Annotated in this window: 57 protein-coding genes and 2 pseudogenes (2 of these 59 cut by a window edge); 1 reads left to right on the top strand and 58 read right to left on the bottom strand. The window is 30.5% G+C overall.

The features are described from left to right. From BUA90_RS06565 to BUA90_RS06425, 28 genes and pseudogenes are all read right to left on the bottom strand, one after another. Positions 1–440: the 5' end (the start) of a Gfo/Idh/MocA family protein gene (locus BUA90_RS06565; protein WP_072966835.1), read on the bottom strand. It extends 583 nt beyond the left edge of the window; the window shows 440 of its 1,023 coding nt (coding positions 1–440); its start codon is at positions 438–440; its stop codon lies off the left edge, out of view. A gap of 13 nt (positions 441–453) precedes the next feature. Further along, a complete protein-coding gene (locus tag BUA90_RS06560) occupies positions 454–1,785 on the bottom strand; it encodes a nucleotide sugar dehydrogenase (protein ID WP_330390688.1) in 1,332 nt (443 codons plus the stop codon). 5 nt (positions 1,786–1,790) lie between these two features. Then, entirely contained in the window at positions 1,791–2,372 is a 582-nt protein-coding gene (locus BUA90_RS06555) for an acyltransferase (protein WP_072966833.1), read from the bottom strand. 19 nt (positions 2,373–2,391) lie between these two features. Next, positions 2,392–3,579, bottom strand: coding sequence for a DegT/DnrJ/EryC1/StrS family aminotransferase (locus tag BUA90_RS06550; protein WP_072966831.1), 1,188 nt, complete (start codon positions 3,577–3,579; stop codon positions 2,392–2,394). A gap of 153 nt (positions 3,580–3,732) precedes the next feature. Further along, positions 3,733–3,975, bottom strand: coding sequence for a hypothetical protein (locus BUA90_RS06545; protein ID WP_072966829.1), 243 nt, complete (start codon positions 3,973–3,975; stop codon positions 3,733–3,735). Between the two features lie 723 nt (positions 3,976–4,698). Further along, positions 4,699–4,968, bottom strand: a pseudogene (locus BUA90_RS06535) (Rossmann-fold NAD(P)-binding domain-containing protein); the annotation flags it as partial. 204 nt (positions 4,969–5,172) lie between these two features. Beyond that, positions 5,173–6,522 carry a UDP-glucose dehydrogenase family protein gene (locus BUA90_RS06530; RefSeq protein WP_072966823.1) on the bottom strand — a complete coding sequence of 450 codons (1,350 nt, stop codon included), beginning with the start codon at positions 6,520–6,522 and terminating at the stop codon, positions 5,173–5,175. A gap of 290 nt (positions 6,523–6,812) precedes the next feature. Beyond that, a pseudogene (locus BUA90_RS06525) lies at positions 6,813–7,966 on the bottom strand (IS3 family transposase). Between the two features lie 102 nt (positions 7,967–8,068). After that, positions 8,069–9,001, bottom strand: coding sequence for a glycosyltransferase family 2 protein (locus BUA90_RS06520; RefSeq protein ID WP_072966819.1), 933 nt, complete (start codon positions 8,999–9,001; stop codon positions 8,069–8,071). Between the two features lie 81 nt (positions 9,002–9,082). Continuing rightward, on the bottom strand, positions 9,083–10,495 hold the full coding sequence (locus tag BUA90_RS06515; protein ID WP_072966818.1) for a sugar transferase: 1,413 nt from the start codon (positions 10,493–10,495) through the stop codon (positions 9,083–9,085). A 38-nt stretch (positions 10,496–10,533) separates the two neighbouring features. Next, complete coding sequence (gene galE, locus BUA90_RS06510) at positions 10,534–11,550, bottom strand: UDP-glucose 4-epimerase GalE (protein WP_072966814.1); 1,017 nt, start codon at positions 11,548–11,550, stop codon at positions 10,534–10,536. A 4-nt stretch (positions 11,551–11,554) separates the two neighbouring features. Further along, on the bottom strand, positions 11,555–11,764 hold the full coding sequence (locus tag BUA90_RS06505) for a hypothetical protein (RefSeq protein WP_094756772.1): 210 nt from the start codon (positions 11,762–11,764) through the stop codon (positions 11,555–11,557). Positions 11,765–11,933: 169 nt separating this feature from the next. Further along, the gene (locus BUA90_RS06500; protein ID WP_072966812.1) at positions 11,934–14,840 is read right to left on the bottom strand and encodes an O-antigen ligase family protein; all 2,907 of its coding nucleotides are present in this window, start codon (positions 14,838–14,840) and stop codon (positions 11,934–11,936) included. 80 nt (positions 14,841–14,920) lie between these two features. Further along, the gene (locus BUA90_RS06495; protein ID WP_072966810.1) at positions 14,921–15,271 is read right to left on the bottom strand and encodes a four helix bundle protein; all 351 of its coding nucleotides are present in this window, start codon (positions 15,269–15,271) and stop codon (positions 14,921–14,923) included. A 45-nt stretch (positions 15,272–15,316) separates the two neighbouring features. Further along, a complete protein-coding gene (locus BUA90_RS06490; protein ID WP_242945058.1) occupies positions 15,317–16,606 on the bottom strand; it encodes a GumC family protein in 1,290 nt (429 codons plus the stop codon). Positions 16,607–16,785: 179 nt separating this feature from the next. Continuing rightward, positions 16,786–17,217 carry a 3-hydroxyacyl-ACP dehydratase FabZ gene (gene fabZ, locus BUA90_RS06485; protein ID WP_072966806.1) on the bottom strand — a complete coding sequence of 144 codons (432 nt, stop codon included), beginning with the start codon at positions 17,215–17,217 and terminating at the stop codon, positions 16,786–16,788. Between the two features lie 282 nt (positions 17,218–17,499). After that, positions 17,500–18,195, bottom strand: coding sequence for a tropomyosin (locus BUA90_RS06480; protein ID WP_072966804.1), 696 nt, complete (start codon positions 18,193–18,195; stop codon positions 17,500–17,502). A 78-nt stretch (positions 18,196–18,273) separates the two neighbouring features. Continuing rightward, positions 18,274–18,630: a rod-binding protein gene (locus tag BUA90_RS06475; RefSeq protein ID WP_072966802.1), complete on the bottom strand. Its 357-nt coding sequence runs from the start codon at positions 18,628–18,630 to the stop codon at positions 18,274–18,276. Between the two features lie 50 nt (positions 18,631–18,680). Continuing rightward, positions 18,681–19,472 (bottom strand): flagellar basal-body rod protein FlgG, encoded by a 792-nt coding sequence (gene flgG / locus BUA90_RS06470; RefSeq protein WP_330390687.1) that lies wholly within the window; start codon positions 19,470–19,472, stop codon positions 18,681–18,683. Positions 19,473–19,580: 108 nt separating this feature from the next. Continuing rightward, positions 19,581–20,654: a flagellar hook-basal body protein gene (locus tag BUA90_RS06465; protein ID WP_072966797.1), complete on the bottom strand. Its 1,074-nt coding sequence runs from the start codon at positions 20,652–20,654 to the stop codon at positions 19,581–19,583. A gap of 179 nt (positions 20,655–20,833) precedes the next feature. Further along, entirely contained in the window at positions 20,834–21,865 is a 1,032-nt protein-coding gene (gene mreB / locus BUA90_RS06460) for a rod shape-determining protein (RefSeq protein ID WP_072966794.1), read from the bottom strand. Positions 21,866–22,295: 430 nt separating this feature from the next. Further along, entirely contained in the window at positions 22,296–22,556 is a 261-nt protein-coding gene (gene spoIIID / locus BUA90_RS06455; RefSeq protein ID WP_072966792.1) for a sporulation transcriptional regulator SpoIIID, read from the bottom strand. Positions 22,557–22,650: 94 nt separating this feature from the next. After that, positions 22,651–23,559, bottom strand: coding sequence for a M23 family metallopeptidase (locus BUA90_RS06450; RefSeq protein ID WP_072966789.1), 909 nt, complete (start codon positions 23,557–23,559; stop codon positions 22,651–22,653). A gap of 144 nt (positions 23,560–23,703) precedes the next feature. Continuing rightward, complete coding sequence (gene spoIID / locus BUA90_RS06445; RefSeq protein WP_072966786.1) at positions 23,704–24,687, bottom strand: stage II sporulation protein D; 984 nt, start codon at positions 24,685–24,687, stop codon at positions 23,704–23,706. A 104-nt stretch (positions 24,688–24,791) separates the two neighbouring features. Further along, positions 24,792–26,246: an aminoacyl-histidine dipeptidase gene (locus BUA90_RS06440; protein ID WP_072966784.1), complete on the bottom strand. Its 1,455-nt coding sequence runs from the start codon at positions 26,244–26,246 to the stop codon at positions 24,792–24,794. Positions 26,247–26,278: 32 nt separating this feature from the next. Further along, positions 26,279–26,638: a hypothetical protein gene (locus tag BUA90_RS06435; protein WP_072966783.1), complete on the bottom strand. Its 360-nt coding sequence runs from the start codon at positions 26,636–26,638 to the stop codon at positions 26,279–26,281. A gap of 1 nt (position 26,639) precedes the next feature. Next, on the bottom strand, positions 26,640–27,002 hold the full coding sequence (locus BUA90_RS06430) for a PqqD family protein (RefSeq protein ID WP_072966780.1): 363 nt from the start codon (positions 27,000–27,002) through the stop codon (positions 26,640–26,642). 87 nt (positions 27,003–27,089) lie between these two features. Then, complete coding sequence (locus BUA90_RS06425; RefSeq protein ID WP_072966778.1) at positions 27,090–28,997, bottom strand: OPT family oligopeptide transporter; 1,908 nt, start codon at positions 28,995–28,997, stop codon at positions 27,090–27,092. Positions 28,998–29,226: 229 nt separating this feature from the next. Here BUA90_RS06425 and BUA90_RS06420 point away from each other — a divergent pair, with 229 nt between their 5' ends. Continuing rightward, positions 29,227–29,859: a TetR/AcrR family transcriptional regulator gene (locus tag BUA90_RS06420; protein WP_072966776.1), complete on the top strand. Its 633-nt coding sequence runs from the start codon at positions 29,227–29,229 to the stop codon at positions 29,857–29,859. Between the two features lie 67 nt (positions 29,860–29,926). On the opposite strand, the gene murA is transcribed toward BUA90_RS06420, so the two are convergent. The 30 genes from murA to glpX all read right to left on the bottom strand — a co-directional run. Continuing rightward, entirely contained in the window at positions 29,927–31,180 is a 1,254-nt protein-coding gene (gene murA, locus BUA90_RS06415; protein ID WP_072966774.1) for a UDP-N-acetylglucosamine 1-carboxyvinyltransferase, read from the bottom strand. 157 nt (positions 31,181–31,337) lie between these two features. Next, complete coding sequence (locus tag BUA90_RS06410; protein WP_072966772.1) at positions 31,338–32,069, bottom strand: YwmB family TATA-box binding protein; 732 nt, start codon at positions 32,067–32,069, stop codon at positions 31,338–31,340. Positions 32,070–32,497: 428 nt separating this feature from the next. Beyond that, a complete protein-coding gene (locus BUA90_RS06405; RefSeq protein WP_072966770.1) occupies positions 32,498–32,905 on the bottom strand; it encodes a F0F1 ATP synthase subunit epsilon in 408 nt (135 codons plus the stop codon). 68 nt (positions 32,906–32,973) lie between these two features. Beyond that, the gene (gene atpD / locus BUA90_RS06400) at positions 32,974–34,365 is read right to left on the bottom strand and encodes a F0F1 ATP synthase subunit beta (RefSeq protein WP_072966768.1); all 1,392 of its coding nucleotides are present in this window, start codon (positions 34,363–34,365) and stop codon (positions 32,974–32,976) included. Between the two features lie 131 nt (positions 34,366–34,496). Continuing rightward, the gene (gene atpG / locus BUA90_RS06395) at positions 34,497–35,354 is read right to left on the bottom strand and encodes an ATP synthase F1 subunit gamma (protein WP_072966765.1); all 858 of its coding nucleotides are present in this window, start codon (positions 35,352–35,354) and stop codon (positions 34,497–34,499) included. A gap of 73 nt (positions 35,355–35,427) precedes the next feature. Then, entirely contained in the window at positions 35,428–36,954 is a 1,527-nt protein-coding gene (gene atpA / locus BUA90_RS06390; RefSeq protein ID WP_072966763.1) for a F0F1 ATP synthase subunit alpha, read from the bottom strand. Between the two features lie 165 nt (positions 36,955–37,119). Further along, on the bottom strand, positions 37,120–37,662 hold the full coding sequence (locus BUA90_RS06385; protein ID WP_072966761.1) for a F0F1 ATP synthase subunit delta: 543 nt from the start codon (positions 37,660–37,662) through the stop codon (positions 37,120–37,122). Continuing rightward, positions 37,650–38,159: a F0F1 ATP synthase subunit B gene (gene atpF, locus BUA90_RS06380; RefSeq protein ID WP_072966759.1), complete on the bottom strand. Its 510-nt coding sequence runs from the start codon at positions 38,157–38,159 to the stop codon at positions 37,650–37,652. Before atpF ends, BUA90_RS06385 begins: the two co-directional genes overlap by 13 nt. Before the next feature lie 62 nt (positions 38,160–38,221). After that, positions 38,222–38,491: an ATP synthase F0 subunit C gene (gene atpE, locus BUA90_RS06375; protein WP_072966757.1), complete on the bottom strand. Its 270-nt coding sequence runs from the start codon at positions 38,489–38,491 to the stop codon at positions 38,222–38,224. Between the two features lie 121 nt (positions 38,492–38,612). Then, positions 38,613–39,176: an ATP synthase F0 subunit C gene (gene atpE / locus BUA90_RS06370; protein ID WP_242945056.1), complete on the bottom strand. Its 564-nt coding sequence runs from the start codon at positions 39,174–39,176 to the stop codon at positions 38,613–38,615. A gap of 18 nt (positions 39,177–39,194) precedes the next feature. Then, positions 39,195–39,893 (bottom strand): F0F1 ATP synthase subunit A, encoded by a 699-nt coding sequence (atpB, locus tag BUA90_RS06365; protein WP_072966754.1) that lies wholly within the window; start codon positions 39,891–39,893, stop codon positions 39,195–39,197. After that, positions 39,893–40,300 (bottom strand): ATP synthase subunit I, encoded by a 408-nt coding sequence (locus tag BUA90_RS06360; RefSeq protein WP_072966752.1) that lies wholly within the window; start codon positions 40,298–40,300, stop codon positions 39,893–39,895. The genes atpB and BUA90_RS06360 overlap by 1 nt, the downstream gene beginning before the upstream one ends. Before the next feature lie 5 nt (positions 40,301–40,305). Then, positions 40,306–40,527 (bottom strand): AtpZ/AtpI family protein, encoded by a 222-nt coding sequence (locus BUA90_RS06355; RefSeq protein ID WP_094756769.1) that lies wholly within the window; start codon positions 40,525–40,527, stop codon positions 40,306–40,308. 551 nt (positions 40,528–41,078) lie between these two features. Beyond that, complete coding sequence (wecB, locus tag BUA90_RS06350) at positions 41,079–42,215, bottom strand: non-hydrolyzing UDP-N-acetylglucosamine 2-epimerase (RefSeq protein ID WP_072966748.1); 1,137 nt, start codon at positions 42,213–42,215, stop codon at positions 41,079–41,081. A gap of 128 nt (positions 42,216–42,343) precedes the next feature. Beyond that, positions 42,344–43,378, bottom strand: a complete 1,035-nt coding sequence (locus tag BUA90_RS06345; protein ID WP_094756768.1) for a glycosyltransferase family 4 protein — start codon at positions 43,376–43,378, stop codon at positions 42,344–42,346. 128 nt (positions 43,379–43,506) lie between these two features. Further along, positions 43,507–43,947, bottom strand: a complete 441-nt coding sequence (locus BUA90_RS06340; RefSeq protein WP_072966746.1) for a deoxycytidylate deaminase — start codon at positions 43,945–43,947, stop codon at positions 43,507–43,509. Positions 43,948–44,308: 361 nt separating this feature from the next. Continuing rightward, positions 44,309–45,514 (bottom strand): iron-containing alcohol dehydrogenase, encoded by a 1,206-nt coding sequence (locus BUA90_RS06335; RefSeq protein ID WP_072966744.1) that lies wholly within the window; start codon positions 45,512–45,514, stop codon positions 44,309–44,311. Between the two features lie 323 nt (positions 45,515–45,837). Then, positions 45,838–46,467, bottom strand: a complete 630-nt coding sequence (gene upp / locus BUA90_RS06330) for a uracil phosphoribosyltransferase (RefSeq protein ID WP_072966742.1) — start codon at positions 46,465–46,467, stop codon at positions 45,838–45,840. Between the two features lie 19 nt (positions 46,468–46,486). Beyond that, positions 46,487–46,936 (bottom strand): ribose 5-phosphate isomerase B, encoded by a 450-nt coding sequence (rpiB, locus tag BUA90_RS06325; protein ID WP_072966740.1) that lies wholly within the window; start codon positions 46,934–46,936, stop codon positions 46,487–46,489. Between the two features lie 166 nt (positions 46,937–47,102). Then, entirely contained in the window at positions 47,103–47,576 is a 474-nt protein-coding gene (locus BUA90_RS06320) for a low molecular weight protein arginine phosphatase (protein WP_072966738.1), read from the bottom strand. Between the two features lie 98 nt (positions 47,577–47,674). After that, entirely contained in the window at positions 47,675–48,730 is a 1,056-nt protein-coding gene (locus BUA90_RS06315; protein ID WP_072966735.1) for an L-threonylcarbamoyladenylate synthase, read from the bottom strand. A gap of 199 nt (positions 48,731–48,929) precedes the next feature. Then, positions 48,930–49,583: a ZIP family metal transporter gene (locus BUA90_RS06310; protein ID WP_242945055.1), complete on the bottom strand. Its 654-nt coding sequence runs from the start codon at positions 49,581–49,583 to the stop codon at positions 48,930–48,932. A gap of 271 nt (positions 49,584–49,854) precedes the next feature. Further along, on the bottom strand, positions 49,855–51,012 hold the full coding sequence (locus tag BUA90_RS06305; RefSeq protein WP_094756767.1) for a cation:proton antiporter: 1,158 nt from the start codon (positions 51,010–51,012) through the stop codon (positions 49,855–49,857). 312 nt (positions 51,013–51,324) lie between these two features. Then, the gene (gene prfA / locus BUA90_RS06300; RefSeq protein ID WP_072966731.1) at positions 51,325–52,392 is read right to left on the bottom strand and encodes a peptide chain release factor 1; all 1,068 of its coding nucleotides are present in this window, start codon (positions 52,390–52,392) and stop codon (positions 51,325–51,327) included. A gap of 117 nt (positions 52,393–52,509) precedes the next feature. Next, positions 52,510–53,373, bottom strand: coding sequence for a peptide chain release factor N(5)-glutamine methyltransferase (gene prmC, locus BUA90_RS06295; protein ID WP_072966729.1), 864 nt, complete (start codon positions 53,371–53,373; stop codon positions 52,510–52,512). Next, positions 53,367–54,290, bottom strand: coding sequence for a DUF1385 domain-containing protein (locus BUA90_RS06290; protein WP_072966851.1), 924 nt, complete (start codon positions 54,288–54,290; stop codon positions 53,367–53,369). Before BUA90_RS06290 ends, prmC begins: the two co-directional genes overlap by 7 nt. Positions 54,291–54,353: 63 nt before the next feature. Next, entirely contained in the window at positions 54,354–54,935 is a 582-nt protein-coding gene (locus BUA90_RS06285) for a thymidine kinase (RefSeq protein WP_072966727.1), read from the bottom strand. 213 nt (positions 54,936–55,148) lie between these two features. Continuing rightward, positions 55,149–55,349, bottom strand: coding sequence for a 50S ribosomal protein L31 (rpmE, locus tag BUA90_RS06280; RefSeq protein WP_072966725.1), 201 nt, complete (start codon positions 55,347–55,349; stop codon positions 55,149–55,151). Between the two features lie 111 nt (positions 55,350–55,460). Then, positions 55,461–56,795, bottom strand: coding sequence for a transcription termination factor Rho (gene rho, locus BUA90_RS06275; protein WP_072966723.1), 1,335 nt, complete (start codon positions 56,793–56,795; stop codon positions 55,461–55,463). Between the two features lie 137 nt (positions 56,796–56,932). Next, positions 56,933–57,671, bottom strand: partial view of a class II fructose-bisphosphatase gene (gene glpX / locus BUA90_RS06270; RefSeq protein WP_072966721.1) — the 3' portion only. It continues 230 nt past the right edge of the window; only the last 739 of its 969 coding nucleotides appear in the window; the start codon falls outside the window, past its right edge; it ends in the stop codon at positions 56,933–56,935.

Genomic DNA, 57,671 nt, shown 5'->3' with positions numbered 1-57,671 from the left:
TCTTCTATTGCTCTTCTTAATTTTTGTATTGGTGGATTGAATCTATTTTGGTGGCATACTCCAAGCTTTAAATTTTTCTCTTTTGCTAATTTTATCATTTCATTTGCGTCATCAGAAGATAAAGCCATAGGTTTTTCTACTAAAACATGTTTTTCTGCATTTAAACAATCTATAGCATGTTTTGCATGATAACCACTTTCTGTTGCTATAGCAACTACATCTATATTTTCCTTTTCTAGCATTTTTACATAATCTGTATAAACCTTTACATTTGAGTCCTTTACTGCATTTTCATATTGTTTTTTTCTTTCAATAGCCTTTTCTTCAACTAAATCACATAATGCCACAAGATCAGCTTCGTCTTTATTATTTATCAAAGCTTCTACATGTTTGTAAGATATTCTTCCACATCCAATAATTGCAAATTTTAGTTTTGACATTTACTCCACCCCATTACAGTAATTCTATATTTTCCCTATTTTTTACATTTTTCATGGCATTTTTAGTATCAAATATAAACTTAGAATTAGCTTGTACAAAATCGTAATCAACTTTAGTATGGGCAGTAGTAATTACAACTAAATCAACATTCTGTAATGTATTTTTTGTAAGTTCTTCTATTCCATGTTTTATTTTACCTTTAAATTTATACTCATTAATATACGGATCATAGAAGTCTACAATACAACCTTCTCTCTCAAACTTTTCGATGACTTTTAATGCTGGACTTTCTCTATAATCATCTATGTCTTGCTTATATGCTACACCTAATATTAGTATTTTAGAACCATTAAGTGGTTTTTTGAATCTATTAAGTATCTTGCTACTTCTTTCTACTACATACTCTGGCATATAGTTGTTTATCTCACCTGAAATTTCTATTAGCCTTGTATGATAATCATACTCTCTAGCTTTCCATGTCAAATAATATGGATCTAATGGTATACAGTGCCCACCAAGTCCAGGTCCTGGATAAAAAGCCTGGAATCCATAAGGTTTCGTTTTCGCTGCTTCTATAACTTCCCATACATTAATTCCCATCTTATGACAAATTATAGCCATCTCATTAATAAGCCCTATATTTATATTTCTATATGTATTTTCAAGTATTTTTTCCATTTCAGCTACTTTTGGTGAAGATACTTCAAATACTTCTCCTTCAAGAACATTTCTATACATAGTAGCTGCAATTTCTGTAGAATCTTTCCCTACTCCACCTACTACTTTAGGAGTATTTTTTGTTTTATAGATTAGATTACCTGGATCTACCCTTTCAGGAGAAAAAGCTAAAAAGAAATCTTGTCCACATTTTAGTCCTGAACCTTCTTCTAATATTGGTAAAAGTAATTCTTCTGTAGTTCCCGGATATGTAGTACTTTCTAATACCACAATAGAACCTTTTTTAAGATACTTTGATATTTCTATAGCAGAATTTTTAACGTAACTTATATCTGGTTGTTGGTACTCATCTAATGGGGTAGGTACGCATATTGCTATGAAATCTGCATCTTTTACAATAGAAAAATCAGTAGTAGCAGCTAATAAACCTTTACTTACTAAATCTTTTAGTTCAGAATCTACTACATCACCTATGTAATTTTGTCCTTGATTTACCATATCAACTTTTAATTTCTGTATATCAAAACCTATTGTTTTGTACCCTGCTTTAGCTTTTTCTACTGCAAGAGGAAGACCTACATAACCAAGACCTATAACAGCTACTACTGCAGATTTATCGTTAATTTTCTTTAAAAGATTTTCTTTGATTGTATTTTTATTATTCATAATCTCTATTCCTCCTTGGGACTTAAACCATTATTCTTCATTTCATATTCTTTATTACATGAATTACATATATATTTATTTTCTACTTTTTTCAACCTATTTCCACATTCGCAAACATAACCTATTATTTTTGCTGGATTCCCTACAACTAAAGCATAGTCAGGAACATTTTTTGTTATTACAGCTCCAGCTCCAACAAAGGCATACCTTCCTATCTCATTACCACAAACAATAGTAGCATTAGCACCTATAGATGCTCCCTTTTTTACTACAGTTTTTTTAAACTCATCTTTTCTTACTATAAAGCTTCTTGGATTAATTACATTTGTAAAAACACATGAAGGTCCTAAAAATACATCGTCTTCACATATCACACCTGTATAGACTGAAACATTGTTTTGTATTTTAACATTGTTGCCTATTTTAACATTAGGTGATATTACTACATTTTGACCTATGTTACAGTTTTCACCAATATAACAATTCTTCATAATATGAGAAAAGTGCCATATTTTTGTTCCTTTTCCTATATAACAAGGTTCATCTATATAACTTGATTCATGAACAAAATAATCTTTTTTATTCATATCAATCCCATCCTATTCTTTATTTAAAAGATTTTAATACATCAACTATATATTTTCTCTGCTCTTTACTTAATTCAGGATAAACTGGAATAGCAAATGTTCTTTCTGATAAATATTCTGCATTTGGCATATCCCTTAGTTTATATCCTAATCCCTTATATACTTTTTGAAGATGTAAAGGAACTGGATAATAAATTCCTGTAGCTATCCCTTTATCTTTCAAGTAGCTTACTACATCAGCTCTTCTTTCTGATTGAAGAATATACATATGATATACGTGTTTCACATGTTTTTCTTCAAAAGATGTAATAAATTCTGTGTCTTTTAAGTTTTCATTATAAAACTTTGCATGTTCTCTTCTCAAATCATTCCATCTATCTAATTCTTTTAATTTTACTCTTAATATAGCTGCTTGAATTTCATCTAATCTAGAATTATAACCTATTAAGTAGTTATAATATTTAAGAGGATTATATACCATATTATCTATACTATTATTTTCTTCCATATTTTCATCTATGTTATTAAGTAAATTATAGGCTTTTCTGCCATCAGCACCACTGCCATGAGTTCTTAATGCTTTACATATGGTTGCTAAATCATCATTGTTTGTTACTATCATTCCTCCGTCTCCAGCACAGCCAAGGTTTTTAGTTGGGAAAAATGAAAAACAGGCTATGTCTCCAATAGTACCTACCTTTTTACCTTTATACTCGGCACCTATTGCTTGACAAGCATCTTCTATTACATATAAACCGTATTTTTTAGCAATATCCATAATTTCATCCATATCAGCAGGTTGCCCAAAAATATGCACTGGCATAATAGCTTTAGTTTTTGAAGTAATTTTCTCTTCTATTTTATTTGGATCAATGTTAAAAGTATCTACTCTTACATCTACAAATACAGGCTTAGCGCCAACTGCAGATATGCTTTCAGCAGTAGCAAAGAATGTAAATGGAGAAGTTATTACTTCGTCACCTTGTCCTATCCCAAGGGCTTTTAACGCTATAACTAATGCATCAGTTCCGTTACCAACAGATATAGAATTTCTTGCTCCTAAATACTCACATATTTCTTTTTCGAATTGTTTTAAATTTTCACCCATTATGTAATTTGCAGATGAAAGGATTTCTAAGACATTTTTGTCGGCATCACTTTTTATAGTTTCATATTGTTTTTTTAAATCTATCAATGGAATTTTCACAATTTCACCATCTTTCTAATATTTTGATGTTTTTTATAATTATTTTTCTATGCTCTACCTCATTTCTTTAAATAAGATTTTATTGATTTAAAATTATTGCGTCTTAGCATTTATAAAAAATAAATATCACAATTGTATTAAAGTCATAATTATTCATTTTTTAAATTCTTTGGCAAAATCATTCGCTAATTTTTCATAATTGTGATTTAATATAACATAATTTATTGATTTATTTTTTATTTCATTTAATTCGTCATTTGATAGTAAACTTGCCTTTTTAATTGCATTTGCTATAGATTCTATATTCTCTGCTTCCACTACTAAAGAAACATTGCTATATCTCAATGGACTATGTTGAGTATCAAAGGCATCTATAATAGGCTTTCCTGTAAGCATATAATCAAAAATTTTATTAGCAGATACTCCATACTTATATAACTTACTTTTTTACTTCCTATGTATAAAGCATCCATTTATAGTAAAGTACCATGTATTTCTTCTTTTTTAATAGAATCAAAAAAATATACATTATCTAATTTATTATCTATTAATTTTACTTGCTTCCCGTCCACTACCTGAATATCTTTGAACTGCCATTGAGTGATTTATTTCTAATAATTATTCAAAATCTAATAACTGACTTAAAGAAATCCCATTCTTAATAAGTAACTCAATTGAATACAAGCTACCTAGTAATATACTTGTTAAAAGTATTGTTTTCGCTAAATCTAACTTTATAGAATAGCTATAACAAATATTTGATTTTGTTAATTTTTTATATATTAATCCACTAGCCAATAAACTACCTAATGAAAATAAAAATAGAGCTAATAAAATCCAAATAACTCCACTATAATAAAAATCGAAGTTTTTAAAAACTAATAATGCTAAAACAACTTGTATTGTTGTATAAGTCTGAAAAAAACAGCTGGATGGGCTATGGTTTTATATAGTTTGTAAAGCATTCCTATGAATATTATCTGAATAATAATTATATATAGAAAGTACCATAAATAAATTTGACATTATATCACCTTTTACAATATAAATATAAATTGAAATAATATATCAATTTTAAATTCCCTACACAATACTATACTTATCTAAAAACTTATAGTTCTATAGACCCCAATACAAATATCCTCTAGCTTCAAACTCTTTTCTATTCATTATGCTCTTAACATCAATTAAAATTTTTTTATTATCTACAAATAATCCATCAAAGAAATCCAAGTTGTATTTTTCTTTAAATTCATTATGAGCAGCTGTCAAAACTATACAATTTAAATTTCTTAAAGCATCTTTGTCTACCAAGTTAATTCTATATTCTTCCCAAACTTCTTCTTTATCTTCTACAGGCTTATGAACTATAACATCTATACTAAACTCTTCTAATTTTCTTTTATAATATCTATTACTTTTATATTTCTAACGTCAGAACAATTTTCTTTAAAAGTTATACCTAATATTGCTACTTTAACATCTTTAAGTGGTAATACTTATTACAACTATACTAACTGTAACCGTATTATTAAATCTAGTATTTAATAATATTTTGATTGTAAAATTACATCTAATATTCTACTTTGAAAGCTATTTATTTTTTGCTGTAGCTACTTCCTCTATAGAACTTATTTTATAATATCCATTAATAGTCCTTCTACCTATTGATTCATATATTATTCCAGCATCTTTTACCTCTTTTAAATCATAGCAATTTCTTCCATCAAGTACTATTGGCTTTTTCATAAGTTTTTCAAACTTAGATATATCAAAATTAACTATTTCTGGCCATTCCGTAAATATTAAACAAATATCTGCATCTTTAATTGCCTCTTCGATACTATCACAATATGTTATTTCATTAGGATAAATCTTTTTATAGTTCTCAACCCCTACAGGGTCCCAAGCTTTAATATTAGCTCCATCTTCAAGAAGTATTGGAATGTTTGCTAAGGATGGTGCTTCACGTAAATCATCTGTTCCTGGTTTAAATGTTAATCCAAGAATTGCAACATTTAAACCATTAAAACTTTCATAATATCTCCTTGCTTTCTTTATAAGTTTTATCTTTTGATTTTCATTGACCTCAATTGCAGCCTTTACAGTTTTCAACTCATAATCGTGGAAATTAGCTAACCAATGTAATGCTTTTGTATCCTTTGGAAAACATGATCCACCATATCCTATACCTGCTCTTAAAAATTTATTTCCAATACGAGGATCGTATCCCATTCCCTTTGCTATATCTTCCACATTAGCTCCAACTATTTCACATAAATTAGCAATTTCATTAATATATGATATTTTTAATGCTAAGAAATCATTAGATGCATATTTAATCATCTCAGCACTTCTTCTATCAGTAACAACATAAGGTTGATTAAATCCATCATATACTTTTCTTAATATTTTTTCTGCCCTTTTTGATTTTACACCTAATACAATCCTCGAAGCTTGTAAAGTATCTTTTACAGCTGTACCTTGAGCTAAAAATTCTGGATTAGAAGCTACTTCTACATCTACATCATTTTTTAAGTTTTCCTTTAAAAATCTTTCTATCTTATCATTAGTTCCAATTGGTACAGTAGATTTTATTACAACTAAAGAGTCTTTCTCTACTGTTTCAGCTATTTGTTTTACTACCTCATAAACATATTTTAGATTTGCTGAGCCATCTTTCTTTTCAGGAGTTCCCACGCCTATGAAAATGACATCAGCGTCTTTATAAGCACTTTTATAATCTGTAGTATAAGTTAATCTATCCTTATTTTTAAGCATTAATTCTTCTAATCCTGCTTCATATATAGGAGATTTCCCTGATTTCATTAGATTAATTTTATTTTCATCTACATCTACACATGTAACATTATGCCCTATTTCTGCAAGGCATACCCCTGTTACTAGCCCTACATATCCTGTACCTGCTACTGTAATTTTCATTTGTAATACCCCCTAGTGGACTGTTCCTGCCTAGCTAGACACAAAGAAACGTATATTTTCTAGCTTATTCTTAGAAATACTTTAAATATCTTTAAATCCTATTTTTTATATAATCTAATTTGCATATCCTGCTGCTAGTATCATATATCTTGGTAACAAAACAGTAAATGGTAAAGGCTTTGCCCTCGCTACGCTCGCCACCTATTGTTTTATTACCAAGATATATTGGGATGTTACGCAGGAACGGCAAATTCTAATCCTAAAAGGATTCACAATTAAATAATAAGAATTTATGCTGCTATCTCTTTGTAATAGTCATTTTTAAACTCTCTTGACGATTTGTTACCTAGTGAAGAATGTAGTCTTTTAGAGTTATAAAATATTTCAATGTAATCTACAATTTCAAGTCTTGCCTGAGAACGAGTTTTGAATTTTTTACTAAATATTACATCTTTCTTTAGGCTTGAGAAAAATAATTCCATTAAAGCATTATCATAACAATTACCTTTTCGGCTCATGCTTTGTATCATATTATATTCTTTTAGCCTATTTTGATAATCATAAGCTGCATACTGGACACCCCTATCAGAATGGAATATTACTCCATCGTCTGGGGTTTCCCTTTTTAAGGCTTGATCTAAAGCTGAAATGGTTAAATGTCTTGTTATGGATGAACTCATAGACCATCCTACTATTTTTCTCGTATATAAATCTTCTATTGCAGCTAGATAAAGCCAGCCTTCTTCGGTTGCGACATATGTTATATCTCCACACCAGATTTGACCTGGTCTCTCAGCTGTGAAGTTTTGATCTAACAAGTTTGGAGCTACAGAAAAGCTGTGATTTGAATTAGTCGTAGCCTTGAATTTTCTCTTTGTTCTACAGTATATATTATTTTCTCTCATAAGGCGCTGTACTTTATTTCTCCCACAGGATATTCCTTCTTTATTTAACTGGGCAGTTACACGGCGAATACCATAGGTCTCGCGTGATTCCTTGTGTACACGTTTTATCTCTGAAAGAATCTTATTATCTTCTTGTTTCTTTTTAGTTATTGGATTCTTAAGCCACCTATAATATGCGCTCCTTAAGACATTAAATATTTTGCACATCTTCTCCACGCGAAATTCGGAGCTGTGATTCTTGATGAATTTATATTTTATTTCTCAGGTTTTGTGAAGATGCGCATAGCCTTTTTTAATATTGCATTTTCCTCTTTGATATCAGCTAATTAATTCTTTTTTTAATTTACGGATTTCTTCTTCAGGTCTTAATCGACCTTTACCTGGAAATGCATTGTCACCATGTTCGCCATACTGCTTGATCCATCTTCTAACAGATGTTTCAGTTACACCTATACCCGCTTCACCTTTTTACCTTGCTCTGTAATTAATCTTATTATTTCTTTTTTATATTCAGGAGTAAATCCTTTACTTTTTCCCATTGCTGAACACTTCCTTTCTCGTTTATATTATACATACTTTTCTCTGTGTCCAGCAAACCGGGTATAGCTCAACTTGCAACTTGTCAATTCCTATCTTTTTATCTACGAACTATGTATTCTATGTGCTAAGGTTTTATATTTATTAATCTTCTTAATATGGTATATAGTTTCTAAAATACAATCTATCGGTGAAGTTAAAAAAGCTTTCATTAAATGTTGTATTGCAATGATTGGTTGTTTACTTCTCTTACCTACAATCATCATGACTGCATGATGCCTGAATTTAACATATCGTCTTTGCCTAAAATTTAGTATGTTAAAATACTTTTTCTTAAAGTTATATAATTCTACCTCTGCTTTAATTTTATTTTGGCCTACTGATATTCGCTCTCCATCATGTATATATTGAATTACATGTGCAACTGGAAGATATCCAATTTTCAAACCACTTTCAATAGCTTTTAACATTAACATAAACTCTTGTCCCATCTGAACATCATCAAATCCACCAACATTAAGAATAGATTTTTTCTTAAACATATATGTAGCTGTTGGTGTCAAATGATGCATTATATGTTGTTTTAAAAGTTCTTCGTTAGATAAGTTTTTTACATAATTATGTTCTCTATAATCTACTAACTTATCATCCATATTATGAATTCTCACATCAGTAAACGACATATCTAATTCATTCTCTATCATGTACTTAATTTGACTACTTACTTTATCTGGAAGATAAACATCATCATCATCAAGGAAAGTTATATAGTCACCACTTGCTTTTAGTATTCCTTCATTTCTTGCGAGTGCCCCTCCTAGGTTCTTCTTGTTTTTTATGTATATAACATTATTACAATCGATATATTTTAACATTTTTTTTTCAGTTTCTACTCTATACTTTGAATTAGGATCATTATCGTCTACTACAATTATTTCTATATTAGAATATGTCTGATTTAATACAGAGTTTATAGCTCTCTGAAGGAATTTACTTCGCTTATATGTAGGAATTACTACACTTACTTTCTTATCCATATTTTAGAATCACCCTTTTTATATTTACAGTACTTGAATAAACTCGCATAATTTTAAGTTTTTAACATATTCTTTTACATTTTATTCTTCCTTAGTCGCCACCACTTCTTCATAAACACTCAAATTAAATTTCTCTAATATATCTCCTACTTTCTCATCTTCTTTAACACCTGCTGAACTATCTTTCATAAAGATAACTTTAAAAGTGTTAAATATAATCTTTATATCTAAAAGCAAAGAATAATTTTTTATATATAATAAATCGAATTTGGCTTTATTTTCTGGATCAGTAGAATATCTTCCTAGAACTTGAGCTAAACCAGTTATACCTGCTTTAACAAAAACCCTGTATTTAAATTCTTCAATTTCCTTATTAAACTTTTCTACAAAATATGGTCTTTCTGGTCTTGGTCCTACTATACTCATATCACCTTTTAACACATTTATTAACTGTGGAAGTTCATCTATTCGAGTAGCCCTAAGAAATCTTCCTATTGGAGTTATCCTAGGGTCTCTTTCTGTTGCCAATACTGGACCTGTATATTTTTCTGCATCAACTATCATAGTCCTAAACTTATATAAATTAAATATTTTATTATTTTCAGTAACTCTTTCTTGTTTATAAAATACAGGACCTTTATCATATAATTTAATAATTATTGAAACAATTAATAGTAAAGGTAATGTAATAATCAATCCAATAATTGATATAACTATATCCAAAACTCTTTTTAATACTTTTTGCTCAAAAGATAAACCAAATCGTTCAACTTTTAATAACAGCATATCATTACTCTGTGTGATTTTTGAATTTATCAATGCAATTTCAAGCATCCCCGGTACTAAATATAAAATTTTATTTTTTTTAGAACAATATTCGATTAAATCTAGTTTATCTTTATTTGGTATATTGCTATCAATATAAACTTTATCTACTTCATCAATCAATTTATACGTTTCTTGATTTATTAAGTTGCAAATATATTTAATACAATCATTTTCGGTTTTATTCAATAAAAACTCTTTAGTTATAAGATTTGATTCTTTATTTGATACAACTAGTAAAATGTTTTGTGATTTTCTGTTTCGTTTTATTATATTTAAAACTGTAATTTTTAGAAAAAATATTAATATAAATTGAATAAAAAATCCTACAATAAAAACACTACGTGGAAAAGCAAATCCTCTATTGAAAAATACTATTGCTACTGTCATTATATCTATTAAAAATACAGAAATAGCTATTGTTAATGCGTTTTCATACAATGATTTTTTAGCTGTTAAAACAATATCATATATATAAAATATAATAATAGAAGTTACTATTATATATGGCATATTCTGATAAAAAGGCTGTATATTAACTGATGATGGATTCATCTCAAATCTAATCAAAAATGCTAAATAAAAACCCAAAAGAATAAAAATAACATAAAATACAAATTCAAACAACTTCAAAAAAGTCCCATCTTTTCTTTCTTTTGAAAAGCTCATCTATCTTCCCCCTGATTGATAAATTTAATTATATATTTTTATGAACAACTATATCCATCAGGATTATTTTTCTGCCAATTCCATGAATCTTTGCACATATCCTCAATATTTTTTTTCGCTTTCCATCCTAATTCCTTATAAGCTTTAGTTGGATCAGCATAACACTTGTCTATATCTCCTTCTCTTCTCTCTGTAATAATATATGGAATTTTCTGTCCTGTAACCCTTTCAAAACTTTTAACAATATCAAGTACACTATATCCTACTCCAGTTCCTAGATTATATGCATCTATACCTTTAGTAGCCATAATCTTTTCAAGGGCTTTTAAATGTCCTTTAGCTAAATCAACTACATGAATATAATCCCTAACACCTGTACCATCGTGAGTATCGTAATCATTTCCGAAAATATTAAGTTTCTCTCTTTTTCCTACTGCTACTTGAGTAATATAAGGCATTAAATTATTTGGTATACCATTTGGATCTTCACCAATCCTACCACTTTCATGGGCACCAATTGGATTGAAATATCTAAGAAGAACTATACTCCAATCATTATCAGAAATATATACATCCCTTAATATTTCTTCTATCATTAATTTAGTACGTCCATAAGGATTGATAGCTCCAAGTGGGAAATCTTCTGTTATAGGTACACTTTTAGGTTTCCCATATACAGTAGCAGATGAGCTGAATACCATTTTCTTTACACCGTATTTTTGCATCACTTCACAAAGTATAATAGTACCAGTAATGTTGTTATGATAGTATTTAAGAGGAATTTCTACAGACTCACCTACTGCCTTAAGCCCTGCAAAATGAATAACTGCCTCAATATTGTTTTTAGAAAATACTTTTTCAAGCCCTTCTCTATCCAAAATATCTACTTCATAAAATTTAAATTCTTTTCCTGTTATTTCCTTAATACGCTTTAAAACTTCAGGTTTACTATTAAAAAAATTGTCAACTACAACAATATCATAACCTACTTTAAGAAGTTCTACACAGGTATGACTTCCAATATAACCTGCTCCACCTGTTATTAAAATACTCATTCTTTCACTCCTTAAATTTACTAATCTCAAAATTTTTTATTTCTTTATAACATTCATAACAAAGCTGTCCTACTCCTTCTATATAACCATAACGTTCCTCTATAGGCTGATCTTTTCTAATATGTGTCTTACATTTACAAATGATACAAGTTTCATATAAATCTTTTTTTAAATCTTTTTTTCTTTTAAAAAGCGAAATTATTTTAGACATCATATAAATTTCTCCCTAATTTTTTTATCTTATTTACTAGAAACTCATTTTAAACTAAGCAACTAAGTACAATTTTTTTGCTCTAAAAATATCAATATATTTAATCTGATATATTTTATATTTTCAAACTTTCTCCAAAGCATAAACTTAAACATCCTAACCGATAACTTCACTACTTCTCTTTTATCAAAATATCCTTTATTTCAATTTTTCCGCCATTCCCCCTATGAATGATGCCTAATCTTTGTTTGCCTTTTTCAATGTTGTCACTTATTTTAAAGTTAAATTCTTTTACAGCAAATTTATCTTGTTTTTCTAAATTCTCAAATCTAGCTATTACTTTTGTTTTCTTAGTATAATCATACAAATATATATCAAAATCAGATGGATTTAAATTACTTTTATAATTTATTTTAAATACATACTCTTTATCTTTTTCTAAATTTAAGTCATAAAGCATTAAATATCCATAATCTCTACCATCATTTTGTAATACTATACTGCCTTTATCCGTATAGTCTAACTTAAACTGTCCATTTTTTCGATTTACTATCCATGATTTGTCTGGTAAATTATTTCTATCCAAGTCCCAATTAAATTTATTGTACATAACTATTTTATCAATATCTTTTAAAACTTCAAAGTTATCTTTATTATCAATTACATATTCTAACTTTTGTAATAATAAATTTAATCCCTTATCATATCCTAAAGGCTGCGCAGATATTTTGTTCGTATCTTTTAAAAACTTTAGCATATCTTCTATTTTCGCTATTATATATTCTATGTTTTTTTCATCTTTAGTTTTTAAAAAATATTTTAGTACAGCTAAATATATTTGCCCTTGATTTCTATAATTTTTTATATTCATTGGCTGGAGTTTTACAGCTTTTTCTATATATTCTATACCTTTATTAAAATCGCCAGTATTAAGATATACCTCTCCTGCTTTCATCAGTATTTTAGAGTTATATGAATCAAGTTTTACAGCTTTATCTACAGCTTCACATGCTTTTTTAATATATACTTTATCTTTTCTAGCTAAAACACTATATACAGTCGAAAGGTCTACTAAATAATTAGAGGTAAATGGATCATATTTTGAAGCCTTTTCAAAACTTTTCATTGAATCAATAATCTTTTTATTTTCTGCCAATTTTACTGCTTCATCTGCATAGATTTGTCCTAAATGCAACGACCATGAAGTAAATAACAATAAAACAGCCACTGCAGTAGAAATATATTTTGTAGTATTTGATTTTATTTTATTTTTTTCAGTAGATAATTTTCGTTGATAGCTTAGTCCATATAAACACCAAAGCAGTATCGACATAGCTCCTAACGATAAATCGAAATCAATAATACTATGAGCTAATATACTAATCCATCCAATATTAACTGCAATCTGCAGTATTTTATTATCTTCTTCAAGTTTTTTCAATGATATTATAAAATGCAATATCAATATAACAATTAAACCGATATATATCAATAGACCAATTATTCCAGTTTCTATCCACAACTGCAAGAAATAGTTATGAGCTTGGGTAGTCCAATACATATATGATTGATATTTAAAGTAGAGAGTCTGCCAAGCTCCTCCTCCTGCTCCAAGCAGAAAATAATCTTTCGCAACTTTTAATCCGTCTTTATAGAAATTTATTCTTCCTTTAACACTTCTTTCATTTGAGTTTATAGCATAAAATCTTGAAATAACTTTTTCAGGAATAAATTTATATTTTAATTTTAAATTCTTAATTTTTTTATTGGTACTATTATCATAAATTGATGCATTTAAAAACTTTACCTTTGTATCTTTATAATAGTTCAAAAATCTAACTTTAATAAATTCCGTATTTTCTTTTGTTTTAAAGTTTAAAGCTATTTTACCAGATTCTTTAATATCTACATATGCCAACTTCTCTGTTTTTCCTTTATCACTAATGCTGTAAACTATAATCCTACCAGCATAAGGTTTGTTATCAGAAATTTTGATTTCAACATCTGATTCTAGTCTATATTCTTTATTTTTCAATACATTTCTTACTGGTCTGTCTATTGCTTTCCACGTATTCTTTTCACTACCAATATTTGATAATTCTAATGGCTGAGTTAAATTTAAAGCTAAAACTGAAAACAATGCTATAGCTATTGTAATGCTTAAAATAATGATAGTAACTGCTCTATATGAAACAAATATTTTTTCTCTGAAAAATTTTTGATACATTGTAAATATAAAAAGTGAAACAGCTATGGAAAAAATCACCATGAGCCACAATATAAATACATTCTTCTGCTGAAGATATTTTATAAATAGAGAAGAAAAAAACAAAGCTGGAAATATTGTAGTTATATAATATATAATTGTTTGTATTTTTTTTATATTGGGTATTAAAACAAAATATAGTAACAATACTATAGGGGTCAAAAGCCACATACCCCTTGAAAGTGTAGGGATAAATGTAAATATGTATATATTAGCCATTGATATATATAAATATTTCTTTTTTTCTTTTTTTTCTATTTGGATAAGTCCAATTGCTAATATATATAAAGCTATCAAATATGAAGCTAAAGTGTTTGGATATTGAAATGTTGAGTTTATACGTCCGCCTACAAACGCTCCATTATAATTAAATGTACCTATAGCACTTCCAATACCTATAATAGATACAACTACTCCACTTAAAAGTAATGTATTTATAATAATTTTGCTGTTTTTACTATCCTTTTGAGCAAAATATCTTACCATTAAATATATTGCAAAATAATTTGCATATTTTAAAAATTCAGCAACAGCAAGTCTTTTATTAACTCCATAGAAAGTTGATATAAAGTACATAAGTACTATTCCGAGAGCTAATAAGTCTGCTAATGAATTAAATAATCTAAAATCTTTATTTTTAAATTTACTTATAAGCCATATAGTAAATACAGCAAATGTTATAATATGCGTAATTAAAAGCTCTTTTTGAAAGAATAATCCTCTGAAAAAGGGTGGGTAGAATAGTAGTATACATAAAGTTACAAATATTAGTTTTTCTATAATTGAATTTTTTTGAATAGTTGTTGAACTCATGATTATACCCCCGATATTAGTTGTCTGTTCCCAGCTCTCGGCTCTCAGTTTAAATAACAATTCTCAGTTCTTGGCAAAGTTTAAAGACTTTTTATTAAACCGTTTAGCATTTTACCTGTTTGTTGAATTAATTTTATTAATTCATTGAATTTTTCATTTTCAATATATCCTAGGTCCTTTGCTAAGATTAAATGATATTTAGTTTCTTCAAGTGAACCTCTTGCTACATATAAGAAATGTTTGAATTCATTTTTATGATATCTTCCTTTTCCTTCTGCAATATTAGCTGGTATTGAACTTGCTGACCTACACAATTGATCTATTAGTCTGAATCTTTCTTCTTTAGGAAATTCATTAGTCAATCTATAAATTTCAAGTGTCAATTCATGAGATTTTTTCCAAACTTCTAAATCTTCAAATCCATTCTTCATTTTTACCCCCGCATTAGCAGATTAGCAGCTACTAACTAATTGCTACTAACTACTAACTTTTTCCACTGCCGAATTTTTCCAATACTCTCTAAAAAATGCTATAAATATTCCGAGCATTATACCTAATACTCCTGCTATTGCTAGGTTTAAAGCTTTTTTGGGTGATATTGGCTTTATAGGATCTACTGCTGGGGAAACTATTATAATGCTTGAGTCTGCTATTGTTGATGATTGAGCTATACGTGCTTCTTCAAGTTTTTTTGTAAATGCATCATATGTTGATTGAGCAATATTTACTTTTCTTAAAATTAAATTCTCTTTATGCTTTTTCTCTGCCAATTCTCCTTGTAGAGTTTCAAGTTCTTTTTGAACTTTTTCTATTTCACTTTTAAGTTTTTCTTGTTTTGCTAAACTTTCTGCTAAAGAAATTTTTAATTTTGAAATTTGAGATTTTAATGAGTAATAATTATCATTTTTTTCCTCTACTGTTACTGTTACATTAAATAAACCAGTACTTGTACTTTGAGTTTTTTCATTAACTACTTGTGCCATATAAGGTTCATCAGAAAGTGATTTGTTTAACTTAATCTTTTCTTCGGTATTTTTTAATTCTTCTTGTGCTTGTTTTAATTTTGCTCTTAATTGTAATTCATTAACATTTTCAGTAGTAAGAGTTGTCTTATAATCAGTTAATAGTGTTAACTTAGAGTCTATTTCTTTTTCAAGTTCTTTTACTCCTCTAGGTTGAGATAAAAAGTTTTTATATTCAAGCAATGCTTTGTCAAGCTTAGCCTTTTCTACTTCTAACTGTTTTGAAATAAAATTTGATGATTTATTGGCTTGTTCTTTTACTATTTCAGATATAAATGCAATAAATTTTTTTGATAATGTGTTTGCTATTTTAGTTGCTAGCTCTTTGTCAGTATTTTGTACTTTTATAGTTATCAAATTGGTATCTTTTATTGTTTCAAGCCTTATCATATTTGCCAGACTATCTCTTGTTATTCCTTTTTTATCAAGGTTTAATTCTTTAATAATTTCGTCAAGTATAACAGGATTTTTAATTTGCTGCTTATAAGTTTCTATAGTAAGCTGTGGATATTTAGATATTGTATCTAATATACCTTCTATTCCTTCTATTTTTTGAATAGGTCTTATTTTATCTGTTACTTGAGAAGCCATAAGAACAGCTTTTGCCTCATAAACTGGATCTAAAACAAAGAAACTTACTACAAATGATATTAATAATGACACTATAGTTATTCCTATTATTATGTTTTTTTGTTTTAATATTATTTCTATAAGTTCACGTAGACTTATTTCATCATATTGCACATTTTCCAATTTAAATAGCCCCTTTCTATAAATAGTTCTCAATTCTAAGCTTTAGACTCTTAGAAATAAAAGTTCTTAGTTCTCGGCTTTAGATTCTCAGGAGTAGAGTTCTCAGCTCTCAATCCTCAGCAAATCTTTACTACTAACTACCTGCTACTTGCTACTAACCACTTACTAATCTACTCCTGTTCTACCAACGCAAACATTATTTCACCTTTACAAGCCACTTCATCACCTACATAAGCTACTGCCTGCCCCGTTCCTATATTTCTTCTCATTTTTATTATTTCTACTTCTAGTCGTAGTGTATCTCCCGGCACTACTTGTCTTTTAAAGCGAAGTTTATCTATTCCTGTAAATACTGCTAATTTCCCTTTGTTTTCTTCCATTGAAAGCACTGCTACTGCTCCTACTTGAGCAAGTGCTTCTACTTGGAGTACTCCCGGCATAATTGGATTGCCTGGAAAATGTCCTTGAAAAAACGGTTCATTTATAGTTACATTTTTAATTCCTACTGCTTTTTGCCCCGGATTTATTTCAACTATTTTGTCAACAAGAAGAAATGGATAGCGATGTGGAATTATATTTTGTATGTCTATGTTATTTAGCATAGTAATTTTCTCCTTTCAAAAAAGATATTTAATGTCTAATATTTGATTTAAATATTCTAATTATCCCAATATATATTTTAAATTATTTGTCATATTTGTTCAATAAATCTTATGTTTTGTAATAAAATGTTAAACAATTTGGTAATAAATTATAGTAAATTTTTTTATCATGATAAAAAAAGATTAGATGCATATTTGCTCTAATCTTCATAATAGCATTCTACACTTTTTTATTTTTTCCTTTTTTTATTTAAATTTTTGTCAATTTTAAATGAAAAAAGTCTATAATATCTTTTTTCTTCTTAATGTTCTAAATCCTGCTTCATGTTCTCCTAACAATTCATTTATTGATGCAAAATGAGCATTCATGCTTTTTTGTTCTAATTTTATTACTTCTATATCTTCGAATATTGTTTCTTGATTTCTTATAACAACATTAAACCTCATTTTTATTTCTGTACTACTTTCTGTTAAATCAGCAGTTTGATTATAAATAGTAACTTGTTTAGTTTTTATTTCTATTACATCTTGTTTGATTGTACTTACTTCTTCTTCTACTTTGCCTAATCTCCTATCAATAGAACTAATCCTCTTATCCATAGATATTACTGTTTCTTCTATGGAATCAATTCTGTACTCGATATTATCAATTCTCTGTTCGATAGTGTCAATTCTCTGTTCGATAGTATCGATTCTTTGTTCGATAGCATCAATCCTTTGTTCAATGTTGTCCATTCTTTGTTCAATAACATCAATTCTTTGTTCGATATTGTCCATTCTCTGCTCGATAATATCCATTCTTTGCTCGATAGCGTTCATTCTCTGATCCATGGATTCCATTCTATGTTCCATAGACTCCATTCTCTGTTCCATAGACTTCATTCTCTGGTCCATGGATTCCATTCTATGTTCCATAGACTCCATCTTATTATCTATGGAACTGACTTTTTCTAAAATTTCTCTAAGAAGTTTTTCCATTATTTTATCCCCCTTCTTTTATTTTTCCCATGGGGTCAAAACTAATAGGTCAAATTTATTATATCACAAACTACTATTTTATTCTTTATCAAAATTAATATTTTTTGATAACTGTTCATACATAATCTTTGCTAATCCTATTCCCTGTCCTTTTGACACTTCTTTTGCTATTTCTTCATCAAGCATTCCTTCAAATATTTCTCTTGCATGACTTTTTTTTATAAATCCACCTTCAACTACTGTTTTTCGCATATTCTTAAGAAGCATATTTACAAAAATTGCTTCAAATTGTTTGCATGCAGATTTTAAAGCCTCTGTATCATTATTTTGTTTTGCTTTCTCCAGCATTTCTTTAAATTGTTGTGTGTTTTGTTTTGATGCCTTTATTTTTGATTGATATATTTTACTTTGCAGGTTTATATCATTTATTTTCATGAAATAAAGCTCCTTTCTAGTTTGTCAGGCAATAGAATATTCTCAGTATATTACCTTTTTAGGTTGTTTGCGGTCTGGAGCATTTCATCAGATGTCTGAATTGATTTTGAATTTATTTCATAAGCTCTCTGAGCAGTAATAAGTTTAATCATTTCTTCTACTACCTGCACATTTGATGTTTCAAGAAATCCCTGCAATACTTCTCCTGCATCACCTTCAAAAGATTCTACATATTCACCTGAAGCTACTGTTTGCTTAAATAAGTTATTACCTATACTTTCAAGTCCTTCAGGATTAGGAAACTTTACAATCATAAGTGTTCCTATTTCTTCAGGTTCATCACTATCACTTCTCTTTACATTTATTACTCCATCTTTCGATATAGTTATCTCTTCTATATCACTTCCTAGTTCTATATCCCCTATATCTCCTTGTACAAAATAACCATCTGATGTTGTCAATCTTGCTTCTCCATCTTCTATACTTAATTTAAAGCTTCCGTCCTTTGTAAAGTATAAATTGTCATTTTCATCTCTTACTACAAAAAATCCTTCTCCTTTTATAGCTAAATCAAGTTCATTATTCGTTTCTTCAAAACTTCCTTGTGTAAATGTTTTTACTATAGCCGAAGGCATCACACCATGTCCAACTTCCAAGTTTACTGGTTTGCCTTCTCCTTCGTTAAAATTGTCATTTCTAAGTTGTTCATACAAAAGGTCCTTAAATTCTACTCTTTGCTTTTTATATCCTGTAGTATTTACATTAGCCAAATTATTTGAAATCGTATCTATATTAAGTTGCTGAGCTTTCATACCAGATGCAGCAGTCCATAATGCTCTCATTATCTATACCTCCAGTTTAAATTTTTATTTAACAAACAAATCTAAACCTTTCCTTATTAATTATAAATATTAATATCATTCTTCTAGAGTCTTTTCAACTCTTAATTCTTAAACTCTCCCTATATCATTAACTGCTTTTCCTATTGTTTCATCATATGCTCTTATCAATCTCTGATTTGACTCGTATCCTCTAAACAGTGTCATCATTTCCACCATTTCTTTTACAGGGTCAACATTAGAACCTTCCAGTTTTCCTTGATATATCTCTCCCGTAAATTCTTCTTCTACCGGCTCTACATTATCTTCCATTTTCCAAAGTGCGTTACCTACCTTTCTTAAATCCCTCAAATTTTTAATATTTACTACCGATAGCTTATCAACCACCTCACCATCTACCATTAATTCTCCATAAGGAGTTAGAGATATTTTTTCTCCATCAAGTATTATAGGTCCATATTCTCCCAATACTCTATATCCTTCTGATGTTACTAATTCCTTATTTTTATTCAATTTAAAAGAACCATTTCTTGTATATCTTATTCCATCTTCTGTTTCAATTTTAAAAAATCCTTCTCCCTTTATAGCAAAATCAAGCGGATTGCCTGTTCTTATTAATTGTCCTTGTATAAAATTCGTTTCTATCCTTTCAAGTTTTACACCTGAACTCATTGTACCTATTACTAACGGATGAGGCTTAGTGAGTATATTATCTACTACCTCGCCATTTACAAATACATCTCCATTTTCATTTATATTAAATTCTCCATCGCCAACATATATAGGTCCCTTATTTCCTAAAATTTGATAACCGTAACTACTATCTATTTCTCCATTTCTATTTTTATAAAAAGTTCTAAGATAACCATCTTCTCCAACTGTAAACTGTGCTCTTCTATTATAACTTATACCTGTAGGTGTATTTATCTTAAAAAATCCTTTTTCAGTTTCCGCTACATAATAATTATCTACTTGCTTTATTTTAAGATTTACAACTTGTCCCAGATTTTCTATAGGTTTATCTCCATTTATTTTGCTTATTAAAGTATCCTCAAAAGACTCAATAAGTACTAAATCCTTTTTATAACCAGTAGTATTTATATTTGCTATATTATTACTTATTACATCTATCTTTCTATTATTAGTCATAAGTGCCGAACCGGATATATAAAGTCCACGAAACATGAATATGACTCCTTTCAATATCAAATACAAACCATAGACAATTTTACTCTTATAATAACTATCGGTATATAAAAATCGTATCTTTAACTATATTAAATATCGAAGCTTACAGATTTTAAATACAAAACTTAACGCTAATTTCAAAAAGCTCCCAGCCATAAGGCTAGCAGCTTTTCTCTTTAATATCTTCTTCTACCTTTTCTACCTGTCATCATACTTTTTTCAAGAACATCTAAATGATTTAAGGATAATCCTGTACCTCTTGCCACACATGATATTGCATCTTCTGCTATATAAGTAGGAATGCCTGTCCTCTTTTCAATTAATTTATTTAATCCATTGAGAAGTGAACCTCCACCAGTCATAACAATACCTCTTGTACTTATATCAGAAGCAAGTTCTGGAGGTGTTTTTTCAAGTACAGCATGTACTGCATCAGCTATAGCATTAACAGGTTCACTTAAAGCTTCTAGCATTTCATCAGAAGTTACAGTTATAGTCTTAGGAAGTCCTGTTATAAGGTCTCTACCTCTACAATCCATTTTAGCTGTTTTTAACTTAGGATATGCACATCCAACATTTATTTTTAAATCTTCAGCTGTTCTCTCACCTATAAGTATGTTATGAGCTTTCCTCATATATTTAATTATAGAATCATCAAATTTATCTCCAGCTACTTTAATCGACTCGCTAACTACTATACCACCTAAAGAAATCACTGCAATATCTGCCGTTCCTCCACCTATATCAACAACCATATTACCATCTGGCTTAGTTATATCAAGTCCAGCTCCTATAGCAGCTGCAATAGGCTCTTCTATAAGATAAGTTTTTCCTCCACCTGCTTCAGTCGTTGCATCAATAACAGCTCTTTTTTCAACTTCTGTTACTCCACTCGGAACACAAACTATTATCTTAGGCTTAAAAAATCTTTTTCTTCCACACGTTTTTTGTATAAAATACCTAAGCATTCTTTCTGTAACTTCATAATCTGATATAACTCCATCCCTCAAAGGTCTGATTGCAACTATATTTCCCGGCGTTCTTCCAAGCATTTTTCTTGCCTCTGAACCTACTGCTAATATTTGATCTGTATTTTTATCAATTGCCACAACAGAAGGCTCCTGTAGTACTATACCCTTTCCCTTTATATAAACTAGTACACTAGCTGTGCCGAGGTCTATTCCTATTTCCGCACCAAAACCAAACATTTTTTACCACCTTTCATGTATATTAATTATTTAATATATGATTATAAAACTTAATTTCCAACTAATGTTTAAAAACAGATACATCTTTGAAGTTACTCTTTTAGGTCTTTTTAAACTTCTTTTAGTAGTTAGTGGTTAGTAGTAAAAGATTTTTTTGCAACTAACTACTTGCTACTAACTAAGTTCTACTAACTAATATTTAAATTTCAAACTTAAAATTATTCCTCTGGGGTTTTTTTAATTCTTAATTCTTGAAACGAATGAATATCATGTCTTAGTTCTATATTATTCTACAAATTCCTCTATTTTCTCTAAATTTTTTCAAAAAATCATTAATTATATTATAAACAATTTTTAACAAATACGAAAGAAATTTTTAAATCAAAAAAATAATAAAACAGGGATATACCCTGCTTTTGTCTAATGTTACTCAAATCTGTTTTGACATCTTTTGGTATTTCATTTTTGTTGCTTTTCCACCCCTAATATGTCTTTCAGCCTTATTTTTTTCCAGTACCTTTTTAACCTTACTAGCTAAAAGAGGGTTTATCTTAGGAAGTCTTTCAGTAACATCTTTATGTACTGTACTTTTACTTACTCCAAATACTTTAGCTGTTTGTCTAACAGTTGTTTTTTTTCTTATTATATGTTCAGCAATCTCTACAGCTCTTTCTTCTATATAATCCTTCACTGATGTACCCCCTTTAAAAAGTTGACTTGTTACATAATATGCAACTTAGGGGGTATATAGAACCTATTTGTTACAAGTTCTATACAGCTAATATCTATTCTTTCTGTGATAAATATTTCATAGGGTCAACATTTTTTCCATTCTCTAAAACCTCAAAATGTAAATGTGGTCCTTGTGCTGACTCAAATAATGAAGAAGTTCCCACTCCGCTTATTGTTTGCCCCTGTGCTACTTTATCTCCTACTTTTACCATAGCATCAGTACATAAATTACTATATCGTGTTATCAGTCCATTGTCATGTTTTATTGAAATAGTTATACCTAGTCTTGAATCAGTAAGCACCTCAACAACCTCTCCCTTAAGTGCTGCTTTTACAGGTGTATTTTTTTCTGCCATTATATCTATTCCATGATGTGTAGTAAAATGCTCTAAAGTTTCAGAATAAACTAAAGTTTCCAGTGCAAAACCTGTTCCTAACTTTCCTTCAACAGGCCAAATCATAGCTATTGCACTTTGACTTGACGCCATAGTAGCTTCCTTATCTATATTCTTTTTATCCGGTTTTATCTTTGCAATAATAGCCTTTTGCTTCTCATTTTTCTTAACTAAAATTTTAGATTTTTTTATAGTTTTTTTAGGCATAGTTGTTGCATCTTTTTTATCATGATTTGCATCTTTTTGTACTGTTTTGTCATTATTTACCATATCTTTTTCATCTACTACTATTACATCTGACATCTGTTTTTTCATCTCATCTTCTGCTAAATCAACAATTTCAGAATCATCAATACCTACAATGTTTTCTTTGTCACTCTTAAAATCATCTGACCCCAACTTATTAAAATTTGATTTTGCAACCCAAACAGCTGTTGTTCCGACTATACATACGCATAAAAACATGATAATGTAAAAACCTTCATTCTTTAAAAGTTTATTCCATATACCTTTGCTCCCATTGTAAATAGTATTATTATTCCTTGTAAATATCTTCTTAAATTTCATTTTGTCCACCTCCATTTGGTAGTATTTCCAAAAGACAGATGGACAATACATAATTATAAATTTTTTATTTTGATAATCAAAACTTCATTTTAAAATATAATATCAACTGACATGTTGTAAACTAAGCCCTAAAACTATATACTGTTATTTTTTAAATTTCTCTATCTCTACACCTTGATAATAATGCTTTATTATTTCATCAAATTTATATCCTCTTTTAGCCATTCCATCTGCTCCATACTGACTCATACCCACTCCATGACCGTATCCTCTTGTTTTAATAGTCACTTTATCTCCTGATACTATTATCTGAAAATCAGCAGACCTTAGTCCAAGAATTTCTCTTATTTTTCTACCTGATAGTACTTTATTTCCTATTCTAATCCTCTTTACATCTCCACCCTCAGTTCTTTCCAGCACTTTTAAAGAATCTACAATATTACTGCTCTTTAATCCACTATCTTTATATACAGAATTTATTTTTGATACAAATTCTTTAGTTGAAATAACTACTGTACTTTCCAAATGTTTTGAACTTTGCTCATATGGACTATCAACACTCCTCAAATAAGGTGCCATAGTTTCAAATACATCTTCTGAATTTTCAGTTCTGCCACCACTCGTTGAATGATATAATGGGTCTATTAATTTTCCATTATAAGTAATAACTAATCCTCTCGTACTTTCAACCGCTTCTTCTATTTTAGGCCAGTACTTTTTAAACCATTTTTCACCCTTAATTTCTTTTAATTTTTCTCTACTCCTATATACTTGACAGTGCACATCATCACAAACTTCTGCACCAGGATGAGCTGGATTTCCTTTAGGTCCATACTTTATTTTCTGATATAGAGCTTTAGTTCTGGCTGCCATAGCTTGAGCTTTAAGTGCTTCAAGTTCAAATGTCGCAGGCATCTCACTTGCTACTACACCCTTTACATATTCCTCAAGCTCAACTTCTTTAATTCTTTTAGTTTCATGCAAATATACTCTTATTTTTATTTCTTCTGTTTTTTTATCCTCTACACTTTTTTTTGATACATTCATATCACAACTATATATTAAAATCATCGGTATTATTATTAGTACTACAAATATTCCAACTACTAAATAAAAAATATTTTTCATTTTAGTCCCCCTTTGTCCACATTATTCTCTACATTTTATGTGAACACTGTGGGGAATATGATTAAATTTAAAAAGAAAAAAGAACGGCTTTTAACCGTTCTAAATTATTTCATTTCTTTTAGTACTTCACATAAAAATTCATATACTCTCTTTGTTGAAGATATACTTAAATGCTCACTTGGAGTATGAACATCGTATATATTTGGCCCTATTGAAATCATATCTATATCTCCAACTTTTTCTTTTAAAAGTCCACATTCTAATCCTGCATGAATTGCATCTATTTTTAATTCTTTACCATACATCTCTCTGTAAACTTTTTTCATCAAATTTCTTATATGAGAATCTGGCTTGTACTCCCATTCTGGATAATCTCCAACAAGCTCCATTTTAGCTCCTGTTAACTTACATATTTTTTCTATTCTCTTATTTATTTCTTCTTTTAATGTCTTTACAGAACTTCTAACTGCACTGCTAAATATTATTTCATCTTCTTTAGTATCCAGTACTCCTATATTATTTGAACTCTCTACAAGTCCGTTTATATTAGCACTCATAGTCTGTACACCATTAGGTATAAGTCTTAAAATGCTTATTAAAGCATCTTTAGTATTTTGGCTAAACACTTTCTTAGGAGTTTCAACTTTTTCCAATGAAATCTCTATATCTGGATCAGAAGTCATAAATTCATTTTTAAATATTTTTTCACATTCTTTAACAACATCTTTAAAATCATCAGCTTCAGAATTTTTTATTAATACAATTGCACTAGCTGTTTTAGCTATTGCATTCATTTTTTCTCCACCAAAAACCCCTGCAACATCTATGTCTACTTTATCATCTAACTTTTCCAACATTCTTCCTAAAAGTTTGATTGCATTTCCTCTATTCTTATCTATCTCCATTCCAGAATGTCCGCCTAAAAGACCTTTTATTGATATTTTATAAGCTTCTTTATTCAAGTCAGCTTCTTTCCATTCAATTGGAAGATGGATTATATTATTTACTCCACCTGCACAAGAAGAAAGTGCTGTACCTTCTTCCTCTGAATCTATATTAATCAAAATATCTCCTGAAATATTTTCAGGATTTAAATTTAAAACTCCATCCATTCCTGTCTCTTCTGCAACAGTAATAAGAGCTGTCAAAGGTGGATGAGGCAAATCTTTTGATTCTAATATTGCCATTATCATTGCTACAGCTATTCCATTATCAGCACCAAGTGTTGTTCCTCTTGTACGAATCATATCTCCATCTACGCATATTTGAATAGGATCTTTTTCAAAATCAAATTCCAAACCTTCTTCTTTTGCACAAACTATATCCATATGCCCTTGTAAAATAACTCTTGGACTATTTTCATATCCCGGCGTAGCTGGTTTATTTATTATTACATTTAAACATTCTTCTTGTATTACTTCTAAACCATTTTTCTTAGCAAATTCAACTAAAAAATCACTTACTTCTTTTTCATTTCCTGAACCCCTAGGAATTCTTGTTAAATCCTCAAAATGTCTGAATACAGCTTCTGGCTCTAAGCCTTTTAATACTCTTTCCATGTGCATCATACTCCTTCTTTTCATAATTCCAATTATTTTTTATCCTCATAGAGGATATATACTTTACGACCTTTATCATTTTTTTCTTTAATAATTTCATTTTCAAGCATGTATTCAACTAACTGTTTTGCCAGTAATTTGGGCTCAACTACTTTAACTTTATCCCTGCTCCAAAATAGCGAAGCTTTAGTATTTTTTATAATCTTTTCTATTTCTTTTATGTTTAAACTTCCTTTTATTTTCAATTCTTTAATTACCTTTTTTTGAATCTTTAAAAAAAGTCTTTGTATTAACTCTCTTCCCTTATTTTGCTGTTTTACTATTCCCCATGCTCCCAAAAAAGCTATTGTTACAGCTAAAAATAAGACTTCTAAAACATATCTAAACAGCATATTAATCCCTTGCCTTTTCCAAAGTAATAAATTTATTGTTTCTCAATATATTAATATAAGTCCCAAGTCTTTCATATAGAGGTTCAACTTTTTCACCAAATTCTTCTTTTAAAATATTCCCTATTTCAGCTATATTTCTCTTTCCATCTATTGCTTTCCACACACAACTTCCAACTTCATCTAAGTCTATTTTCATAATTTTAGGTGTTTTAACAAACATACGAACCAGCTTATCTATTAACCCATTTCTAGGTATCAATATCTGAACAAGTCCATCTTCTTTTATTTTCCAATCTTGTCCTTCCTTAATTACTGGTATCAATTCTAAAAAATTATCTTCTTTTTTTATTTTGTTTTTCTTCATATAAACACCTCTATATACTTTGACTTTCAAACTGCATACTAAACTGAAATTTTAAATTTGAAAAGGGGATGTAATATCCCCTTTTAATTAGCTATCTTTTCTCCATACTGAAAACTTAACTAATGAAAGTGTTAATAGTGTAAAGAATATTAATGCACCAATTTGTCCTAAGTTAATATTCATAGCTACTTTTAATCCAATTACAGCAAATACTGCAAGCAATATACCTACTAAACCTTCACCAGCTATTAAACCTGAAGCATAAAGAATACCAGATTCAATTTTTGACTTAATGCTTGCATTTTCTCCTTCAGCTTTTTCTAATTTCTTATCAAGTATACCTCTTATAACACCACCTACCATAATAGGTGTACTTAAATGTATTGGTAAGTATAAACCGATAGCTATAGGAAGTACAGGTAAACCAAGTAATTCAACTGCAACTCCTATACCAACTCCAGTAAATACTAATGCCCAAGGTAAACTTCCACCCATAACACCTTCGATAACAAGACGCATTAAAGTTGCTTGAGGAGCTGGAAGTTCAGATGAACCAAATCCCCATGCATTATTTAAAAGTACTAAAACAAATCCTATTGCAAATGCTGATGCAACAGCACCTAACATTTCACCATACTGCTGTTTGTAAGGTGTAGCTCCTACAAGGAAACCTGTTTTTAAGTCCTGAGAAGTATCACCAGCCATAGCTGCAATTATACAGATAATAGCTCCAACTGTTAAAGTAGCAATCATTCCAGCATGACCATCATTACCAGTAGCTTTAAATGCAATAGCTGTAATAATTAATGTTGCTATTGTCATACCAGATACAGGGTTTGATGAACTACCAACTAAACCAACTATTCTTGATGAAACTGTTGCAAAGAAGAATCCAAATATAGCTATTAATAATGCTCCTCCAAATCCTACTGGAATTATTGGAAGCATCATCATTGCAAGAACTACAGCTAAACTTCCTATAAGAACTATTTTCATCGGCATATCTTTATCAGTTCTTACACTAGTACTTCCGCCAACACCTGAAGAATAATCCTTCATTGCCTCTTTAAATGTTTGAACAATTAATGGAAGTGATTTAATCAAGCTGAATATACCACCAAAAGCTACGGCTCCTGCTCCAACATAACGTATATAATAATTCCAAATTCCCCAGTATCCAAGCTCTCTTATTGGTACTGAAGCTGGATACATAATTATATCTCCCATTTCGCCTATGTTTGCAATAAGTGGTATTAGTCCAAACCATCCTAAAACTGCACCAGCTAACATATATGCTGAAATTCTAGGTCCTATAATGAAACCAACACCTAATAATGCTGGCAATACATCTCCACCAATAGCAGCACCTTTGTAGCCAGGTATTGCTGTTTCAATCTCACTTGGGAAAAGCTTCATTCCATCTGCTATAAACTTATATGCTGCACCTACTCCTAAACCAGTAAAACATGCTTTTGCCTTTTCTCCACCTTCTTCTCCTGCAAGAAGCACTTCTGCACAGGCTGTACCTTCTGGATATGGCAGTACTCCATGTTCCTTAACTATAAGTGCTTTTCTTAAAGGAACCATGAATAAAACACCTAATATACCTCCACAAAGTGCAATTGCAGTAATTGTCAAAAGATTTGGTGCTCCCATGTTCCATTCTTTAGTCCAAATAAATAATGCAGGTAGTGTAAATATAGCTCCTGCTGCCAACGATTCACCAGCAGAACCTATTGTCTGAACCATGTTGTTTTCAAGTATAGATTCTTTCTTTAGTACTCCTCTTATAAGTCCCATAGAAATAACTGCTGCTGGTATTGAAGCACTTATTGTCATACCAACTTTCAATCCCAGGTAAGCGTTTGCAGCTCCAAAGACAACAGCTAGTAGAATTCCTAAAAATATAGACGTGCCAGTAAACTCTGGTAAAACTTTATCAGCGGAAATAAATGGTTTAAACTCACCATTTCCACCTTTTGAAAGGTTCGCCATAATAATCCTCCCTTTTTAAATAAAATTTTAAAACTTTTACCATTCTAATTTTGCAATTTTTTAGTTAAAATGAATTTTGCAAAAATTTTAACTAAACCAGCCGAGCTCAGCTAATTTATATTCAAATTATAATCCCAGAGTTTTTGCAATGTCAATGGCAAAATTCCAATTGCATTTCAATAAATTTTCATGTTATAATCTACCTAACGATAGGTAGGTGGTGATATAAATGAATACAAAAGATAGAATTATTTCTGCTGCTATAAAAAATTTTTTAAATTTTGGATATGAAAAAACTTCACTAGCCTCTATTGCAGAAGAAGTTGGTATAAAAAAACCTTCTATTTATTATCATTTTAAAAATAAAAAAGAACTTTTTAACATATCTTTAAAAAATATATTAGAATCACTTGAATATAACATTTTAAAATCTACTGAAAATTGCACGTCATCTAAAGAAATGTTTGAATCTTTATTTTCTACACTACTAGAATTTCATATTCAATTATCAGTAATGATAGATAAAAAACACATTAAACCTGTAAATATTTTTGCTACTTTATTTTCTACATTAGATGCAGAAGATTATAAAAACAGCATTAATAATTATTATAACCTTTTAAACAATACAATTATCCATATATTATCTATAGGCCAAAAAAGAAATGAGATAAGGATAGATATAAAGAAAGATTCTATCTGTGAACAAATTATGGCTTGGTTTGAAGGTCTCTTAATTCTTTCATCTTTATATTCATCCTTTAACTTTAATATAGCCAAACAAGAATTTTTAGATAATTTATGGATTCTAATAGGTAAAACTAAAAAAGCTAAAACTATATCTTTAGGTACAAAATGGTGATGCTATCAAAACAAAAAATGACAGAGATAAATATTCTGTCATTTTTTGTTTTGATAACTTTTATCAGCTACTCTACTCTTTCGATATTAGCTCCAAGTTTTTTAAGTTTTTCTTCTATTTCTACATATCCTCTATCTATATGATATACATCGCTAATTTCTGTTACTCCTTCTGCTGTAAGTCCTGCAAGTATAAGTGCTGCTCCAGCTCTTAAATCAGTAGCCCTTACCTGAGCTCCTTCAAGAGATTTTACTCCTTGAACTACAGCACTATGACCTTCTATTTTAATATTAGCACCCATTCTATTTAATTCACTTACATGCATAAATCTATTTTCAAATACTGTTTCAATAACTACACTAGTCCCCTCTGCAACACTTAAAAGTGCCATAAATTGGGACTGCATATCTGTGGGAAATCCAGGATAAGGCATCGTTTTAATATCTACTGCTTTTATACCATTTGATGCCACAACTCTTATATGTTCCCCATTTTCCTCTATCTCAACTCCGCATTCCTTTAATTTTGCAATCATAGGCTTTAAATGGTCAGGCAGTGCATTCTTTATAGTAACGTCTCCACCAGTTATAGCTGCTGCTACCATATATGTACCTGCCTCAATTCTGTCTGGAATAACAGTATGCCTTGTTCCACCGAGTTCTTTTACTCCTTGAATTCTTATTGTGTCAGTACCTGCACCCTTTATATTAGCTCCTAAACTGTTTAAAAAATTGGCAAGGTCAACTACTTCAGGTTCTTCAGCAGCATTTTGTATAATAGTTTGCCCCTGAGCAAAACAAGCAGCCATCATTATATTTTCTGTAGCTCCTACACTAGGAAAATCAAGATATATCTTATCTCCTATCAATTTATCAGCTATCGCCTCAACATATCCATGACCTAGATTTATTTTTGCTCCTAATGCACTAAGTCCTTTTAAATGCAAATCTATAGGTCTAGCTCCTATAGCACAACCACCCGGTAAAGACACTCTAGCTCTACCCATTCTAGCTAATAATGGTCCTATAACTAAAAATGATGCTCTCATTTTACTTACCAAATCATAAGGTGCTTCAAAATTATCTACCTTAGTTGACTTTATTTCTAATATACCATCTGCATTTTTTTTAACATCTGCACCTAATGAAGCTAAAACTTCTGACATAACTTCTACATCTCTCAATGCAGGAATTTCTTCAAGTACACATGTATCCTGTGCTAATAGTGATGCAGCCATTATAGGTAAAACTGAATTTTTTGCACCACTTACTTTAACTGTTCCTTTTAACGGTCCACTTTTACGTACCAAAATTTTAGACAATGGAGGTCCTCCTTTTTCATCTTGTCAAATATATATTCTAGTTTAAACTATCTTTCTTCTTTACAAAAAAATACACTTATTTTTGTTCTACATTTGCTTTTGTTTTTCCTGCCTAATTTGCAGAAAAAATACATTTTTCAATAACAAGTCTATATAATTAATACTCTGTTACTATTAATGGTGTTCCTATCCATATATACGTCTTATCTTCATATGAATTATATCTACCTGCTATATTTATATTTACTTTTTTACCGCCAACAGTTATATAATCTTTTAAATTTTCTACATATCCTGTAATACTTACTACGTTTTCATCTATTATACCTTCAACTTTTTCAGCTTTTATCTCTGTAAAAATTCCATTTATAATCTTTTCAATTTCTACAGTATCTTTGAATCCATCATAACATCCAGTTAAATTTATATTCAAATTAGGATTCCCATAAGTTTTCAAGACATTTCTTATTGTATCACAAACCTCTTGAAAATCAAGCTCAGATTTAGTACTGACTACATCTAAGACTATACTACTTTCTTTAAAATCATCAAACTGAGAACTTTGTAAAATTATTGTTGTATAAATATCTTTTTCAAATTTACCTTCAATAGTTATCTGAAAAAAACCTTCTTCCTTGTATATCTTACTATCTAAAGCTGACAAATTTAAGCTTTCTGAAATATCATCACATATTTGCTTTCCCTTGTCAATAGGAATATAAGTGTTTTTAAAAATCACATAACTATTTATATTAACTTCCTTCATTTGTGCACCAGATTTTTTTAAAGCTAAGTCAACTAAATCTTCATTCTGCTTCTCCTCTGCACTGCTAAATATACTTAAAAAAAATAACATTAAAATAAATATATAAAGCCCCAATTTTTTCACTATCCCTCACCCCCGCTTATGAGTTAAGAATTAAGAGTTAAGAATTAAGAATTAAAAATTAAAAAGACATTAGACTGAAAATCGAGAGCAAGGAAGAGAAAGTGCTTTAAAATATGCAAAGGGGGACTGAAAATCATATTTTAAAGCTATTCTCTTCCTCTTTATTTTAAGTATTGCCAAACAGTTATATATGTATACTTAAATTAAAAATTTTTATTAAAAAAGTCTTTTCGACGCTCTTTTAGCTTTATATTCCAATCCTTTAGTTCCAATTTTTGTAATTTCAAATTGTCATGCTGAGAATTCAGTTAGTAGCAAACCTCTTTTACCACTAACTACTAACTATCATTTCTAACTTGATTTTTTTATTAAATAGTTTCTTATAAAAAAAAGAAAGGTACTGAACCCACAAAGAGTTCAATACCTTTTTATCTTTTTTCTTTTGCCACTCTCAATCTATTTAAAGCTTTATTTAAAGCTATTTTAGCTCTTACTATATCTATTTCAGGTGACTTCATTTTTAATCTTTCTTCTGCCCTTTTTGCTGCTGCTTCAGCTCTTGCAACATCTATTTCTTCCGGCCACTCTGCTGCATCAGTTATAATTGTAGTTTTATCTTCATCTACACTTACAAATCCTCCAGCACAAGTAGCCTGTTTTAACTGTCCATCTTGTCTTATTCTTATTACTCCTATCGAAAGTGGAGCAATTGTTGGCATATGGTTCTTTAATATACCAATATCTCCTTCAGACGTTCTAACTGTAACCATATTTACTTCGCCTTCAAAAAACTTTCTATCTGGAGTAACTATTTCCAACTGAAAAGTCGATGCCATATCATACACCTCCAGTAATACAGATGACAGGGGACAGTTGTTATCTGTTCCCTGTAACCTATTACCTATTAACTATTTTTCGCTTTTTCCACTGCTTCATCTATTGTACCAACATAAAGGAATGCTGATTCTGGAAGGTCATCATGCTTACCTTCTAGTATTTCTTTAAAACCTCTTATTGTTTCTTTAAGCGGTACATATTTTCCTAGAAAACCAGTAAATTGTTCAGCAACGTGGAATGGCTGTGACAAGAATCTCTGTATTTTTCTTGCTCTAGCAACTACTAATTTATCTTCATCTGAAAGTTCATCCATACCAAGTATTGCAATTATATCTTGAAGCTCTTTATATCTTTGAAGTATCTCTTGAACACCACGAGCAACTCTATAATGTTCTTCACCAACTATTTCAGGTGTTAATATTCTTGATGTTGAATCAAGTGGGTCAACAGCTGGATATATACCAAGCTCAGCAATTGACCTTGATAAAACTGTTGTAGCATCAAGATGTGTAAATGTAGTAGCTGGTGCTGGGTCTGTAAGGTCGTCTGCCGGAACGTATACTGCTTGTACTGATGTAATTGAACCCTTTTTAGTAGATGTAATTCTTTCCTGAAGTGCACCCATATCTGTTGCTAATGTAGGCTGATAACCAACGGCACTCGGCATACGGCCAAGCAACGCTGAAACCTCTGAACCCGCTTGTGTAAATCTGAATATATTATCTATAAACAAAAGTACGTCCATACCTTGCTCATCTCTAAAATATTCAGCCATAGTAAGCCCAGTAAGAGCAACACGCATTCTTGCTCCAGGCGGTTCATTCATCTGGCCAAATACCATTGTAGTTTTATCAATAACTCCTGAATCTATCATTTCATGATAAAGGTCATTACCTTCTCTTGTTCTTTCACCAACTCCTGCAAATACAGAAAGTCCTCCATGTTCTTTTGCTATGTTGTTAATAAGTTCCTGTATTAAAACTGTCTTACCAACTCCTGCTCCTCCAAATAATCCTATCTTACCACCCTTTGCATATGGAGCAATAAGGTCAACTACTTTAATACCTGTTTCAAGTATTTCTGTTGCAGTTTCTTGTTCTTCAAAGGAAGGAGCTGGTCTGTGAATAGGCCATTTTTCTGACGCTTTAGGTGGTTCTTTTTCATCTATAGTTTCACCAAGAACGTTAAAAAGACGTCCAAGAGTAGCTTTCCCAACTGGTACAGAAATAGGTGCTCCTGTATCAACTGCTTCTATTCCTCTTATTAATCCATCTGTAGATGACATAGCTATACATCTAACTGTATTATCCCCTATATGTTGTGCAACTTCGGCAATAATCTTTCTATCATTATGCTTTATTTCTATCGCATTTAAAATATTAGGAAGATTTTCAGTTTCAAATCTAACGTCAACAACAGGACCTATGATTTGAACTATCTTTCCCACATTTTGTGCCATGCTGACTTCACATCCTTTCCCTATAATCAAGTAACAGATGACAGGTAACATTTTAAAGTTCTCTATAGAGTCTAAAACCTATAAGCAAAACCTTATCTCTGTAACCTGCAACCTAATACCTGTTACCTAGTTTACTTCAGTGCTTCTGCACCACCAACAATTTCTGAAATCTCTTGAGTAATAGCTGCTTGACGAGCTTGGTTAAATGAAAGTGTCAAGTTATCTATCATTTCCTCAGCATTATCCGTAGCATTTTCCATAGCTATTCTTCTAGCTGCTTGTTCTGATGCCGCTGATTCAACCATAGCTCCATAAACAGTACTTTCAATATATTTTGGAACTAAATAATCAAGTACTGCTTCAGGAGAAGGTTCATAAGAGACAAACTTAAACTCTACCTTTTCATCTTCATCTTTCTTATCAACAGGCAAAAGTCTTAGTATCTGAGCCTCTTGTGAAATAGTACTTATAAACTTTGTATAGATAATTTTAACTTCGTCTACTTTTTCCTCTTTATATAGAGTTAAAGCTTCTTTAGCAATTATTCTAGCATGTTTATATTCAGGCTTTTCTGATATATGAACAAACTCACGTACTACTTTATAATCTCTCTTTTTAAAATAATCCCTTGCTTTTTGTCCTATCGCAATAATCACAGCATCTTCTTTACTTTTAATATCTTCCACAGCTTTTTTAATAGCATTTATATTATATCCACCACAAAGTCCTCTATCAGCAGTAATAATTATATATAAGCTCTTTTTTACTTCACGCTCGTTTAGATATTCATGTTTTAAATCTTTTGAATTTTTAAGTATATCTTGAACTGTATTTTTTACAGTTTCAAAATAAGGCTGTGTTATTTCAAGTCTATCTCTAGTTCTTTTAAGTTTAGCAGTAGAAACAAGCTCCATAGCCTTAGTTATCTGCTTCGTACTATTTACACTTCGAATCTTACGCTTTATATCACGCATACCCATTCCTGCCATAGCGGTTTCACCTCCCGAACAATACCGGTGCTTTTAGCACTCGGCAAAGGTGCTTCTCTAAATACTACTATAATTATTTCTCTAACTTAATTTTTGATTTAAATATCTTGTTAAATTCTTCTATAGCTGCTTTTAATTTGTTTTCTGTATCTTCTTCAAGATTTCCTGTTTCTTTAATTGTCTTTCCTATTTCTGGATGATTGTTTCTCATAAACTCTAAAAATTCCGCTTCATATTTTTTAATATCTTCCACTTCAATTTCTCTTAAATATCTATTTACAGCTGCATAAATAATCATAACTTGGTCTTCTACCCTCATAGGAGTATATTGTGGCTGCTTTAATATTTCCATAAGTCTTTGTCCTTGAGCAAGTCTTTCTCTAGTATCTTTGTCAAGTTCTGAACCAAACTGTGCAAAAGCAGCAAGTTCTCTGTACTGTGCTAGTTCTAACTTAATCTTACCAGCAACTTTTTTCATAGCCTTAATTTGCGCATCTCCACCAACACGTGATACTGATATACCAGCATTAACTGCAGGTCTTTGTCCTGCAAAGAACAATTCTGACTCTAAGTATATCTGTCCATCAGTAATAGATATAACATTTGTAGGTATATACGCTGATACGTCACCAGCTTGTGTTTCTATAATAGGAAGAGCTGTTAATGAACCTCCACCCAACTTATCATTAAGTTTTGCAGCTCTTTCAAGCAATCTACTATGTAGATAGAATACATCTCCAGGATATGCTTCACGTCCAGGTGGACGGCGAAGTAATAGTGACATAGCACGATAAGCTACGGCATGTTTAGATAAATCATCATATATAATGAGTACATGCTTTCCTTGATACATTAATTCTTCTCCCATTGCACAACCTGCATAAGGAGCAATATATTGAAGTGGAGCTGGTTCACTAGCTGAAGCTGATACTACTATAGTATAATCCATAGCTCCAAATTTCTGTAAAGTATCAACTATTTGAGCTACTGTTGATTTCTTTTGTCCTATAGCAACATATATACAAATCACATCTTCATCTTTTTGATTTATTATAGTATCTATGGCAACAGCAGTTTTACCTGTCTGTCTATCACCTATAATAAGCTCTCTTTGTCCTCTTCCTATAGGAATCATAGAATCAATAGCCTTAATTCCTGTTTGAAGAGGTTCATGTACAGATTTTCTGTCTACAACTCCAGGTGCATCTGACTCTATAGGTCTAAATTTTTCAGCTTTTATAGGACCTTTACCGTCTATAGGCTGTCCTAGAGAGTTTACAACACGACCAATAAGAGCTTCTCCTACTGGAACTTCAACTATTCTATTTGTACGCTTAACTATATCGCCTTCTTTAATATTTTCATCAGAACCTAGCAAAACTGCACCAACATTATCTTCTTCTAAGTTAAGAACCATGCCATAAACTTCTCCTGGAAATTCTAAAAGCTCTCCAGCCATACATTTTTCAAGGCCATGGATTCTCGCTATACCATCACCAACCTGAATAATTGTACCAACATCTTCAACTTCAAGTTTATTTTCATATCTTTTAATCTGCGCTTTTATCACAGAACTTATTTCTTCAGGTCTAAGATTCATGGTCTACTCACCCCTAACATTTGTATATAAAACTTGTAAAATCTCATTACATTTCAAATCTACACATTAATAACTTAATGACTAACGGCAATAAATTCCTTATTTTAATATTAACTCTGTCAGCTAAGTTATTAGTCTGAGTAAAATTTATATCTTAAAATATATTTAAACAACTATCTGTGCCAAGTTTTCCTTTAATTCCTCAAGTCTGCCTTTGATTGTTCCATCAATAACTTTATCACCAAGCTTTACTAATACACCACCAATAACATTTTTATCAATTTCATTAGTAAGCTTTATACTTTTGCCAGTTAATTCAGATAATTTTTCTTCAAGATTATTCTTTTCTTCTTCAGTTAAAGGAATAGCTGTTACAGCAACAGCTTTTATTATTCCCTTATATTCATTGACCATCTTTTCATATTCATTTTTAATTTGTTCTATATAATAAGCCCTCTTTTTATCTAATATTATCTTTAAAAAGTTATTCATTTCTTGACTTAATTTATCGCCAAAAACTTCTGAAACTACTTTCTTCTTTTCATCAACTTTTAATAACGGACTTTTAAATAAACTATAAAATTCAGGATACATCTTAAAAGTATCTACTATAAACTTTAACTCTTCTAAAAAAAGGTCTATTTTATTTTCTTCAAGTGCCACCTCAAATAAGGCTTCTGAATAAGTTTTAGATACTAATTTTGCCATCTTGTTTCGCCTACCTTATCTATAAACTCTTTAACAAGAGTTTTATGACTATTTTCGTCTAAATCTTTTTCTATAACTTTTGAAGCGGCAAGCATAGCAATAGAAGTAATTTCATCTTTAAGAGAGTTTATAGCCTTTTCTTTTTCACGCTCAATCTCTATTCTAGCTCTTTCTTTTATTTCATCTGCTTCTTTTTGAGCAGTCTTTATAATTTCATTAGCTCTTTCTTCTGCTCTCTTTGAAGCATCTTTGATTATTTGTCTTCCTTCTTCTTCTGCACCTCTAATTTTAGTTAAATACTCTTCTTTCTTTTCATCAGCTTCTTTATTTTTTAAAGCAGCTTCTTCTAATGACTTTTTAATACCTTCTTGTCTACTTGCCATAAATTCTGTAACTGGTTTAAATAAAAGTTTCTTTAGAATTAGATATAGTATAAAAGTATTTATAATCTGAAAGACAAATGTCCAGTCAAGTTGAACTAATCCAGCTCTTAGCATCTAATCCCCTCCTCCTAACTTCGAAAATCCGAAAATTTGGAGATGGCAAAATCCATCTCCTACTAACCTAATAACTTTACAAGTGGGTTAGCAAATAATAGGATTAGAGCTATAATTAGACCGTAGATACCAGTTGTTTCTGCAACTGCAGCACCAAGAAGCATTGTTCTTACTATATCACCTTGAGCTTCAGGTTGTCTTCCAACACCTTCTGCACCCTTACCAGCTGCATATCCCTGTCCTATACCAGGTCCTATACCTGCTATCATTGCTAAACCTGCACCTATCGCTGAACAAGCTAATACTAATGCTTTACCTGTAATTGGTTCCATTATAAATTCCTCCTTTAATTTTCAAAAATAATTTGTTTTTTGTTTAAAATACATTTTTTATCACTAAATTAAGTAATTTACTTTTTAAATTTATAACTCTCAATCTATTTTTTACCACAAGCTATAATAATTTAATCAATGGATTTGCAAACATTAACACTAACGCAATAATAAGTGCATATATACCTGTTGTCTGTGCAACTGCCTGTCCTAAAAACATGGCTCTTACTATATTCGGCTGATACTTAGGTCTTCTTCCTACTGCTTCAGTACCTTTTCCTGCTGCATAACCTTGTCCTACTCCCGGACCTATACCAGCTATCATTGAAAAACCTGCTCCAATAGCTGATGCAGCTACTACTATGGCAGCACCCTTTGCATTTACAAGAGGATTACCAAAAAGTAATATCAAAGCAACAACTAATGCAAGAATACCTGAAGTTTCTGCAACTGCTGCTCCTAAAAGCATTACCATTGTAGTTTGTTTACCACTTTCAGGATTAAGTCCAACTGCTTCAGCTCCCTTACCTGCTGCATAACCTTGTCCTACTCCCGGACCTATACCAGCTATCATCGCAAGACCTGCTCCAATAGCTGATGCAGCAAGTACTAAAGCTTTTTTGTCAAAAGTCATCAACCACTGAAGAAATTTAATAATAAAATTGGTTGACTCCAAAAGTTTCACCCCCATCCTATGTATGGGCTAATCCATGGCCATTGCTACAAATACCATGGTCAGCATTGTAAATATAAAAGACTGCAGTATTCCTGCAAATAAATCAAAGTAAATATGAAGTGGTGCTGGTATACCAGCTTGGAATATAGGAACCATTATTCCAAGTTTTGCACTTAGTGCTCCCAATGCACCATATAATAAGTTCATTATGATAAAACCACCAACTATATTACCAAATAGACGAAATCCTAAAGAAATTGGAGTTGCTAATTCTCCAATTACATTAAGAGGTAATAATAAAGGGAATGGCTCTAAAAATCCCTTCAAATATCCTCCTATACCCTTTGACTTTATACCACTTAAATGAATCATAAAAAAGGTAATAGTCGCAAGCCCAAGGGTAGTATTTACATCGGCTGTAGGTGGTCTCAGCCCAAATAAGCCTGCTATATTGGCTATAGCTAAAAATATTAATATTGTTCCCATATATGGGGCAAAAGACATTTTATTCTCACCCATAGTCTGTCTTGTTAAGTTATATACTGCTTCAACTAATACTTCAACAAAATTCTGAAATTTTTTAGGAACTTTATCAAAATGTCTTGTTGCAAAATATGAAAATAATGCAAGTAGTCCCATTATGAACCAGGTAACTGTAACTGTTTCTGTAACAGCAATATTAGTTCCTGGTATGGTAAATACGACTCTAGGACCAAAGCCTTCCATTAGTCCGCCTCCTTTCTTTTCAAAATGTTTTTAAAATACTGCTTATCATTAAATAAGTTTGTTGAAATAATTACAAACTTTACTAAAAACAACCCTATAATAGTACCTAATACATTTATATAATCAGCCTTCAATGAAACATATATAACTACACCAGTTATTATGTACCTAACAAAATATTTCGATGCAGCATAAGCTTGAGCTCTACTTGGAGGCATTGTAACAGCTCTTTCTAATGTCTTACCTAATTCAATAAAATTCAGCGAACTTATTGCACTTCCAAAAATAAGACCTAATATCCAAGGCATTGATTTATCAAATATCAAAAATGACAAAACTATAAGAATTAAATCTATAATAAAAACTAACTTAATAGTTCTTATCTGCAAATCTCGGGTTGCACCCAACTACTTCACTTCCTTTTATTCATTTTCATTGTAATTTTATACAAACTTGTAAATGATGATAATACACCTATAATCACAAATATAAATAAAAATACATTTCCAGTCCCAAATTTGTCATCTAAAAATTTTCCTATTACAACTCCTCCAAATATAGGAGTAACCATCATTATACCTATGTAAGTTAAAAATGCCAGATTTTCATACATTCTAAATTTATTATTACCCATAATTTATATTATCTCCCAAAAATCATTTCATATAAAATTTTATAATATTTAAAATAATTATACAAGTCTTATATAAGCTGTTATTAGTTCCCAGCTTTCTGCTCTCTGCTCTCAGCTTAAGGTCTTTTAATTCTTAATTTTTAATTTTTAATTCCTAATTTTTAATTATTTGCTTATTTGCTCTGAATATATATTAATTCGACATAAATTTTTATTTCCCTCTTAAATAAAAATTTATTAAAAATCTAAAAATATTATACCCATTATATTTGTATTATAGCATACATATGCTTTGTTAATGAATTATCATAAAAAATTTTTTCAAAAAAATTTTCTGCTTTATGAATAATAAATAAAAAAATAGTCCATATTAAAATTAAAAGGAAAGAGTTTACTGCAAAAATATGCTTTTGGTCCCCCTTTACATATAATTTGCAGGCTTACTCTTTCCTTTTTTTAGTTATCAGTTTTCGGTTATCAGTTCCCAGCTCTCAGCTTATAGAGTCAACCCTTTAAGGTCTTTATAACTCTTAACTTTTAACTCTTAACTCCTAATTTCTCTCCCCAAAATATTCCCTTATTGCTTTAACTATTCTTTCTGACGCTTTTCCATCACCATACGGATTTATTGCATTTGCCATTTTGTCATATTCATCTTTATTATTAATAAGTTCATCTGTTAACTTAAAAATATTTTCCCTTTCTACCCCAGCTATTTTAACTGTACCAGCCTTTACTGCTTCCGGTCTTTCTGTTTCTGTCCTCAAAACCAATACTGGTTTCCCTAGTGAAGGGGCTTCTTCTTGAATTCCACCTGAATCAGTCAACACTATATCACATTTGTTCATCAAATTTGCAAAAGGTTCGTAATCTAAAGGCTCTATAAGATGTACTCTATTTAATCCATCTAATATCGAATATGCTATTTCCCTAACTTTAGGATTCAAATGAACTGGAAAGATTACTTCTACATTTTTATTTTTTTCTACTACATCTTTAACTGCACAAAATATATTTTCCATAGGTTTACCTAAGTTTTCTCTTCTGTGAGATGTAAGTAAAATCACCTTTTTATTTTTATAATCTATTTCATTTAAAATATCTATATCAAATTTATAATTATCATCTACTACACTAAGTAGTGCATCTATAACTGTATTTCCAGTAATAATAATATTTTCTTCTCTTACTCCTTCTCTTAAAAGATTATTTTTATTTCCTTCAGTAGGTGCAAAGTGAAGATGACTAAGCCTACCTGTAAGGCTTCTATTCACTTCTTCTGGATAAGGTGAATACATATTCCCACTTCTAAGCCCTGCTTCAACATGTCCTACTTTTGTCTTATTATAAAAAGCAGCTAAAGCACCTACAAAAGTAGTTGTAGTATCTCCATGTACTAAAACCATATGCGGCTGTACTTCTCTTATGACTTTTTCAAGTCCTTTTAAAGCTCTACAAGTAATTTCACTAAGTGTTTGTCCGGGCTTCATTATATTCAAATCATATTGCGGTCTTATATCAAATAAATTTAAAACTTGATCCAGCATTTCTCTATGTTGAGCTGTAACACAAACTATAGATTCTATTCCATCAGTTTCTTCTAACTTTTTTACTACCGGAGCCATTTTGATAGCTTCAGGTCTTGTACCAAATATAGACATAATTTTTAATTTGCTGTTATTAATCATCAATTTCATTCCTTTCCTTTTTTAGTTCCAAACTTTTATTAGTTATCAGCGAGCTTGCAGATTACGGATAAAATGTTTAAATTTTACATTCATAAAAATAGACAGAAGAAAAATTCTTCTGCCCAATTTTAATTTCTCTTACCATTCCAAGTCTGATTTATTGGAACTACCACAGCTATAGCAGTTATAGCCAGTATTATAATACTATCCATATATCTGCGATTTAATAAAAACGCCGCACTCAGTCCTAACATAGAGCTTATTAAATAAAGAATTAAAACTGCCCTTCTTTGACAAAGTCCTATTGAAAGTAATCTGTGGTGTAAATGCCCTTTATCCGCTTCCATTATAGGTCTGCCATTATAAACTCTGCGAAGAATTGCAAATGCAGTATCAAATATAGGTAATCCAAGTGCTAAAATTGGAACTACTATCGCCAATGTAGTTGCTCCTTTTATACTTCCATTTATAGATATTGCAGCTAATATAAATCCTAGGAATAAAGAACCGGTATCTCCCATAAATATTTTAGCAGGATTAAAATTATATGGTAAAAAACCAATACATGCTCCTGCCACAATTAATGTAAGTATAGCAGTTTCACCTGCATTTGGTATAATCGACTGATTAACATAAGCTATATATGCCAAAGTTATAGCTACTATGGAAGAAATACCTGCAGCTAGTCCATCTAAACCGTCTATAAGATTAACAGTATTTGTAATACCAACAATCCAAAAAATTGTTATTGGAATACTTAAAATTTTCAAATCTATTACTTTTCCTGATTTAAAAAAGTTAGATATAAAATCTATTTTTACTCCAAATTTTACCAAAACTAAAGCAGATATTATTTGTAAAGTTAACTTTACTTTCGGCGGTAACGGATTTAAATCGTCTATAATCCCAGTAATTATTATTATAGAAGCACCTATTATCATTCCAGCTATGGCTCTATCAACTTCTAAAAAAATCAGTACACTAATCAAAAATCCCAAATATATAGCAAGACCTCCTAATCGTGGAATAGGAGTTTTATGTATCCTTCTATCATCTTTAGGTATATCTATAGCTCCCAATTTATAAGCTAATTTTTTTACTAAAGGAGTTGTAACCAAACTAACCATAGCTGCTACAATCATAGGTAAAATATACTTTGTCACATTAAACACTCCTTAAAATTTAACAATTCACCAAATATTAAATAAAAATTTATACAAACTATCCTGCTAATTAATTTTATATCAAATTTATCATAAAGTAAAATAATAATTTTATTTGTAATAAAAAATTAATCAATTTTTATAAGCTCTACACCAGCTTCATCAAGAATTTTTAATGCCAATTCATCAGGATAATTTCCCTTATAGTATATCTTCTTTATACCAGCATTTATAGCCATCTTTGCACACAATACACAAGGCTGAAGAGTTACATATAAAGTACTACCTTTTACACTTACACCGTGATATGCTGCTTGAACTATAGCGTTTTGTTCAGCATGAGTACCTCTACACAATTCTGCTCTTTGCCCTGAAGGTATATTATAAAGTTCTCTTAAACACCCAGCATCTATACAATGCACTGTTCCAGTAGGCGAACCATTATATCCAGTAGCTAATATTCTCTTATCCTTAACGATAACTGCTCCTACTTTTCTTCTTAAACATGTAGACCTGCTTTTAACAGTCTCTGCCATCTCCATAAAATAATGATTCCAATCAGGACGCATTTTTATACCACCTCATCAAAAATTTCAAGTTCCAAATTGCAAATAAACTTTTTAAAAAAACTACTATCACAACATATGCTCAATCTAACTAATCCTATTATTACCTTCTACATTCTTATTCATAAATCCTCTAAAATATATCAAATTAGGACCTGCAATATTACCAATTTTAAAAAACTATTTACTACCTCTACTGTTATTAAGTCACAAATTTCATATTACATGTTACGAGTTTTAGTGTCAATCTTTCAATGTCTTTTAAAAATTCTAACTTTTTAATTCTTGTAAAAATTGTTTGAATTTCTTAACAATAAAACAAGGATGCCACAGTCATATGGCATCCCCACTGATTTACTAAACTTTATAAAGATTCTCTATAAATTTTTTCTACCAATTCTTTTGTCGCTGGTACAGGAGAACAATTCAATAATAAGTCCAAACTAGGAGTTTCAAAAGTTAATTCAACTAATCTATCTATATCTTCTTCTTTAAATCCTATATCTGATAGTGTTTCACTTACTCCAACAGATTTTAACCAATCTCTTACACCTTTTGCTGCTTCTTCAGCCTCTTCACCTTTGCCTTTTAAACCCGGTACTATAGGCGATAATACATCTGCTAATATTTCAGGCTTTGCTGGATAAATATTTCTTATCACTGAAGGTAACAGTATTGCTAATCCTAATCCATGAGCTAAATCAGGCTTTATCGCACTTAATGGATGTTCTAGAGCATGAGTTAAATGAAGCATTCCATTATCAAAACAAATACCTGCAATTGTAGAAGCATATGTTAAATAATATCTTGCTTCCAAATCTTTTCCATTTTCCAATGCTACTGGTAAATATTTAGCCATCAATCTTACAGTTTCCTTTGCAAGCATTACAGAATATGGAGTTGTCACATTAGTAGTACAGGCTTCTACAACATGATTTATAGCATCTATTGCAGTATATGCAGTTTGAAATTTCGGTAGAGAAAGCATTAACTGAGGATCATCTATAGAATACATCGGATAACTAAAATCATAAGCTATTGCTGGTTTGTATTCTTTTCCACCTTCTAAGACACTTACAACTGCAAATCTATCTGCTTCAGTTCCTGTTCCATGAGTTGTATTAATTGCTATTACTGGAAGAGATTTTTTCGCTATAAATCTATATTCATATAAATCAGCAGTAGTATAATCAGGATATAATGTCATAATTGCAACAGACTTTGCTGTATCAATTGGACTACCCCCACCAATACCAATTACTGCTTTAGCACCTAATTCTCTTGCCATTTTTGTTGCTTCATCCACTTGTGTACTCATTGGATTTGGAGTTACCTTGTTATATAAAACAAATTCAATATCATTTTCTTTTAATGCTTTTTCTACATGTTCCCATGCTCCACATTTAATATACGATGATTTTCCTGTTACTATAGCCACCTTATCTATATCTTTTTCCTTTAATTCCTTTGCTATGTCAAATATTTTTTTAATTGCTCCTGCACCTAAAAAAATAGTAGTTTTCCCCCTAATTTCTCTAACTTCATTAATAGGCATATTTTTTTCCCACATACCTCAAACAACACTCCTTTTTTTGTTAAAATTTTGTCATGCATTTTTATTATATAAACGTTTTCAAAAAGTGTCAATATCTATTTTTTGAATTTTTTGTCATATAAAAAGTACCAAGTTTTACATTGCAAGTTTTAGGATAATTCTTTAAATCCTTAAAAAAATTTAACTTTTTAATTCTTTTAACTGTTTTTTACAACTCTTAATCCTCAACTAATTCTTAATTCTATTTTTAATTAATTACTAATGAGTTGTTTAAGTGCATAATCGACAAAAATCCACATTGTCTATAATATGACAATGTGGATTTTCTACTAATTGATTTATTTAGTTCCAAATAATCTATCTCCTGCATCTCCAAGTCCCGGTACTATATATGCATGATCATTTAATCTCTCATCAACTGCTGCTGCATATATATCTACATCTGGATGTTCTCTATGCACTGCTTCAACACCTTCTGGAGCTGCAATTAAACATACAAACTTTATATTTGTTGCTCCTCTATCCTTAATAAATTTTATAGCTGCTTTTGCTGAACCACCTGTAGCAAGCATTGGGTCAACAACTATGAGTTCTCTTTCTTCTATATCTGTAGGCAACTTGCAGTAATATTCTACAGGTTCTAATGTTTCCGGATCTCTATATAAACCTATATGTCCTACTTTTGCTGCTGGAAGAAGATTTAAAAATCCGTCTACCATTCCAAGACCAGCTCTTAATATAGGCACAATACCTAATTTTCTTCCTGCTAAAACTTTTGCCTTCGTTTTACAAACAGGAGTTTCTATTTCAATTTCTTCTAAAGGAAGATTTCTCGTTACTTCATATGCCATAAGCATAGAAACTTCTCTTACTAATTCCTTGAATTCTTTAGTGCCCGTATTCTTATCTCTTATTAAACTCAATTTATGTTGTATAAGCGGGTGGTCCATAACAAAAACATTCTTCATGAAAACAACTCCTCTCCTATTATTTGCTGTATTTTGCTTCTATTTCTTTAATTTTATTTACTCTCCTTTCATGCCTTCCGCCTTCAAATTCTGCCTCAAGCCAAACATCTACTATTTTTAAAGCTAATCCCTTTCCTACAACTCTCTCACCTAAAGCCAGTATATTGGCATCATTATGAAGTCTTGACATTTCTGCTGAGAAAGTATCAGATACCACCGCACATCTTATTCCCGGCACTTTATTTGCTGATATTGATATACCAATACCCGTACCACAGCAAACTATTCCTCTATCAAATTCGCCTGATTTTACTGCCTGTGCAACTTTTTCACCAAATTCGGGATAGTCAACAGACTCAGTACTATTTGTACCAAAATCTTTATATTCTATTCCCTTTTCTTCAAGATGCTTTTTTATAGCTTCTTTTAAATTATATCCTCCATGATCACTTCCTATTGCTATCTTCAACTACACACACCTCCTTAAATCATAACTAACAAAATTCCTTTCTGAAGCATAAACCTATAATAAATTCTACATATTTCTCTAAATTCCTCTATATATTTTAATTTATTAAAAAATTTTTATAAGTTGTTTAAATTAAATTTCCTTGTAGAAAATTTTTTATTATTTATTATTCATTTCCATCTTCAATTATTTTGTTTAATGCTTTTTTTAGAGCTTCTTCTATTTCATCTGCACACTTTCTATATACTTCTATGTCTTGTCCAAATGGATCAGATATGTCAAACCCTGTAGCATCTTCTACAAACTCTTTTAACGTATAAACTTTTTCTTTCACTTCAGGCAGTGCATTTAATATCTGCTCTTTATGATTTCTTGTCATAGTAAGTATCAAATCAGATTCTTCTACAAGTTCTTTCGTTAAAGGAGTAGAAATATGCCCCTCAAGGTCTATATTTCTCTCCTTCATTACCTCTATAGCATTTTTAGAAGCTTTTTGTCCTGGAATAGCAAAAGTACCAGCTGATAAAACTTTTATATCTTTAGCTTTTTCTCCTAAATCATAAATCATACTTTTAAATAAAGCTTCAGCCATACTACTCCTACATGTATTACCAGTACATACAAATAAAATAGTCTTCATATATCACACACACCTCCTCTGAATTAGTTCTCAGCTCTCGGCTCTCGACTCTCGTAACTAATTCACCTATTCATTATTCATTATTAATTATTATTTACCTATGCATGTATAACATTATATCCTGCTGCTTTCATAAGTCTATTCATTATAGCTTGTCCAATACCTACTTCTTCAAATGTTTCTGCTAATACTATATCTACCCTTTTTTCATCAAATTCTCTCAAAACTTTAAACAAATTAGCTGCTACAGTTTTAAGGTCTTTTCTACTTCCAAGAGAAATTATATTTTCTCCAAAATACTTATCCTTTGTTTCTTCTGTTGCCATAACTCCAACTTTATATCCTTCACATTCCTTTTCTTTCTTCACTTTATTTATAACTTTTACAACTTCCTCTATTCTTCCATCTACTAATATTACTTCAGCATTTGGTGAATAATGAGTATATTTCATACCCGGTGATTTAGGTACTAAATTACTTTCCACCTTACTCAATATAGCTGGGTCTGTTTCTACTTTTCCTATAACTTCTTGTAAATCTTCTTTAGTTATACCACCCGGTCGCAATATCATTGGAACATTTGAAGTCAAATCTAAAACTGTAGATTCTACTCCTACCTCAGTATCTCCACCACAAACTATTGCATCTACCCTTCCCATTAAATCATGAGTAACATGTTTTTCTTTTGTCGGACTAGGCTTTCCTGATAGATTTGCACTAGGTGCTGCAACTGGAACTCCTGAAAGCTTTATTAATTTTCTAGCTATAGGATGAGATGGCAATCTAATAGCTACTGTATCAAGTCCACCTGTTACAATTTTAGGTACAATATCTGATTTTTTAAATATAAGAGTAATTGGTCCCGGCCAAAATTTCTCCATTACTATCTGTGCTTTTTCTGAAATCTCAAGAACTAACTCATTTATATCCTCAAGTTTAGAAACATGAACTATAAGTGGATTATCAGAAGGTCTTCCCTTTGCTTTGAAAATCTTTTTTACAGCTTCCTCACAAAGTGCATTTGCACCCAGTCCATATACAGTTTCTGTTGGAAAAGCAACTGTTCCACCATTTTTTAAAATATCTGCAGCTATTTTCAATTTTTCCATATCTATATTGTCAGGATCAATATTTATAAATTTTGTATTTATCATTTGTAACCATTCCTTTACATCAATTTAATTGTATATTTTTCCACTTATTCATTATTACTTATTATCTATAATCTGTTACCTATCTTTTTTATTATACACAATTACTGTCTTCTAGTTAATATGTTAGTTCCAAGTTGCAAATCCTATGTTTCAAGTTTTCATGTCGATTTTTTAAATCTTTAAAAAAAATACTCTTTTTTTACAAATGAAAATCAAAAGTAATAAATAATCCCAAAATAAATCCCACAATCAAACCTAATGATGATATTTTTTTAAAAGATAATTCATTCGACTTTGGTATAAGTTCTCCACATGTTATGTAAAGCATAGTCCCACCTGCAAAAGCCAGACAAAAAGCAACGAAAACTTCAGAAATATCTCCTAGTACAGCTCCAATAAACGCACCTAATCCCATTGGCAGCCCTACCAACATAGTATAAAATAAAGACCTAATTCCCGACATGCCGCTAACCTTCATAGGAACAGCCATAGATATTCCTTCAGGTATATTATGTAGTGCTATCACTATTGATATTCCTATTCCAAGTTCTTTTGTCAACATAAATCCCGAACCTATTGCTAATCCCTCTGGAAAATTATGCAGTGCAATTCCAAAACCAATTAATACACTCATCTTTAAAAATCCTTTATTTTCTTTTATTTTACAATGACTAAAAATTTTTTCATCAACAAATACTACTAATAAAACTCCAAATAATATTCCAATTATAATCAGAAAAAAACTTCCTCTTTCAAAAGCCTTTGGAAGCAAATCAAAACACACAATTGTAAGCATAATACCTGCCGAAAAACCTAAAATAAAACTAAGTAATTTATCTCCGGGTTTTTTCAATATTACAGCAAATACTCCGCCTATTCCCGTACCTAAAACTCCAACAAAAAATCCTATTAATGTTATTTCGGTTATATTATTAATTCAAAACACCCCCAAAACAGTTAAGAATTAAAAGTTAAGAGTTATAAAACACCAAAGGGTTGGCCCTATAAGCCAAGAGTGAAAACCAACCTGTAACTTGAAAGTTTTATAAAATTATATGAGTATAAAATACTATATATGCTATAATTTATGGCATAAAAAAAGGACAAGAAACTGTCCTCTAAGCTTAACTTTCTACCGTTTGATTGCTATCTTTAAATGACCATTTTAATAATGGTGGTGTTATAAGCGTAGTCATTAACACCATAAAGATAACTGCCGCCATCTCCTTTTTAGTAATAACTCCCATAGCAACTCCTAAATTAGCAATAATAATTGCAACTTCTGCTCTTGGAATCATTCCTATCCCTATTTGTATCGCTTCACGTCTTACAAAACCAGAAAATCTTGCACCAAGTCCACATCCAATTACCTTTCCAAGTGCTCCAAGTACAACTAAAATAAGTCCCACACCCAATGCTTTAAATGCAGATATTAAATCTACTCCTAATCCTATTCCTATAAAAAATACTGGCGTAAACATCGCAGCTGATATTCTATGAATTTCATGGGTCAATTTACGGTTAAATGATGTCATAGAAAATACTACTCCACAAAAATATGCTCCTGTAATCGCTGCAACTCCTAATTCTTCAGATAAAAACGCAAATATAAAACAAGATACTATAGCATATGTCACTATTTTATCTTCTAGATGAATTTTTTCTGAAAATCTACAAAGCACTTTAATTATCAAAAAACCTACTACTATTGTCACTATAAAAAATGCCAATATTTTTCCTACAACAATAAACAAGCTATTTTCTGCTCCCGGCTTTATCATTCCTGTTACAATTGTCAAAAGTACTATACCTACTATATCATCAATAATAGCTGCCCCTAATATACCTATTCCTTGTTTAGTTCTAAGATGTCCCAATTCTCTAAGTGTTTGAACTGATATGCTGACACTAGTCGCTGTTGAAATAACTCCCATAAAAATACTTAATAATAAATCCTTAGTAATAAAATACATTCCGCCAGCAACTAATAACAATGGAGTAATCACTCCACCTAATGCTATTAAAGAAGAAGATTTGCCAGATGCTTTAAGTTCATTGACATCTGTTTCAAGTCCTGCTATAAACATTAGAAAAATAACTCCTATTTCTGCTATGTGTTCAATTGTCTCCGTCTTTTCAATAATTCCTATGCCTAAAATAATACCTGCTAATATCTGCCCTAAAACAGCAGGTTGTTTAAATTTTCGACTTATAACTCCACCAATATTTGCAACTAAAAGAATTAATCCAATATGAAGTAAAAAAATTAACTTTGACTCCATTTTAAAACTCCTTCCAAATTATTATGGTAATTCAAAAGGAGTATATTTAAGTTTCTCCGAAATCACAAACATACATTTTTACACCTTCTTTTTTTCTGAATATATATATATTTCATAATATAATGTATTTTTTAGTATACTCCTATTGTAAATATTTTTCAAGAAATTATTTGTTATACGTTTTAAGCTATTAATTCTTCTTTAAAGGTCATATATTACAAGTTCTTAATTTATTTTTAATTCTTAAAAATTCTTGTTTTTAAACAAAAAAGGACAAAAACCTTATTCGTGGCCTTTGTCCTTTTTTATTTCCTAACTTAACTGTTTTAATTTTTCAGCTTGATCTGTCATTATTAATGCATCTATTACTTCATCTATCTCTCCATCTAAAAATTGATCTAACTTGTATATTGTTAAATTAATTCTATGGTCAGTTACACGACTTTGAGGGAAGTTATAAGTTCTAATTTTTTCACTTCTTTCTCCTGTACCAACTTGACTTTTCCTAGCTTCTGCTATCTCAGCATTCTGTTCAGCCATCATCTTATCATAAAGTCTAGCCTTTAATATCTTAAGTGCTTTTTCTTTATTTTTAAGCTGTGATTTTTCATCTTGACAACTTACAACCATTCCTGTAGGCAAGTGTGTAATCCTTACAGCTGAATCTGTAGTATTAACACTTTGTCCTCCATTACCTGAAGAACGAAATACGTCAATCCTCAAATCATTTGGATTGATTTCAACTTCAACATCATCTACTTCCGGAAGAACTGCAACTGTAGCTGTTGAAGTATGAATTCTTCCTCCAGATTCAGTAGCAGGTATTCTCTGCACTCTATGAACTCCACTTTCATATTTAAGTTTTGAATAAGCACCTTTTCCTTTAATCATAAATATAACTTCTTTTATTCCGCCTACTCCTGTTTCATTAATACTCATCATTTCTACTTTCCAGCCATTTCTTTCTGCATATCTAGTATAAAGTCTTAAAAGCTCTGCAGCAAATAAACCTGCTTCATCTCCTCCAGCACCTGCTCTTATTTCCATAATAACATTCTTTTCATCATTAGGGTCTTTAGGAAGAAGTAATATTTTTAATTCTTGTTTTATAGCTTCTACTTTTTCTTCCAATTCTTCAAGTTCCATCTTTGCCATTTCTCGAAGTTCGCTATCCTTACTTTCAGATAAAATTTCCTTTGCTTCTTCTATACCAGAAATTACTTCTTTATATTCTCTGTACTTATCTACTATAGGCTTTATTGAAGCATGTTCTTTCATATACTTTTGCCAATTTTTCTGATCGCTTATTATCTCTGGGTCTGCAATTTTTTTACTTAAATCTTCATATTTTTCTTCTATAAAATTGAGTTTATCAAACATAAAATCACCTCATCTTTCCCTAATAAATCTATACGTGTCCGTTTCAATTTTCAAATTTAAAACAAACTTTTTTAAATTACATTTATTGAGTTTATCTGAAATCTTATAACTTGTAAATTACAACTGAATATGTGCACTTACTACTCTTTCAATACCTGCTAAATCTTCAGTTATTTCTATATCTTTATAACAGCCATTCTTTCTCATAAATTCTACTACTTTTCCAGCCTGATTGTGTCCAACTTCTAGTGCAATAAAACCATTATATCTTAAATATTTAGGTGCTTTATCTATTATTTTTCTATAAAAATACAGTCCATCTTTGCCACCGTCAAGAGCAAGTCTAGGTTCATATTTTGATACTTCTATTTGAAGTTTTTCAATTTCTTCAGATGGTATATAAGGAGGATTAGAAACTAATATATCAATTTTCCCCTTTATATCAATCTCTTCTAAAGGTTCAAATAAACTTCCCTTTAAAAATTTTATCCTAGAAAGCACCCCATGTCTATCTGCATTTTTTCTTCCTATACTAATAGCTTTTTTAGAAACATCTATAGAATAAACAGTTGAATTTACAAAATATTTTGCCAAACTTACAGTTATTGCTCCACTTCCTGTACCAATATCTAATATATTATATTCTTTTGTATTATCTATATGATTTATTACTTTTTCTACTAATATTTCTGTATCAGGTCTTGGAATAAGTACTCCTTCTTCAACATAAAAATCAAGCCCCATAAATTCTTGATTATTTGTCAAATACTGAACTGGCATCCCTTGAAATCTTTTATCAATAATTTCTTTATATTTTCTATATTCCTCTTCAGTCAACTGTTCTTCTTTATTTACTATAAGATATAGTCTATCTTTATTTAATATTTTTGAAAGTAAAACCTCAGAATCTAAAATCGGAGTAAAAACTTTACCTTTAAGTTTCTCTACTGCTTCATTTAAAGCCTTACTAATTGTTACCATAAATCAGCATCCTCATCTTCAGGTAGTACTTTTTTAAATGCTTCTATAGCAACCTCAAGTTGTTTATCATCTGGTTCACTTGTAGTCAATTTTTGAAGCATAAGTCCCGGATAGCTTATAATAGACACCATTTTAGAATCACTTCTACCTGCCCATCTAATAATTTCATATGATATTCCCGCTACTATAGGCAGTAAGATAATTTTCATAATTATCCTCAAAATGACGTTTTTCCATCCTAAAAAAGAAAATATAAGTATACTCGTTATCATTACTATAAGTAAAAAGCTCGTTCCACATCTTGGATGAAGTGTTGAAAAAATCCTAGCATTTTCTACAGTAACATCTTTGCCGCTTTCATAACAGTGTATAACTTTATGTTCTGCCCCATGATACTGAAATACTCTCTGTATTTCTTTCATTCTAGATATAATTACTATATATGCTATGAACATTGTTATTTTGAGTATACCTTCTAATCCACTAAGGATTATTTGATTAGAAATTTTATTTTTGAAAAAATTTATTACTATTGTGGGTATAAACATAAAAATCAGTATTGCCAAAGCTAAAGACATAGCAACTGACATATACATTGTAATATCTTCTGCTTTATCTCCAAATTTATTTTTAAGCCACTTTTCAAACTTGCTTTCTTCTTCCTCTTTACTACTCTCCTGAAAAAACTCAGCTGAATAAGTTAAAGCTTTTATTCCTATCACCATCGAATTTATCAAAGCTATAACTCCTCTTATAATAGGAATTTTTACAAGTTTTGATTTTTCAATTTTTCCTACGGGTTCTGTTTTTACCACTATTTCTCCATCGGATTTTCTTACTGCCATAGCTATCTCATCAGGACCTTTCATCATTACACCTTCAATTAATGCTTGACCGCCTATACTGGTTTTCTTCACATAATCACCAACTTTCCAAAAAAACATAACCAATACAATTATAACATACATCTTATTTAAAAATCATTCATCCTTTGGAACTTCATGATGTAATCTGCATCTTGCCTCATAACTTTCCGCAGCTCCTACAAGAACTATAGGGTCTGAATATTTAGCTGGTTTTCCATTGATAAGTCTCTGTGTTCTATGAGCAGGACTTCCACATATCATACATATCGCACTTAATTTATCGACAAATTCTGCAACTGCCATCAGTTTAGGTGTAGGTCCAAAAGGTTCACCTCTAAAATCCATATCCAATCCAGCCACAATAACTCTTTTACCTCTGTTTGCCAAATCAGTTGCTACATCTACAATATTATCATCAAAAAACTGCACTTCATCTATACCTACAACATCTACATCTTCTTGTATATAATTATATATATCTTCTGCATTAGATATATTTATAGCTTTTATTTTATTTCCATTATGAGATACAACATCTTTTGCAGAATATCTGTCATCTATTGAATGTTTAAATACAATAACTTTTTGTTTTGCTATCTGTGCTCTTCTTAATCTTCTGATAAGTTCCTCACTCTTACCACTATACATAGGACCAACAACTACTTCTATCCATCCATGATGATTTGGACCGTACATTATTTATATTATCCTCCTCTCAAGGTACATGTTCCATATTGCAAGTTTTCGGGTCAATTCTTTTTAGCTCTCAGCTCTCGGCTCTCGGCAGTCAACCTAAAGTCTTTTTAATTCTTAATTTTTAATTTTTAGTTCTTAATTTTTAATTTTAATCAATAATAAATAAGGTTAGAGAAATTAATCTCTAACCAAATAAATCCCTTAAATTTGAAATTATTTAAGACCATATTTTTTCTTAAATTTCTCTGCTCTACCACCACGTTCTACAGTTTTTTGACTTCCTGTATAGAAAGGATGGCACTCAGAACAAATTTCTACTCTTATCTCATCCCTAGTTGATCTCGTTTCAAACTCATTACCGCAAGCACATCTAACGATAGTCTTATCATATTTTGGATGTATTCCTGACTTCATTACTTTCACCTCTTTCTTAAAAGTTTCTCTCTATATATTAATAATTATTATTTTACCTGTCAACCATTAAATTATAACACAATTATAAAAACGGTTCAAGTTTTTGAAATTTTACAAAATCTTCTTCCTCATTTTCTCTATAAATTCCGCATTAGTCTTTGTTGCCATCAATTGATTTATAATAGCTTCCGTTACCTCTTGTACAGAATTATTGCTCATAGCTCTTCTTATACTCCAAACTGTTTCAAGTTCTCTTTGATTAAGCAACAGTTCTTCTCTTCTAGTTCCTGATTTATTTATATCTACTGCTGGGAAAATTCTCTTTTCAGACAGTTTTCTATCTAGATGGAGCTCCATATTTCCTGTTCCTTTAAATTCTTCAAATATTACATCATCCATTCTGCTTCCTGTTTCTATAAGTGCAGTAGCTAATATAGTTAAGCTTCCACCTTCTTCAACATTTCTTGCAGCTCCAAAAAATCTTTTAGGCTTATGAAGAGCTGCTGGGTCAAGTCCTCCTGATAATGTTCTTCCTGAAGCAGGAATAGTAAGATTATATGCTCTGGCAAGCCTTGTAATACTATCTAAAAGAATAACTACATCTTTTTTCTGTTCAACAAGCCTTTGAGCCCTATTAAGTACCATTTCAGCTACTTTTATATGATGATTTGGCAGTTCATCAAATGTAGAATATATTACCTCTGCATCTATTGAACGCTTCATATCAGTAACTTCTTCTGGTCTTTCATCTATCAGTAATACAATTATTTCAATATCGGGATAATTTTTAGAAATGCTCTTTGCTATATTTTGAAGCAAAATAGTTTTTCCTGCTTTAGGTGGGGCTACTATCAAACCTCTTTGCCCTTTTCCAATAGGTGCTATAAGATCTATAAGCCTCATAGAAAGATCAGATGGGTTATTTTCAAGAGTTAATCTTTCATTTGGATATATAGGGGTGAGATTCTCAAAATTTGGTCTTTTTGCAGCTATTTCAGGGTCATCACCATTTACCTTTTGAACATATAGAAGAGCTCTAAATTTTTCACCACTTTTAGCAGGTCTTGTAATACCTAAAACTTTATCTCCTGTTTTGAGATTAAACTTTCTTATTTGAGAAGGGGATACATAAACATCTAGTTCACTCGACAAGAAATTATGAAATCTTAAAAATCCAAATCCATCTGGCATAATCTCCAGAACCCCTTCTACTACATCTGCTTCATTATTTTTTTCTAATTCACTGTTAATTTTTTCAGGAAGTTCTTCTCTATCAATAATATAATTTATTTTCAAATCTTTTTTTTCTTCTTTATTTTCTTTCCTTTCCAATATCAACTCTATAAGTTCATTTTTCCGATATTTAGAATAATTTTTTATTTCTAGTTCTCTAGCTATTTCTCTAAGTTCTGATAATTTCCTATTTTCTAATTCTACTTGATTCAAACTTGCACCTCCAGTATATAGCTTTCAGCTGTTATCAGTTATCGGCTTTCACTCTCAACAAGGTAACAGGGAACAGGTGACGGGTCACAGATGGCAGTTTATAACTAACACTGTTACCCGCCCATTACCCGTTATATCTATTTTGCATAACTTGGCTTTTTATCTAATTTATGAATAGCTTCAACAAATCTTATTGTTCCTGTTTGAGACCTCATTACCACTGAATGTGTTTTAGCAACATTATGACTTAAATACGTTACTCCCTTTAATAAATATCCATCTGAGACACCTGTAGCTGCAAAATAAGCTTCACTTCCCTTTACTAAATCATCTAGTAAAAATACTTTATCTGTAGGAGCTCCAAGTTTAATGCATCTCTCCATTTCTTCATCACTCATAGGATGAAGTTTGGCCTGCATCTCGCCCCCTAAACATTTTAAAGCTGCAGCAGCAATAACTCCTTCAGGTGCTCCTCCTATACCTATAAGAACATCTACACCGGTATGTTCAAAACAAGTTGCTATTGCTGCAGCAACATCCCCATCTCTAAAAAGTTTAATTCTAGTACCTAACTCCCTACACTCTCTTATAATATCATTATGTCTTTCTCTGTCAAGCATTGTTACAGTTAAATCTGCAATATCTTTATTAAGTGCCTTTGCAATATTAAGTAAATTTTCTTTTACAGGTGCGTTCAAATCTATAACACCTTTAGCCTTAGGTCCAACTGCTAATTTATACATATAAGTATCCGGTGCTTTAAGTAAACATCCTCTAGGTGCCATAGCAATAACAGCAATAGCATTTGGAAGTCCCTTTGCAACAGAATTTGTTCCATCTAAAGGGTCTACTGCTATATCAACTTTTGTCGAATCG

This window comes from Caminicella sporogenes DSM 14501 (genome assembly GCF_900142285.1).
Taxonomy (GTDB): domain Bacteria; phylum Bacillota; class Clostridia; order Peptostreptococcales; family Caminicellaceae; genus Caminicella; species Caminicella sporogenes.
Note: the sequence above shows the minus strand (reverse complement) of the source record. Positions and strands in the feature narration are given on the sequence as shown.

Excerpts from the sequence above, each read along its gene's own strand:
- BUA90_RS06560 (WP_330390688.1), bottom strand. The coding sequence starts at position 1,785 with ATGAATAATAAAAATACAATCAAAGAAAATCTTTTAAAGAAAATTAAC.
- BUA90_RS06555 (WP_072966833.1), bottom strand. The coding sequence starts at position 2,372 with ATGAATAAAAAAGATTATTTTGTTCATGAATCAAGTTATATAGATGAA.
- BUA90_RS06545 (WP_072966829.1), bottom strand. The coding sequence starts at position 3,975 with ATGCTTACAGGAAAGCCTATTATAGATGCCTTTGATACTCAACATAGT.
- BUA90_RS06530 (WP_072966823.1), bottom strand. The coding sequence starts at position 6,522 with ATGAAAATTACAGTAGCAGGTACAGGATATGTAGGGCTAGTAACAGGG.
- BUA90_RS06520 (WP_072966819.1), bottom strand. The coding sequence starts at position 9,001 with ATGGATAAGAAAGTAAGTGTAGTAATTCCTACATATAAGCGAAGTAAA.
- BUA90_RS06515 (WP_072966818.1), bottom strand. The coding sequence starts at position 10,495 with ATGAGCTTTTCAAAAGAAAGAAAAGATGGGACTTTTTTGAAGTTGTTT.
- galE (WP_072966814.1), bottom strand. The coding sequence starts at position 11,550 with ATGAGTATTTTAATAACAGGTGGAGCAGGTTATATTGGAAGTCATACC.
- BUA90_RS06505 (WP_094756772.1), bottom strand. The coding sequence starts at position 11,764 with ATGATGTCTAAAATAATTTCGCTTTTTAAAAGAAAAAAAGATTTAAAA.
- BUA90_RS06500 (WP_072966812.1), bottom strand. The coding sequence starts at position 14,840 with ATGAGTTCAACAACTATTCAAAAAAATTCAATTATAGAAAAACTAATA.
- BUA90_RS06495 (WP_072966810.1), bottom strand. The coding sequence starts at position 15,271 with ATGAAGAATGGATTTGAAGATTTAGAAGTTTGGAAAAAATCTCATGAA.
- fabZ (WP_072966806.1), bottom strand. The coding sequence starts at position 17,217 with ATGCTAAATAACATAGACATACAAAATATAATTCCACATCGCTATCCA.
- BUA90_RS06480 (WP_072966804.1), bottom strand. The coding sequence starts at position 18,195 with ATGGAAAAACTTCTTAGAGAAATTTTAGAAAAAGTCAGTTCCATAGAT.
- BUA90_RS06475 (WP_072966802.1), bottom strand. The coding sequence starts at position 18,630 with ATGAAAATAAATGATATAAACCTGCAAAGTAAAATATATCAATCAAAA.
- flgG (WP_330390687.1), bottom strand. The coding sequence starts at position 19,472 with ATGAGAGCATTATGGACTGCTGCATCTGGTATGAAAGCTCAGCAACTT.
- BUA90_RS06465 (WP_072966797.1), bottom strand. The coding sequence starts at position 20,654 with ATGTTTCGTGGACTTTATATATCCGGTTCGGCACTTATGACTAATAAT.
- mreB (WP_072966794.1), bottom strand. The coding sequence starts at position 21,865 with ATGTTTGGTTTTGGTGCGGAAATAGGAATAGACCTCGGCACAGCTAGT.
- BUA90_RS06450 (WP_072966789.1), bottom strand. The coding sequence starts at position 23,559 with ATGAAATTTAAGAAGATATTTACAAGGAATAATAATACTATTTACAAT.
- spoIID (WP_072966786.1), bottom strand. The coding sequence starts at position 24,687 with ATGAAAAATATTTTTTATTTAGTAGTTGGAATATTTGTAGTACTAATA.
- BUA90_RS06440 (WP_072966784.1), bottom strand. The coding sequence starts at position 26,246 with ATGGAAAGAGTATTAAAAGGCTTAGAGCCAGAAGCTGTATTCAGACAT.
- BUA90_RS06435 (WP_072966783.1), bottom strand. The coding sequence starts at position 26,638 with ATGCTGTTTAGATATGTTTTAGAAGTCTTATTTTTAGCTGTAACAATA.
- BUA90_RS06430 (WP_072966780.1), bottom strand. The coding sequence starts at position 27,002 with ATGAAGAAAAACAAAATAAAAAAAGAAGATAATTTTTTAGAATTGATA.
- BUA90_RS06425 (WP_072966778.1), bottom strand. The coding sequence starts at position 28,997 with ATGGCGAACCTTTCAAAAGGTGGAAATGGTGAGTTTAAACCATTTATT.
- BUA90_RS06420 (WP_072966776.1), top strand. The coding sequence starts at position 29,227 with ATGAATACAAAAGATAGAATTATTTCTGCTGCTATAAAAAATTTTTTA.
- BUA90_RS06405 (WP_072966770.1), bottom strand. The coding sequence starts at position 32,905 with ATGGCATCGACTTTTCAGTTGGAAATAGTTACTCCAGATAGAAAGTTT.
- atpD (WP_072966768.1), bottom strand. The coding sequence starts at position 34,365 with ATGGCACAAAATGTGGGAAAGATAGTTCAAATCATAGGTCCTGTTGTT.
- atpG (WP_072966765.1), bottom strand. The coding sequence starts at position 35,354 with ATGGCAGGAATGGGTATGCGTGATATAAAGCGTAAGATTCGAAGTGTA.
- atpA (WP_072966763.1), bottom strand. The coding sequence starts at position 36,954 with ATGAATCTTAGACCTGAAGAAATAAGTTCTGTGATAAAAGCGCAGATT.
- BUA90_RS06385 (WP_072966761.1), bottom strand. The coding sequence starts at position 37,662 with ATGGCAAAATTAGTATCTAAAACTTATTCAGAAGCCTTATTTGAGGTG.
- atpF (WP_072966759.1), bottom strand. The coding sequence starts at position 38,159 with ATGCTAAGAGCTGGATTAGTTCAACTTGACTGGACATTTGTCTTTCAG.
- atpE (WP_072966757.1), bottom strand. The coding sequence starts at position 38,491 with ATGGAACCAATTACAGGTAAAGCATTAGTATTAGCTTGTTCAGCGATA.
- atpB (WP_072966754.1), bottom strand. The coding sequence starts at position 39,893 with ATGGAAGGCTTTGGTCCTAGAGTCGTATTTACCATACCAGGAACTAAT.
- BUA90_RS06355 (WP_094756769.1), bottom strand. The coding sequence starts at position 40,527 with ATGGGTAATAATAAATTTAGAATGTATGAAAATCTGGCATTTTTAACT.
- wecB (WP_072966748.1), bottom strand. The coding sequence starts at position 42,215 with ATGATTAATAACAGCAAATTAAAAATTATGTCTATATTTGGTACAAGA.
- BUA90_RS06340 (WP_072966746.1), bottom strand. The coding sequence starts at position 43,947 with ATGCGTCCTGATTGGAATCATTATTTTATGGAGATGGCAGAGACTGTT.
- BUA90_RS06335 (WP_072966744.1), bottom strand. The coding sequence starts at position 45,514 with ATGTGGGAAAAAAATATGCCTATTAATGAAGTTAGAGAAATTAGGGGG.
- upp (WP_072966742.1), bottom strand. The coding sequence starts at position 46,467 with ATGAAGAATGTTTTTGTTATGGACCACCCGCTTATACAACATAAATTG.
- BUA90_RS06320 (WP_072966738.1), bottom strand. The coding sequence starts at position 47,576 with ATGAAGACTATTTTATTTGTATGTACTGGTAATACATGTAGGAGTAGT.
- BUA90_RS06315 (WP_072966735.1), bottom strand. The coding sequence starts at position 48,730 with ATGATAAATACAAAATTTATAAATATTGATCCTGACAATATAGATATG.
- BUA90_RS06305 (WP_094756767.1), bottom strand. The coding sequence starts at position 51,012 with ATGGAGTCAAAGTTAATTTTTTTACTTCATATTGGATTAATTCTTTTA.
- prfA (WP_072966731.1), bottom strand. The coding sequence starts at position 52,392 with ATGTTTGATAAACTCAATTTTATAGAAGAAAAATATGAAGATTTAAGT.
- prmC (WP_072966729.1), bottom strand. The coding sequence starts at position 53,373 with ATGGTAACAATTAGTAAGGCTTTAAATGAAGCAGTAGAGAAACTTAAA.
- BUA90_RS06285 (WP_072966727.1), bottom strand. The coding sequence starts at position 54,935 with ATGTACGGTCCAAATCATCATGGATGGATAGAAGTAGTTGTTGGTCCT.
- rpmE (WP_072966725.1), bottom strand. The coding sequence starts at position 55,349 with ATGAAGTCAGGAATACATCCAAAATATGATAAGACTATCGTTAGATGT.